Genomic DNA, 57671 nt, shown 5'->3' on the forward strand with positions numbered 1-57671 from the left:
AGCCACGACGGCCGTGCCTGACAGAGCCTGACACCCCTGGGCCCGCTACTACGGGCAGATCGTTCGTCGACCCCGGATAACCTCAGGGTCGGGGTCAGACCAGGTCGAGCACCATGTGGACGTCCGCACGGGCGTACGGGCTCGGCGCGATCTCGTCGTGTCCGAGGTGCCGGAAGCCGAACGCCTCGTACAGGTGCACGGCGCTCGCCAGGGCACTGTTGCTCTCGAGCGCGACCCGCTGCGCGCCGAGGGACCGGGCGCGGTCGAGTGCTGCGGCGATGAGCTTCCGCCCGGTGCCGTGCCCCTGGTGCACCGGCGAGACCGCCATCTTGACGAGCTCGAACACGCGCTCGCCCACGGGCATGATCCCGATGCAGCCGATGACCTCGTGGTCGAGCCGCGCGACGAACACCGCACCGCCGGGCTCGATGATGCGGCCGATCGGATCGCCGAGGATCGCGCGGTCCTCGTCCTCGAGCGTGAAGTACTGCTCGATCCACGCCTCGTTGAGGGTGCGGAACGCCGTGGCGTCGGCGGCGGTCTCGAACTCGGCGATGGTCATCGTGGGCGTCTCGGGCACAGTCCCATCCTCGACCAGAGATCTGATCGCGTCCAATACTCGTTCCCGTACATCGATAGGCTGCGTGCATGGATGTCGACCTGCGGCAGCTCCGGGCGTTCCTCGCCGTCGCCGACGAGCTGCACTTCGGGCGGGCTGCCGAACGGCTGCGCATCGCCCAGCCCGCGCTCTCGCAGCAGATCCGACGGACCGAGCGTGACCTCGGGGTGGACCTGTTCGTCCGCACCTCGCGCAGCGTCGCGCTCACCGCCGCCGGTCGGGTGCTGCAGGGCCGTGCGCGCTCGCTGCTCGACCAGGCAGCGCGCGACCTGGACGAGGTCGTGCGGGTCGGACGCGGTGAGGCCGGACGGCTGGACGTCGGGTTCGTCGTCTCGGCGTTGCCCCTCGGTCCGATCGAGCGCGTGCAGGCCTTCCGGCAGCGGTACCCGCTCGTCCGCGTCGAACTCACCGAGGGCTACTCGTCGACGCTGCTCGCGCGCACCGTCCGCGGCGAGCTCGACCTGGCGGTCCTGCGCGACCCCGACCCGGACCCCGCCGTGCGGTTCCTGCCGTTCCGCTCCGAGCCCTTCGTCGCGGCGGTCCCGCACGGGCACCGGCTCGCGGAGCGGGCGTCGATCCGCGGCACCGAACTGGTCGACGATCCGTTCGTGTTCTTCCCGGCGATCGCCGGTGCGGTCGCGACCGAACGCAACCTCGCGCCCGTGGTCGTCGACGGACGGCGACCCGAGGTCGTGCAGGAGGCCACGACGTGGGCGACCGTGCTCCACCTGGTCGGAGCGGGGCTCGGTGTGACGATCGCCCCGGAGAGCGCGACCCTCGCGGCACCCGACACCGTCGTCCTGCTCCCGCTGCAGGACGACCCGCACCGCAGCGAGCTGGTCTGGGCGGTCCGCGTCGACGACGAGCGCGAGATCCTCCGCAACTTCATCGCGGCCACCGAGCCCTGAGCTGTGCCCCGCCGCCGGGCCGGGGGTGCAATGCAGCGTCGAACCAGGTCCCCGACGTCGAAGCAGGCGGCGTGGCTGGTTCGACGTCGGGTACGTGGTTCGGTCCCCGCCCGCCGCCCGCCGCCCGCCGCGACCACGGGAGCGGTCGCTCACCCGAGCGGCAGCACCGGTGCGCGCTGGTCGCCGAGTTCGTCCTCGTGCCACGGCCGCGCACCGCGGAGCGTCAGTCCGAGCTGCACCAGGACGAACGCCACGTGCGGCTCGACGTCCGGGTCCCACGGCCCCTCGACCCCGAGGCCGAGCGCGCCGAGCTCGTCGTCCGCCTCGTCGCGGATGCTGAGGCGCCAGCGCCCGTCGCCCTGTTCCTCGACGACGGCCCACCGCGCGGTGGCGAACCGGCTCACGCGGTCTTCGCCACGTCCTCGGTGAAGTTCCGCACGCGCCCGAGCAGGGCCTCGCCGCGCATCGCGATCGTCGCGGGCGGGTTGAGGTGCGGCGGGGCCGTCCGGATGAGCATCGAGCAGCCGAGGTCCTCGCAGATGTAGGACCCGATGGTGTTGCCGTTCCGGCCGGACTCACCGGCGCGGGCGGCGGAGAACAGGCGGACCTGCGTCGCCGGCTGCGGGGAGTGGCAGAACGAGCACATCGCGGCGATGCCCGGGCGGAGCGAACCGCCGGCGGAGCGGACGACGATGCCGACCGGGCGATCGTCGATCCACGACACGATGTAGCCGCGTCGGGCGGCCTGCGGGTCGCGCCAGCCGAGGAACTCGCGCTCGTCCCACAGCATCTCGTGCAACCCCGGGATGGGGAGCTGCTCGAGCTCGTCCGGGGTGGCGTTCACGAACGACGAACGGATGTCTGGTTCGGTCAGTGGCTTCACGGTGCCTGCCACCCTATGCCTCGCCCCCGACAGGCGTGACCGGTGGGCTCAGCGCAGCCGGGAGGCACGGACCGCCCCGAGCGCGCTCGTCCCGTCCGCCACGAGCACCGCCCGGCGCAGGGCGTCGCGTCCGACGCGTCGGGCCGCCGCGTCGTCGGCGGCGAACTCGACGAGGACGCGCGTCGAGCGCGCCATGGCGCGCGCCCCGGGAACCCACGGGACCGCACGCTCGATGGACTCGGCGACCGCGACGGCCACGGCGTGGCGCTGCGTCAGGTGGGCCCGCTCGTGGGCGACCACGGCCTCCAGTTCGTCGGTCCGCAGCAGGTCGGCGAGCCCGGTGCTCACGAGCACGCCGCCGGACCGACCGGGGACCGCGCAGGCGAGCGCATGGTCCGCCTCGACCAGGGCGACGGTGGTGCCGTCGATCTGTCGGTGCGGAGCGGTGCCCGACCGCATGGCCTGCCGCACGGCCTCGTGCTCGGCACCGGGACGGACCCGGACCGCGACGACGAACGCCGCCACGCCGAGGAGTGCGACGCCGAGGTTCAGGCCGTGCGTCGGGGACTCGGTGAGCCGGAAGGGGTCGAGTGGTCGGTCGGCCGCGACGACGAGGGCGACCCCGACGACGAAGCCGACCACGCCGAGCAGGACCGCGACGGACCACGAGACCAGCGCCGTGCGTGGGTGGTCGATCGTCCAGGCGGACCGGGTCAGGACGCGCGGGGCGACCACCACGACGACGAGGGCGAGGGCGATGAGGGCGACTCCGACGACGACCACTGCTCGGTTCCGGTCAGGAGCGGGCTCGGGCGTCGAGGGCGCGGCGCAGGACGTCGAGGTCGTCCGAGGCGAGCGATCCGGTGAACTGGAGCAGCGCGGCCTCACGGTCCGACGCGGCGGCCAGCGCGTTCGACATCAGCGATGCCGTCTGCTGCTCACGGCTGTGCACGGCGCGGAAGGTCAGCGGGGCCTCGGCGTGCTCCTGCCGCTCGACCTGGCCCTTGCGTCCCAGGCGGTCGAGCACGGTCAGCACCGTGGTGAGCGCCGGACGCGGCTCCGGGAAGGCGTCCAGCACCTGCCGTGCCGTGCACCCGTCCACGACGCCGCGGTCGGCCGCAGCGCGCAGGGTCTCGAGGACCGCCTGCTCGAGCTGCCCACGGGGGCGCGATCGCTGTCCTGCCATCCCCGCATTCTACGAGACGTCGAAGGGGCGACCACGACACATGCCGGAAACGCGGGGTCGGTATGCTCGGGCCTGCACAACTCAACACCGGCCGCACACCCGCCGCGGGAGAGCCGAGCGCACGCGCACGGCACCGAAGGAGCAACCTCCCCGTCAATCTCTCAGGTCCCACACCGCAGCGGACAGGCCACTCTGAAAAGCAGACACGCGTCCCCGCCGGGCCCGCGCGGCGTCTCGCCCACGGTGAAAGCCGCCGGACCTCACGGGCCGCGGTGAAACTCTCAGGCCCATGACAGAGGGGGAGTTCCCACCCGACGACGGCCGTCGGGTCCTGCCGATGCCAGGAGAACTCCGTCATGCGTTCCTCCCCACTCGAGTCCGCGCACGAGGCTGCGGGCGCCACCTTCACCGACTTCGCCGGGTACCGGATGCCCGTGCGGTACTCGTCCGACCTCGCCGAGCACCACGCCGTGCGTCAGGCCGCGGGCGTCTTCGACCTGTCGCACATGGCAGAGGTCGGCGTCGTCGGCCCCGACGCCGTGCCGTTCCTCGACCACGCGCTCGCCGGGTCCTTCGGCGCGATGCCGGTCGGTCGCGCGAAGTACTCGCTGCTCCTCGCCGAGGACGGCGGGATCCTCGACGACCTCGTGGTCTACCGCACCGGCGAGGACGTCTTCCTCGTCGTGGCGAACGCCGCGAACCGCTCCGTCGCGGTCGACGCGCTCGTCGCGCGCTCGAGCGGCCACGACGTCGAGGTCACCGACGACTCGGACACCACCGCCCTCGTGGCGATCCAGGGTCCGGCCGCCGCAGGGACGCTCGACGCCCTGGTCGTGGCGGACCGCCTGCAGCCGGAGACCCCGCTCGACGAACTCCGGTACTACCGCGTGCTGCACGCGCTGTTCGACGGCGCCGAGGTCCTCGTCGCCCGGACCGGCTACACCGGCGAGGACGGCTTCGAGATCTACAGCGACCCCGACGTCGCGTCGTCGATCTGGGACGCCCTGCTCGAGACCGGCGCCGACCGCGGTGTCGTGCCCGCCGGGCTCGCCGCGCGGGACACCCTGCGGCTCGAGGCCGGCATGCCGCTCTACGGGCACGAACTGTCGACCGAGGTGCGACCCGCTCAGGCCGGTCTCGGTCGTGTCGTCGCGACCTCGGGCTCGTTCGTGGGCGACGCTGGCGTGGTGCCCGCCCCCGGCGCCCGTGTGCTCGTCGGCCTCGTGACCGAGGGACGCCGTGCGCCGCGCGCCGGGTACGACGTCGTGCACGACGGGCAGGTCGTCGGCACCGTCACGTCCGGGGCGCTCTCGCCGACGTTGGGACACCCCGTCGCCATGGCCTTCGTCGATCCGACCGTGGCCGGCGAGGGACAGCTCCTGCACATCGACGTGCGCGGGACCGCGATCCCCAGCACCGTCACCCCCTTCCCCTTCTACCGCCGCACTCCGAGAGGCTGATCCCGTGACCGACCAGACCGCACTGCAGTACACCGCCGACCACGAGTGGATCCTCGTCGAGGGCGACACCGTGACCGTCGGCATCACCGACCACGCCGCCGAGCAGCTCGGGGACGTCGTCTACGTCGAGCTCCCCGCCGTCGGTACCACCACGACCGCCGGCGAGCAGATGGGCGAGATCGAGTCGACCAAGAGCGTCGGCGAGCTCTTCGCCCCGATCGAGGGCGAGGTCGTCGCGATCAACGACGCCGTGGTCGACGCCCCCGACACCGTCAACCAGGACCCGTTCGGCGCCGGCTGGCTCGTGAAGCTCAAGGTCGAGGGCACCTCCTTCCCCGAGGACCTGATGGACCACGACGCGTACCGGGCGTCCCTCGCATGACCGGCGCGCAGCAGAACCTCCAGACGTCCTTCGCCGACCGGCACATCGGCACGACGAGCGCCGACCAGCAGGTCATGCTCGACGTGGTCGGGCAGCCGTCCCTCGACGCCCTCGTCCGCGCGGCGATCCCGGAGTCGATCCACGCCGCGCCCACCACCGACACGGTCGTCCCCGCGGCCGTCGGTGAGACCGAGGCGCTCGCCGAGCTCCGCGCGAAGGCCGGGCGGAACACCGTCCGTCGCGCCATGATCGGCCTCGGCTACCACGGCACCCACACGCCCGCGGTGATCCAGCGGAACGTGCTCGAGAACCCGAGCTGGTACACGGCGTACACGCCCTACCAGCCGGAGATCTCGCAGGGCCGGCTCGAGGCGCTCATCAACTTCCAGACGATGGTGTCCGACCTGACCGGCATGGCCACCGCCGGCGCGTCGATGCTCGACGAGGGCACGGCCGTGGTCGAGGGCATGCTCCTGGCCCGTCGTGCGTCGAAGGTGAAGGGCGACGCGTTCCTGGTGGACGCCGACCTGCTGCCGCAGACCCGCGCGCTGCTCGACCACCGTGCCGACGCGGTCGGGATCGCCCTGCGCGAGTTCGACGCGGCGACCGGGCCCAGCGACGACGACCTGGACGGCGCCTTCGGCGTGATCGTGCAGTACCCCGGTGCCTCCGGGCGCGTGGTCGACCCCTCGACGACCATCGAGCGCGTGCACGCCGGTGGCGGCATCGCCGTGGTCGCGGCCGACCTGCTCGCGATGACGCTCCTGGCGAGCCCGGGCGACCTGGGTGCCGACGTCGCCGTGGGCACGAGCCAGCGCTTCGGCGTCCCGCTCGGCTTCGGCGGCCCGCACGCCGGGTACCTCGCGGTCCGTGCCGGTCTGGAGCGGCAGCTGCCCGGCCGGCTCGTCGGCGTCTCCTTCGACGCCGACGGACAGATGGCCTACCGGCTGAGCCTGCAGACGCGTGAGCAGCACATCCGTCGCGAGAAGGCCACGAGCAACATCTGCACCGCGCAGGTCCTGCTCGCCGTGATGGCCTCGATGTACGCGGTCTACCACGGCCCCGAGGGGCTGCGCTTCATCGCGGACCGCGTGGCCCGGACGACCTCGGCGCTCGCGGACGTCGCCCGTGCGGCGGGGCTCGAGGTCGTGCACGAGCACTGGTTCGACACCCTGACCCTGCGGGCTCGCGGGCGCGCGGCAGCGATCGTCGACGCCGCGCGCGACGCCGACCGCCTGCTCCACCTGATCGACGCCGACACCCTCCAGCTGTCGGTGGACGAGACGACCACACCCGAGGACGTGACGGCGCTCGCCGACGTGTTCGGGGCGGTGGACGTGACCGTCCCGTCGACCGAGGGCGCCGTGCGCGACGCGGCCACGGGCCTCCCGTCCGACCTGCTGCGCAGCAGCGAGTACCTGACGCACCCCGTGTTCAGCGCGCACCGCAGTGAGACCCGCATGATGCGGTACCTCAAGCACCTGGCCGACAAGGACTACGCGCTCGACCGCGGCATGATCCCGCTCGGCAGCTGCACCATGAAGCTCAACGCGGCGACCGAGATGGCGGCGGTCACCTGGCCCGAGTTCGCGAACGTGCACCCGTTCGCCCCGCGCGAGGACGTCGAGGGGTACCTCGACATGATCGGCGACCTGGAGACCTGGCTGGCCGAGGTCACCGGGTACGACACGGTCTCGTTGCAGCCGAACGCCGGCAGCCAGGGCGAGCTCGCGGGGCTGCTCGCGATCCGGGGCTACCACCGGTCCCGCGGTGACGTCGACCGCACGGTGTGCCTCATCCCGTCGAGCGCCCACGGCACGAACGCCGCGTCCGCCGTCCTCGCCGGCATGAAGGTCGTCGTCGTGGCCTGCGACGAGGACGGCAACGTCGACCTCGCCGACCTCCGTGCCAAGACCGCGCAGCACGCCGACACCCTCGCCGCGCTGATGATCACCTACCCCTCGACGCACGGCGTGTACGAGCACGACGTCCGCGACGTCTGCGACGCCGTGCACGAGGCCGGTGGCCAGGTGTACGTCGACGGTGCGAACCTCAACGCACTGCTCGGGCACGCCCGGTTCGGCGACTTCGGCGGCGACGTCTCGCACCTCAACCTGCACAAGACGTTCTGCATCCCGCACGGCGGCGGCGGCCCCGGCGTCGGCCCGGTCGCGGCGAAGGCGCACCTCGCGCCCTTCCTGCCGGCGCACGCCTTCGCCCAGGACCCGGACCGGCGACCCGGATCGACCTCGGACGGGCGACTCGCCCACGCCGGTGGGCCGGTCTCCGCAGCGCCCTACGGCAGCCCGAGCATCCTGCCGATCACCTGGACCTACGTCCGGATGATGGGACTCGAGGGCCTCACCCGGGCGACCGAGGCCGCGGTCCTCGGTGCGAACTACATCGCCGCGCGGCTCCGTGACGCGTTCCCCGTGCTCTACACGGGGGAGTCGGGGCTCGTCGCCCACGAGTGCATCCTCGACCTGCGCCCCCTGCGCGAGTCGTCCGGCATCACGGTCGACGACGTCGCGAAGCGCCTGGTGGACTACGGTTTCCACGCCCCGACGATGTCGTTCCCGGTCGCCGGGACGCTCATGGTCGAACCGACCGAGAGCGAGGACCTCGCCGAGCTCGACCGCTTCGTCGACGCGATGCTGGCCATCCGTGCCGAAGCGGCAGCCGTCGAGCGGGGGGAGTGGCCGGCGGACGACAACCCGCTCGTGCACGCCCCGCACACCGCGGCGTCCGCGATCTCGGGGGAGTGGACGCACCCGTACACGCGGGAGCAGGCCGTCTACCCCGTCCCCGGGATCAGTGCGCGGAAGTACTGGCCACCGGTCCGCCGGATCGACCAGGCGTACGGCGACCGGAACCTGGTCTGCGCGTGCCCGCCGATCGAGGCGTTCGCCTGATCGGGCCCGCCGCCCGTGTCACACGGCGACGGTCCCACCCCTGAGCGCGTAGCGTGTGCCCTGTCCGGAGATCCGGGCAGGGCACACGTGCGCCAGGGGGTGTGCGCCGACGGTTCCGGACAGCGGGATGTCGGAGCGCTCCACCTCCGTCCGAGGGCTGCTCGGCTAGCCCATCGCTGTGCGCTCGTGCAACAACTTCGTTGCAGAAGCAACAAACCCGCTCGCGCCTCGTCAGGGCGACCGAATCTTGCATCCTCCCGCAACGATCCTGCAACTTGGTTTCCGGTTTGTAACCGATGGCCGCAGGGTTTGGTCGGCGGTCCGAGCACTGCCTACAGTGCAAGGACAAACGCGCCCGGCAGCACCTCTGTGCCTGGCGCGTCCCATGCACCAGGAGGAACCTTGATCAAGAAGCGCGCTGGGCTCTCTGCCCTCGCCGTGCTCGGGGCCACAGCAATCGCCCTGACCGGCTGCTCCAGCAACGGAAGCGGCAACGGCGGTGACTCGGGCTCGACGAACGCGTCCGGGATCGTCACCACGAACGGCTCCGAGCCCCAGAACCCGCTCATCCCCTCGAACTCCACCGAGACCGGTGGCGGCAAGATCATCACGTCGATCTTCGAGGGCCTCGTCTCGTACGACGCCGACGGCAAGCCGGTGAACGAGGTCGCGAAGAGCATCGACACCGATGACTCCAAGACCTACGACATCACGCTGAACACGGGCTACACCTTCACCAACGGCGAGAAGGTCACGGCCGAGTCGTTCACGAAGGCGTGGAACTGGGCTGCCCAGAAGTCGAACGCGCAGGGCGCGAGCTACTTCTTCGAGAACATCGAGGGCTACGACGCCGACAAGGACTCGGAGCTCACCGGGCTCAAGGTCAAGAGCGACGACGAGTTCACCGTCACGCTGAAGTCGGCGCAGTCGGACTTCCCGCTGTCGCTCGGCTACTCGGCCTTCATGCCGCTCCCCTCGGCGTTCTACGACGACACCAAGGCGTTCGGCGAGAACCCGATCGGCAACGGCCCGTACAAGCTCGACGGCAAGGGTGCGTGGACGCACAACCAGTCGATCAAGCTCGTCACCAACGAGGACTACGCCGGCAAGCGCAAGCCGAAGAACGGTGGTCTGACGATCACGTTCTACACCTCGCAGGACACCGCCTACGCGGACGTGCAGGGTGGCAACCTCGACGTGCTCGACGCCATCCCGGACGCTGCTTTCGCGACGTACAAGTCGGACTTCCCCGACTCGAACGCGAACCAGGCCGCGGCGATCTTCCAGGGCTTCTACCTGCCCTACTACCTCGACCACTGGAAGGGCGAGGAGGGCAAGCTCCGTCGCGAGGCCCTGTCGATGGCGGTCAACCGCAAGCAGATCACCGACAAGATCTTCGACGGCACCCGCACCCCGGCCAAGGACTTCACCTCCCCGGTCATCGCCGGCTGGAACGGTGACCTCAAGGGCTCCGACGTCCTCGACTACAACCCGTCCGAGGCCAAGAAGCTCTGGGCGCAGGCCAACGAGATGTCGCCGTACGACGAGACGCTCACCATCGCCTACAACGCCGACGGCGGACACGAGGCATGGGTGACCGCGGTCACCAACTCGATCTCGAACACGCTCGACATCAAGGCCGAGGGCAAGGCGATCCCGACGTTCCAGGAGGCGCTCGACGCCCAGACGCAGGACAAGCTCACGGGCGGTAGCCGCACCGGTTGGCAGGCCGACTACCCGTCGCTGTACAACTTCCTCGGCCCGACCATGGGTGAGGGCTCGTCCAGCAACTACGCGCGCTACGACTCGGCCGAGTACAACGAGCTGCTCGCGAAGGGCCGTTCCGCCTCGACCGTCGAAGAGGGCAACAAGTACTTCGACCAGGCCCAGGAGCTCCTGTTCCAGGACCTGCCGGAGATCCCGCTGTGGTACTCCAACGTGACCGGCGTCTGGTCGGCCGACAACGTGAAGAACGTCAAGTTCGGTTGGGACTCCGTGCCGCTGTACTACGACATCGAGGTCACCAAGTAACACCGGTGTCACCGCGGTCGAGCACCGCGGAGACACATCGCGAGCAGGTATCCTGCTCCGCGGCCACCGGACGGGGGTCCGGAGACCACACGGTCTCCGGGCCCCCGTACCTCGGCGGCAACACAACCCCCACCACCGCGGGCGCCGCCGCCCGCACCGGACACCCGTGCCGACCCGCGAGCCGTCCACCCCTCACGACATGAACCTGAACGACACGCGCGCCGCTGCGCAGGGCCGAGCGATCTGATGCTCTGGTACCTCGGCAAGCGCCTCCTGCAACTCATCCCCGTCTTCTTCGGGGCCACGTTCCTCATCTACTTCATGGTCTTCTCGCTGCCCGGCGACCCGATCGCCGCGCTGTTCGGCGACCGTCAGCCGTCGCCGCAGGTGATCGAGCAGCTCCGGCAGCAGTACAACCTGGACAAGCCGTTCCTCGTCCAGTACTTCCTGTGGATCGGTGGCGTCTTCCGCGGCGACCTCGGACTGACCTACTCGGGCCTGCCGGTGTCGCAGCAGCTCGCGTCGGCGTTCCCGATCACCGCGCGTCTGGCGCTCCTGTCCCTGCTCTTCGAGGCCGTCGCGGGCATCGTCGTCGGTGTCATCGCGGGTCTCAAGAAGGGCAAGTGGTTCGACACCTCCGCGCTCGTCGTCTCGCTGCTGCTCATCTCGGTGCCGACCTTCGTCGTCGGCTTCCTGCTGCAGTACGTCTTCGGCATCCAGCTCGGTCTGTTCCGCGTGACCGTGTCGGGTCAGGCACCGTGGTCGGAGCTCGTGCTCCCGGCCGTCGTGCTCGCGACCGTGTCGTTCGCGTACATCGTGCGGCTCACGCGCGCGAGCGTCGCCGAGAACATGAACGCCGACTTCGTCCGGACCGCCACCGCGAAGGGCCTGCCCCGTCGTCGCGTGGTCGGGGTGCACATCTTCCGCAACTCGCTCATCCCCGTGGTGACCTACCTCGGTGTCGACATCGGCAACCTGATGGTCGGCGCGGTCGTGACCGAGGGCATCTTCAACATCAACGGTGTCGGCGGCACGGTGTTCCGCGCCGTCAAGCTCGGCGAGGGCCCCACGGTCGTGTCGTTCGTCGCCGTGATGGTCATCATCTTCATGCTCGCCAACCTCCTGGTCGACCTGCTCTACGCCGTCCTGGACCCGAGGATCCGCTATGCCAAGTAACGCCGAACCCCGCTCCGCGACGCACTACGTGGCGCCGATCGAGGAGACGCCGCTCCAGGCCGTCGACCAGGTCGACGAGACGGAGAAGACGCGCTCGACCTGGACCGACGCGTGGGACTCCATGCGTGTCCGCCCGACCTTCTGGATCTCCTCGGTCCTGATCCTGCTCGTGCTGGTCGTCGCGGTCTTCCCCGGCCTGTTCACGCACGTGGACCCGCGCGCCGCGAACCTCGACTTCAGTGACGAGGGCGCCCGCCCGGGTCATCCGCTCGGGTACAACCGCCAGGGCTACGACGTGTACGCCCGTGTCATCTGGGGCGCACGCAGCTCGGTCATCGTCGGCCTGGTGGCCACGATCCTGGTGTCGCTCGTCGGCATCATCATCGGTGCCCTCGCCGGCTTCTACGGCGGCTGGCTCGACACGATCGTCTCCCGCATCGGCGACATCTTCTTCTCGATCCCGACCATCCTCGGCGCGATCGTGATCATGTCGGTCATCCCGGCCCGCAACGCGATCACGGTGGCCCTCGTGCTCGCCGCGTTCGCGTGGCCGCAGATCGCCCGCATCATGCGCGGTGCGGTGCTCAGTGCGAAGCAGTCCGACTACGTCACCGCCTCGGCGGCGCTCGGCGTCAGCCGCTTCACCACGCTCGTCCGCCACGTGATCCCGAACGCGATCGCCCCGGTCATCGTCATCGCCACGGTGTCGCTCGGGTCGTTCATCGTCGCCGAGGCCACCCTGTCGTTCCTCGGCATCGGGCTGCCCCCGTCGGCGCTCAGCTGGGGCCTCGACATCGGGACCGCGCAGACGTCGATCCGCACCAACCCGTCGACGATCTTCTGGCCGTCCGCCGCCCTGTCCATCACCGTGCTCGCGTTCCTGCTCCTCGGCGACGTGGTCCGCGACGCGCTCGACCCGAAGGCGAGGGCCCGTCGATGACCGAGACGCTCACCGATCCCACCACCCGTCGTCCGGCCGGTTCCGGCGCCCCGCTGCTCGAGGTCTCCGGCCTGCAGGTCGGGTTCCGCACGCAGAGCGGTCTCGTGCAGGCCGTACGCGGCGTCGACTTCACCCTCGAGCAGGGCGAGCGTCTGGCGATCGTCGGCGAGTCCGGTTCGGGCAAGTCGACCAGCGCCCAGGCGATCATCAAGCTGCTCGCCGGCACCGGCGAGGTCACCGGCGGGTCGATCAAGTTCAACGGGCGTGAGCTCGTCGGGCTGTCCGACAAGGAGATGGCCGGCATCCGCGGGAAGGAGATCGGCTACGTCCCGCAGGACCCGATGTCGAACCTCAACCCGCTGTGGTCGATCGGCTTCCAGGTGGAAGAGGCCATCAAGGCCAACGGCATGGCCACCGGCAAGCACGCGATCCGCGCCCGCGCGGTCGAGGTGCTGCAGGAGGCCGGCCTCGGCGACGCCGCCACCCGGCTCAAGCAGTTCCCGCACGAGTTCTCCGGCGGCATGCGCCAGCGCGTGCTCATCGGCATCGGTCTGTCCAGCCGCCCGCAGCTGCTCATCGCGGACGAGCCGACCTCGGCGCTCGACGTCACCGTCCAGCGGATCATCCTCGACCACCTCGAGACGCTGACCCGTGACTTCGGCACCTCGGTCCTGTTCATCACGCACGACCTCGGCCTCGCCGCCGAGCGTGCCGAGAAGCTCGTCGTGATGTACAAGGGCCAGGTCGTCGAGTCGGGTCCGTCCAAGGAGATCCTGGCCAACCCGCAGCACCCGTACACGCAGCGCCTCGTCGCCGCGGCGCCCTCGCTCGCGAGCCGTCGCATCCAGTCGAAGGTGCAGCACGCGCGGGTCGACATCGCCGACGCGGGCAGCGAGGACGACGAGCTGATCGCCCGCGCCCAGGAGCGCGAGCACCGTCCGGCGCAGGACCTCATCGTGGTGAAGAACCTGCAGAAGGTCTACAAGCTCCGAGGGAAGAACCTGCAGTCCCGCGAGCTCAAGGCCGTCGACGACGTCTCGTTCGCGATCCCGAAGGGCACCACCACGGCGCTCGTCGGCGAGTCGGGCTCGGGCAAGTCGACCGTCGCGAAGCTCGTGCTGCAGCTCGAGTCGATCAGCGGTGGTTCGGTCACGTTCGACGGCATCGACATCGGCGCCCTCAAGGGCAAGGACCTGTTCGACTTCCGTCGCCGGGTGCAGCCGGTCTTCCAGGACCCGTACGGCTCGCTGGACCCGATGTACAACGTCGGGAACACGATCGCCGAGCCCCTTGCCACGCACAAGGTGGGCGACAAGGCGAGCCGCCGAGCCCGCGTGCTCGAGCTGCTCGACCAGGTCGCGCTGCCGAAGTCGATGGTGAACCGCTACCCGAACGAGCTCTCCGGCGGGCAGCGGCAGCGCATCGCGGTCGCGCGTGCGCTGGCGCTCAAGCCCGAGGTCATCGTGCTCGACGAGGCGGTCTCGGCGCTCGACGTGCTCGTCCAGGGACAGATCCTCGACCTGCTCACCGAGCTGCAGACCGAGCTCGACCTGACGTACCTCTTCATCACGCACGACCTCGCCGTCGTCCGCCTCGTCGCGGACAACGTCTGCGTCATGCGGAAGGGGCAGATCGTCGAGAAGGCGACGACCGACGAGGTCTTCGCGAACCCGAAGGAGCAGTACACGAAGGACCTGCTCGCCGCGATCCCGGGTGCCGGGTTCGAGTTCGGGCGCTGATCCCGCTGCACCACCCCGAGGCCGGACGTCCCGTCAACCTCCGCGCAGGTCGCGGAGGGGCGGTGGCGTCCGGCCTCGTCGTCGTCCTGGGGGTGTTCCTGCTCGCCGACGCCGCGGTACGGGGGAGTTGGGACGTCGTCTGGGTCGCGGTCGGCCCGGTCGCCGCGATCGTGTGGGCGCTCTGGCTGCTCACCGTCCGGCCGTCGGTGCGGCTCGACGACGACGCGCTCACGGTCGTGAACCCGATGCGCACCACCCGCGTCCCGTGGGCTGCCGTCACCGACGTCCGGCTGCGCTGGCAGATCGTGGTGCAGACCGCCGACGGGCGCTCCGTCACCTGCCGCGGCGGGCCGTCGATCCGCGGGTCGCGTCCGGTCCGTCGTGGGCAGCTGTCCGTGCCGCAGGAGCCGGAGGAGCTGCGGACGATCCGCCAGCGCTGGCGCGCACGCCGCGCGGCCGGGGCACCCGACAGCGACGTCCGCCGCGGGTGGGACCGTCCCGCCGTCGTGACCGGGGCGGCGGTCGCGGTCCTGCTGCTGGTCTCCGCGGGCGCGCTGGCGGTCTGACGCACCACGGGGCGGTCGGGAGGCCCTGCGCGGTCCCGCCACGCGCCTCCCGTCCGCCGACGGGATGGCCGGGAGGCTCTGCGCGGTCCCGCCACGCGCCTCCCGTCCGCCGACGGGATGATCCGGAGGCTCGACGCGGTCCCGCCACGCGCCACCGGGCCGTTGCGTGCTCGTCTAGAGCTGTGCGCCGGCCATCGACGCGGCGACACCGAGCACGATCATCGCCGTGACCGTCCACCCGTGCACGCGGTGGACGATGGTCGCGGCCTCGACGGTCGCCGGCGGCGGTCCGTCCTGCACGACCGGCGCCGGCACGTGCGCGCGGAGGACGTCTGCGGCCTCCCGCACGTCGGCGGCCGTCGTCGCGCCGTCGCCCGGCCGACGGATCCCGAGCGCGGCGGTCGGCCGCGTCGCGAGCCAGGTGCGGCGGACGCCCTCGGTCGTGACCACCTCGATGCCGTACTTCGTGCGGACCTCCTGCACGCGGCGCCAGGGGTAGGTGCTCGTGCGGCGGACGTCGACGATCGTCAGCGTCTCCTCCGTGAGCTCGAACCGCGGGCGCCAGAGCACGGCCCACGCGATGAACGCGGTGAAGACGCTCGGGACGGGGACGAGCAACGGGTTGCCGCCGGTCAGGAGCGCGAGCGGCACCAGCACGACCGCGACGACCCACAGGACGACGGCGAACAGGCGCATCCGGGGCGCGACGACGGTGCTCATCCAGGCCATCGTAGGGGAGTGGGCGGGGTCGAGAGCGCCTCCCCGGGGACGTCCGGGAGCGGGTGTGACACACCTGCGCGTACCGCCGGACGACCCGGTTCCCCGGAGAGGCGGGTCCGTTGCGGACCTCGTCCGTCCATGGTCAGCACCGCCACGCCCGGGTGTCAACACCCGGTGCCCGATCTTCAGGAACGCTGGTCCGTCCCGCGCGGTCAGACGAGTCGTTCGACCTGCTCGCGGATGGTGTCGGCCTTCGGGAAGCGCAGGCCGACGAGCCCGACGTGGCGCCAGCGGACGATGCCGTCGGCATCGATGACGAAGACCGAGCGGCGGAGGCCGATGCCCGGCGCACGGACGCCGTAGGCCCGCGCGACGTCGCCGCCGGTGTCGCTCAGCAGCGGGAAGGTGAGGGACGCACCGCGGGCGAAGTCCTCGTGCGAGTCCAGTGCCTGCGGGCTGACACCCCAGACGACGGCCCCGAGGTCGGTGAACTCGTCGAGTTCCTCCTGGTAGCTGCAGAGCTGGGCCGTGCAGACGGGCGTGGCGTCGCCGGGGTAGAAGGCGAGGACGAGCGGACGGCCGATGACCGCGGACAGGGCGTACTCGTCGTCCGTGCGGGTGCCGTTCCGGACGACGAGTCCGGGCAGGGAGAAGTCGGGCGCGGTGTCGCCCGGCTCGGGGATGCTCATGCCCTCACAGTAGGACAGGGAACGGGCCCGGTCGCGTGGTGCGACCGGGCCCGTCCTGGTGTCGTGCTGCTACTTGGTGAACCCGACCTTGGTCCAGTCGATGTTCTGCGCGCCCGCGAACGCGCCGTAGTTGGCGAGCTTCGGGTTCTGCGCGACGAGGGCCGGCTTCGCGGTGATCGGCATCGAGTGCCCGATCGCCCAGACCTGCTTGTCGACCTTGTTCCAGATCGCGTTCGCCTTCTCGGTGTCCGGCTCGGCGACCGCCTGCGCGATGAGCTTGTCGATCGCGTCGTCACCGATGCGGCCGTAGTTCTGACCGGTGTCGCCGGTTTGGTAGATCGACGCGCTGCTGGAGTGGAAACCGGTGCCGCCCCAGACGAAGATCGTCATGTCGTAGTTGCCCGGCGTGACGTACTGCTCGAAGAAGTCGTCCACCGCGACGGACTTGAGCTTCAGCTCGATGCCGACGTCCTTGAGCTGCTGCTGCATCACCTCGGAGAGCTTCTGCGACGAGGTCGCACCCGACGGGATCGTGATGGACAGCGAGAGCGTCTTTCCGCCCTTCTTGCGGTACTGGCCGTCGGTCTTCCAGCCGTCGTCGTCGAGGATCTTCTTCGCCTTCTCGACGTCGAAGGTGCCGTTCGGGTCGGTGTTCGCCTCGTAGCCGTCGTCGGTCGACAGGAAGACGTGGTTGTCGAGCGTGCCGAGCTTGTACGGCAGGGTCCCGCCGATGACCTGCGCCAGCGCTTCCCGGTTCACCGCGTGCTGGATCGCGAGTCGGAGCTGCTTGTCCTTGAGGATGCCCTTGGACGAGAAGTCGACGTGCGTGTACTGCGCCGAGGTCGAGGCGTAGACCTTCGAGTTCTTGGCGTCCTTGACGCGGTCGAACCGTTCCGAGGTCGTCGTCAGGACCGAGTCGATCTCCTTGTTGAGGTAGGCGTCGACGTCCGCGTTGCCGTCGAGCGACCGGAAGATGACCTGGTCGAGCTTCGGCTTGTCACCCCACCAGTTCTCGTCGGGGACGATCGTCACGGTGCCGGCGGTCTCGTCGAGCTCGGACACCTTGTACGGGCCCGAGGAGACCGGGACCTTGCCCTTGTACGCCTCGTTGAACTGCTCGGGGGTTCCGGTCTGGCTGGCCGGGTAGAGCGGGGTGAAGAGCGACTTCCAGTCGGAGAACGGCTTGTCGAAGACGACCTTGACGTCCTGGTCGGACGACCCCTTCGTCACCGAGGCGATGTCCTCGTACCCGGTGGTCGACCCGACCAGGTAGTCCGGGTTCGTCCCGTTCAGGGCCTTCCACTCGTTCTCGAAGTCCTTCCACGTGATGGGGGACCCGTCGTTCCACTTCGCCTTCGGGTTGATCTCGTACTCGATCGTGAGCGGGTCGTCGCTCGTCGCCTCGGCCTTGGAGACGTAGTCGGTGTCGAGCTGCGGGGCGCCCTTGCCGTCGATCACGTAGATGAACGGCATCGTCGCCTGTTCGATCGTGGAGGCGTCGACCAGGGCGCCGTCGACCTGGTTGTAGTTCCACTGGGTGATCCACTGCGAGATCGGCAGGCGGAGCGTGCCGCCGTCCTGCAGGTCCGAGACGGGCTGCTCGTTGATCTGGGCCGAGGTGGGCAGGGTCTTCTTGCCCGAGTCGTCGGAGCCGCTGCCGGACCCACCGTTGGATCCGTTCGAGCAGCCGGTGGCGACGAGAGCGAAGCCGGCGAGTGCCGCCGTCAACGCCAGGACTTTCCTGTGCTTCATGGTCTTCCCCTCGTGAAGTTGTGGATCACCATACGGCCCCCGCGCGGGGGCAGTCGACCCGTTCTGTTGCAAACACCAATTCGTTACGCGGGGAGTGGCGGGATGTGATCTCCCGGAAACAAATCGGGTCGTATGGTGTTCCGCATGACCCGCTTCCTGGCGCGTCGACTCGTGTACTACGTCGTGCTCGTGTTCCTCGCCACCTCGCTGACGTACTTCCTGGCCTCGGCGACGTTCAGCCCCCGATCCGTCTACGCAGAGCGCAACCCGGCCCCGCCTGCGGCCACCATCGACAAGAAGCTCGACGACATCGGTGTCAACGACAAGACGCCGATCGTCGTGCGGTACGGGCACTGGCTCGGCGACGTCGTGCAGGGAGACATGGGGCGGACGATCCAGGACCGCCCCGTGACCGACCAGTTCTGGCCGCGCCTGGGGGTGAGTCTCCGCCTGCTGCTGGTGGGCACGATCGTCGGCATCCTGCTCGGGGTGCTGCTCGGCGTCTGGAACGCCGTCCGGCAGTACCGGATCTCGGACCGGGTGAGCGCGATCATCTCGATCGTGCTCATCTCGACACCGGTGTTCCTGACGGCCGTGTTCCTGAAGATCGGGGCGACGAAGCTCAACCAGGACACCGGGACCCAGCTCATCAACTTCACCGGTGAGGCCACCCCGGGGCTCAGCGGGAGCTGGATCGACCTGTTCTTCGACCGCGGCGTGCACCTGCTCCTGCCGACGATCTCGATCGCACTCGGGCTCATCGCGATCTACAGCCGGTACCAGCGGGCGACGATGCTCGACGTGCTCGGTTCGGACTTCCTGCGGACCGCGCGCGCGAAGGGCCTGACGAAACGGCAGGCGACGTTCAAGCACGGGCTCCGGACGGCGCTCCTCCCGATGACGACCCTCTTCGCCTACGGCTTCCTGGGCATCCTGACCGGGGCGATCTTCACCGAGAAGATCTTCGGGTGGAACGGCCTCGGTGCGTGGTTCATCGACTCGGTGAACAACAACGACGTGAACGCGGTCACGGCGTACTCGCTGTTCGCGTCGGTGATGGTGCTCATCGCCGGGTTCCTCGCGGACACCCTCACCGCCGTCCTCGATCCCCGCGTGCGGAGGAACTGACATGACCGACACCCGGATCGAACCCGTCGACGGCACGACCGTCGGTCGGTCCGACACACCGTTGCCCGGCAGCCCGAAGCCCGGCGGGAAGCAGCGCAACCGCTTCGTGCAGACCGTCGTCCGCACCTTCATGAACCGCGGGGCCGGGATCGGCCTCGTCGTGATCGTGCTGCTCTTCGCCTTCGCGTTCATCGGGCCGCTCGTGAGCCCGTACGGCTACTCGCAGATCGACTACACCGCGTTCTCGCAGCCGCCGAGCGGGACGCACTGGTTCGGCACGAACGGCATCGGGCAGGACGTCTTCGCGCAGACCGCGCGGGGGATGCAGAAGAGCCTGCTCATCGGCCTGCTCGTCGCGGTGTTCTCGACGGCGATCGCTGCCCTGACGGGTGCCGCGGCCGGGTACTTCGGCGGCTGGGTCGACCGGATCGTGATGTTCTTCGTCGACATGCTGCTCGTGCTGCCGTCGTTCCTCATCATCGCGATCATCAGCCCACGCATCCAGAACTCGGGCTGGATCGTCCTGGTCGCCCTCATCGCGGGCTTCGGCTGGATGATCACCGCCAGGGTCGTCCGCTCGATGACGCTGTCGGTGAAGGAGCGCGAGTTCGTGCGCGCCGCCCGGTACATGGGCATCGGACCGTTCCGGATCATCGTCCGGCACATCCTGCCGAACGTGGCGTCCTTCCTCATCATCGACGGCACGATCCAGGTCGGCGCCGCGGTGTTGTCCGAGACGAGTCTCAGCTACTTCGGCTTCGGCGTGCAGGCACCGGACGTCTCGCTGGGCACGCTCATCGCGCAGAACCAGGACGCCGCGCTCACCAGCCCGTGGCTGTTCTTCTTCGCGGCCGGTGCGCTCGTGGTCTTCGCCATCGCGGCGAACCTGCTCGGCGACGGGCTGCGCGACGCGCTCGACCCGACGTCGGCGACGGGCAAGAAGCAGAAGCGGAGCGGTCGGAAGCGCGACCAGAACCAGGCCGCGGTCGACGCCGCGACCATCACCACGCAGGCAGGGGCCGGCGCATGAGCACCACCACCACGACGACCACCACGACCGAACCGCTGCTCCGCGTCCGCGACCTCGACGTCCGGTTCCCGACCCCGCGCGGCGTCGTGCACGCCGTTCGGGGGGTCGACCTCGAGCTCCGGCGGGGCGAGGTCCTCGGCATCGTCGGCGAGTCCGGTTCGGGCAAGTCCGTCACGAGCATGGCGATCCTCGGACTGCTGCCGGAGACCACGAAGGTCACGGGGTCGATCGCGCTCGAGGGGCAGGAGCTCCTCGGCCGCAGCGACAAGCAGCTGAGCAAGCTGCGCGGAGCCAAGGTCGCCATGGTCTTCCAGGACCCGCTGTCCGCCTTCACGCCCGTGTACACGATCGGTGAGCAGATCGCCGAGACCGTCCGCGTGCACCGGGGTGCCTCCAAGCAGGACGCACGCGCCCGGGCGATCGAGCTGCTCGAGCTCGTCGGCATCCCGCAGGCCGCGCAGCGCGTGGACGCCTTCCCGCACGAGTTCTCCGGTGGCATGCGGCAGCGCGCGATGATCGCGATGGCCATGGCGAACGACCCGGACGTGATCCTGGCCGACGAACCGACCACGGCACTGGACGTGACGATCCAGGCGCAGATCATCGACGTGCTCCGCACCGCGCAGCGCGAGACCGGTGCCGCCCTGGTGTTCGTCAGCCACGACCTCGGGGTGATCGCCGGCATCGCCGACCGCATCGCCGTGATGTACGCCGGGCGGATCGTCGAGACCGCGAGTGCGGACGAGCTGTTCGCCCGACCACGCATGCCCTACACGATCGGCCTCATCGGCGCGCTGCCCCGGCTCGACGAGTCGAGCGGCGAGCCGCTGGTCCCGATCCCCGGGTCGCCGCCGTCGCTCATCGGGCTGCCCGACGCCTGCCCGTTCGCCGACCGGTGCCCGCTCGCCGCCGCCGTCTGCCGTGGGTCGGAACCGCCGCTCGCCGCGGTCGACGTGGCGGCCGGTGTCCCCGGAGAAGGGCCGGTCGACACCTCGGTGCCGCACGCGGTCGCCTGCCACCGGTACGAGGAGGTCGCCGAGGCCCACGCCGACGCCGGCGCGATCTTCCGGCTGCCCGAGATCCCGGACACCGGCGTCGCGGTCACCACACCCGCCGCCCGCGAGCAGCGCCCCGCCGTCGTCCAGGTCGAGGGGCTGACGAAGACGTTCCCGCTCGTCAAGGGATCGGTGTTCAAGCGCAAGGTCGGCGAGGTCTACGCGGTGGACGGCGTCGACCTCGACATCCGCACGGGCGAGACGCTCGGGCTGGTCGGGGAGTCGGGGTCCGGCAAGTCGACGACCCTGCACCAGCTGATGGACCTCGAGCGGCCCGAGCACGGCACGGTCGAGCTCTTCGGACAGCCGGTCACGGCGTCGAAGCAGCTGCGGCAGCGCATCTCGATGGTGTTCCAGGACCCCGCAGCGAGCCTCGACCCGCGCATGTCCGTGTACGACGTCGTCGCCGAACCGCTCCGGGCCATCGGCGCCGCGTCGGACCGCATCGCCGAGCGGGTGCCGGAGCTCCTCGGGCTCGTGGGGCTCCGTGCCGCCGAGGCCGACCGCTACCCGCACGAGTTCTCCGGCGGGCAGCGGCAGCGCATCTCGATCGCTCGGGCGCTCGCGACCGAGCCGGAGCTCATCGTGCTCGACGAGCCGGTCTCCGCGCTCGACGTGTCGATCCAGGCCGGGGTGCTCAACCTGCTCGCCGACCTCAAGGCACGACTCGGGTTGTCGTACCTGTTCGTGTCGCACGACCTGTCGGTGATCCGGCACGTCGCGGACCGGGTGAGCGTGATGTACCTGGGCCGCACCGTCGAGGAGGGTGCGGTCGACGAGGTCTTCGAGCGCCCGATGCACCCGTACACGGCTGCGCTCATGTCGGCGGTCCCGGTGCCGGATCCCGTCGTGGAGCGCGCACGGCGGACGATCCTGCTGCCGGGGGACCCGCCCAGCCCGACCGAGCGCCCGACCGGCTGCCGGTTCCGCTCGCGCTGCCCGCTCTACGCGAAGCTGCCCGAGGCGCAGCAGGCGCGGTGCCGCGACGAGGTGCCCGAGAAGGCGCCGCGCGCCGGCGCGGAGCGCGACCACCGTGCGGCGTGCCACTACCCGGAGCAGGTGCCGCAGCTGGTCGCGTGACCAGCCGACGGACGGAAGGCGCGGTGCCGGTCGGTACCGCGCCTCCCGTCCGTCACCGGCCCACGTCGGGCCCGTCCTGCCGTGAGACGGTCTCGTCACGTCGAGACGCCGCAGGATCCTGCGGCGTCTCGCGTCGATGCCTCCGTCTGACGGGCACGCCGGCGTCTCGCTTCGGCGACGCACGCGCTCACCGGAACAGTCCCGGGAACGCCTGGGCGACGAAGGGGTAGCCCACGAAGACGACGGCGTCGAGCAGGCAGTGCGTGATGACGAGCGGGAGCAGCCGCCCCCACCTCGTGTAGATCCACCCGAACACGACGCCCATCACCGCGTTCCCCACGAACGCCCCGAACCCCTGGTACAGGTGGTAGCTCCCGCGCAGGACCGCGGTCGACAGGATGACCTGCCACCGCCCCCACCCGAGCCCGCCGAGTCGCTCGTACAGGTACCCGATCACGATGACCTCCTCCTGCAGCCCGGACCGGACGGCCGAGAGCAGCAGGACGGGGATCGTCCACCAGTAGGTGTTCAGCGCCGCCGGGTCGACGTCCACCGTGAAGCCGAGTGCGCGACCGGTGAAGTAGAGCGCGAGTCCGGGGACGCCGATGCCGAGCGCGATGAGGGCTGCACCGCCGAGGTCCGGCCGCGCCCGGAAGCGGTCGATGCCGAGCCGGTGGAGGTGCGGGCGCCTCGCGCTCCAGAGGAGGTAGCAGACCAGCGCGACCGGGGCCAGGTCGACCGCGATGCCGACGAGCTGCCGCGCGAGGTCGACGTACTGCACGGTCGTGGTGGACGTGTTGAGTGCCGTCGACTGCTCGCCGAGGGGCGTCGTCTGGGACAGGTCGTCGATGATCTGCAGCACCGAGTACAGCGCGCTGCCGCCCAGTGAGAGCATGAGGACGATCGTGATCTCGGTCCACGTCCGCCGTCGGGTCATGCGCTGTACTCCTCAGGGTTGCGAACTACCGGTAGACTGGCGTGTCGGGCGTTCCAGCCCACCCACGGGCAGTGCCACCACGGCGCGAGAGCCGCCGTCGGCCGCCCGATCTTCTCCGAACACTTGAAGGATGTCCTGTATGGCGCTCGCCACCCGGTCCGACCTGCGCAACGTCGCCATCGTGGCACACGTCGACCACGGCAAGACCACCCTCGTCGACGCGATGCTCACGCAGACCAACTCGTTCGACGCCCACTTCGAGGGCGAAGACCGGATGATGGACTCGAACGACCTCGAGCGCGAGAAGGGCATCACCATCCTCGCGAAGAACACCTCGGTGCTCTACAACGGGGAGCACGCCGAGCAGTTCAACCCGGGTGGCCGCATCACGATCAACGTGATCGACACCCCCGGCCACGCCGACTTCGGTGGTGAGGTCGAGCGCGGCCTCTCCATGGTCGACGGTGTCGTGCTGCTCGTCGACGCGTCCGAGGGCCCGCTGCCCCAGACCCGCTTCGTGCTGCGCAAGGCGCTCGCCGCGAAGCTCCCGGTGATCCTGCTCGTCAACAAGACGGACCGCCCGGACTCCCGCATCGACGAGGTCGTCTCCGAGTCGCAGGACCTGCTCCTCGGCCTGGCCTCCGACCTGTCGGACGAGGTCGACGACCTCGACCTCGACGCGATCCTCGACGTCCCGGTCGTCTACGCGTCCGGTCGTGCCGGCGCCGCGAGCCGCAACAAGCCGAACGACGGCGAGCTGCCCGACAACGACGACCTCGAGCCGCTGTTCGAGGCGATCCTGCAGCACGTGCCGGCGCCGACGTACGACGACGAGCACCCGCTGCAGGCGCACGTCACCAACCTCGACGCCTCGCCGTTCCTCGGCCGCCTCGCGCTGCTCCGCATCTTCCACGGCACGATGAAGAAGGGGCAGACGGTCGCGTGGGTCAAGCACGACGGCACCGTCGCGAACGCCCGCATCACCGAGCTGCTCATCACGAAGGCACTCGACCGCTTCCCGGCCGAGTCTGCGGGCCCCGGTGACATCGTCGCCGTCGCCGGCTTCGACACCATCACCATCGGTGAGACGCTGTCCGACCCCGAGGACGTCCGCCCGCTGCCGACCATCACGGTCGACGACCCCGCCATCTCGATGACCATCGGGACCAACACGAGCCCGCTCGTCGGCAAGGTCAAGGGCCACAAGCTGACCGCGCGCATGGTCAAGGACCGCCTCGACCGCGAGCTCATCGGCAACGTGTCGCTCAAGGTGCAGGACATCGGCCGTCCGGACACCTGGGAGGTCCAGGGCCGTGGTGAGCTGGCGCTCGCCATCCTGGTCGAGCAGATGCGCCGCGAGGGCTTCGAGCTCACCGTGGGCAAGCCGCAGGTCGTCACGAAGCGTGACGAGAACGGCAAGCTCCAGGAGCCCTACGAGCACATGACGATCGACACGCCGGAGGAGCACCTCGGCGCGATCACGCAGCTCATGGCCGCGCGCAAGGGTCGCATGGAGAACATGACGAACCACGGCACCGGCTGGATCCGCATGGAGTTCATCGTGCCGTCGCGTGGCCTCATCGGCTTCCGCACGTCGTTCCTCACCGAGACCCGTGGCACGGGCATCGCGAACGCGATCTCGCACGGCTACGACGACTGGGCGGGCCCGATCCAGACCCGCATCAACGGCTCGATCGTCTCCGACCGCGCCGGTGTCGTGACGCCGTTCGCCATCACGAACCTGCAGGAGCGCATGACGTTCTTCGTCAACCCGACGGAGGAGGTCTACGAGGGCATGGTCATCGGCGAGAACTCGCGCGCCGACGACATGGACGTGAACATCACGAAGGAGAAGAAGCTCACGAACATGCGTTCGGCGAACGCCGACTCCTTCGAGTCGATGACGCCGTCGCGCCAGCTCTCCCTCGAGGAGTGCCTGGAGTTCGCGCGCGAGGACGAGTGCGTCGAGGTCACCCCCGACAACGTGCGCATCCGCAAGGTCGAGCTCGACGCGCAGGCCCGTCAGCGCGCGTACGCCCGCCTGAAGCGCCAGGACGCGTAACCCCGCGACAGCCTGGAGGCACTGCCTCCGTCCGACGGCCCGGTCACCTCGTCGAGGTGGCCGGGCCGTCGGCGTCCGCGCCCTCCGGCTCCGGGGTTACGGTGGACGGGTGACCCTCGATCTCCTCTCCCTGTACCAGGACCTGCACGCCCACCCGGAGCTCGGCTTCCAGGAGCACCGCACCGCCGGTGTGATCGCCGACCGACTGGCCGAGATCGGTGGGATCGAGGTCACCACGGGCGTCGGCGGGACGGGCGTCGTGGGCGTCCTGTCGAACGGCGACGGACCGGTCGTGTGGCTCCGCGCCGACATCGACGGCCTGCCCGTGCAGGAGCGCACGGGGCTGTCCTACGCGAGCACGCACACCGGCCGCGACGACGAGGGCGTCGAGGTCCCGACGATGCACGCCTGTGGACACGACATCCACGTCACGTGGCTGCTCGGGACCCTCGAGCGCCTCGTCGACACCCGTGACGCGTGGCGCGGCACGGTCGTCGCCGTCTTCCAGCCCGCAGAAGAGGTGATCTCCGGTGCCCGCGCGATGATCGAGGACGGCCTGGTCGAGCGCTTCCCGCAGCCGGAGGTCGTGCTGGGGCAGCACTCCGCCCCCGCGCCGGTCGGGATCGTCGCGGTCGGCAGCGGACCGGTCATGGCGTCGAGCGACCGGCTGACGGTCACGTTCAACGGCCGCGGCGCGCACGGTTCGGCGCCGCAGGCCTCGCTCGACCCGATCGTCACCGCCGCGAGCGCCGTCGTGCGGTTGCAGACGGTCGTCTCCCGCGAGGTCTCGCCGTCCGACGCCGGCGTCGTCACCGTCGGCGCCTTCCACGCCGGGACCCGGCCGAACATCATCCCGGACCAGGCCGTCATCGAGATCTCGACGCGCGCTCGGAACGAGGAGACCCGCGAGCGGATCATCGCCTCGATCGAGCGCATCGTGCGGGCCGAGAGCGAGGCGGGCGGCCTCGCCGCGCCGACCATCGAGCGTGCCCCGGGTGCCGAGGTGACCGTGAACGACCCCGAGGCGGCGAAGCGCGTGCTCGAGGCGATCCGTCCCGTCGTGCCCGGTGCGCGCGACCTGGAGATCGGGCTGGCGATGGCGTCGGAGGACGTCGGCCAGCTCGCCACCGCGGCGGGGGTCCCGCTCGTGTACTGGTTCACCGGCATCACCGACCCGGAGCTGTTCCGCCGCGGCGAGGAGATCCCGAGCAACCACTCGCCGTTCTACGCGCCGCAGGCCGAGACGGCGATCCCGGTCGGCGTCGACGCCCTGACGGCAGCCGCCCGAACCTACCTGTCCTGACCGGCGGCGCGGCGGACGGGAGACTTCCCAGGGAACGCACGCCGCGCCTCCCGGCAGTCCACCTAGGGTGTCCGCATGCGCACGACCCGGACCCTCATCGCCGCCGTGACCGCGGGGATCGCCCTCGCGGGCCTGACCGGCTGCTCCGCCGACGCGGTGCGCCAGGCGACCGACCTCGGCTCGTCGGTCGCCTCGAACGTCAGCGAGACCGTGCAGGGCATCGACGGCAAGGCGGTCCAGGACGGCATGGCCTCGGTCGCGGGCGGCATCGACGGCGCCCTCGACGCGGCACTGTCGGGCACGGGCGTGACGAGCGACGGCAGGGTGCCGGACGGCTTCCCGACCCCCGACGTCCCGCTCGTCGACGGCACCGTGCTCGGCGGTGGGGCCGGGCCGAACGGTTCCGGCTGGGTGGTCCAGGTCCGCGTGGCCTCGGTCGACGACTTCGCGGCGGCCGCCGAGCAGCTCGCTGCCGCCGGGTACACCGAGTCCGCGAAGCGTGCGGACACGTCGAGCGCGTTCGGGATGTTCCGCAGCGATGCGTACCGCGTGGTGCTGACGGTGTCCGAGTCGTCGGACGGCGTGACCGCGACGTACATCGTCACGCCCCGCTAGCGAAGTACCCTGGGACGCGATGTCCAAGGCTCCCGCACCGCGTCCCGAGCGCGTCCTGTTCGTGCACGCCCATCCCGACGACGAGACCCTGTCGTCCGGCGGCACCATCGCCACCCTGCTCGAGCTCGGCGCCGAGGTGACGGTGCTCACCGCCACGCGGGGCGAGCGCGGCGAGATGCTCACCGAGGCCCTGGCGCCGCTCTTCGGTGACGGCCCCCGTGTCGCGGCACACCGCGAGACCGAGATCGCCGCCGCGCTGGCCGCGCTCGGCGGTCCGGCACACCTGTGGCTCGGCGGTCGGGGAGCACGTCCCACCGACCTGCCCGAGCGGCGGTACAGCGACTCCGGCATGCAGTGGGGACCGGACGGACGCGCGACGGCCGCCGACGACGCCCCGGCCGACTCGCTCACCGCGGCGGACCTGGGCGAGGTCGTCGACGACGTGCGCGCGGCGATCCGCTCCACCGGCGCCGACGCGGTGGTCAGCTACGCCGACGACGGCGGGTACGGCCACCCGGACCACGTGCGGGTGCACCACGCTGCCCGGTACGCGGCCCGGGCAGAGGAGGTCCCCTTCTCGATGATCGTCGACCCGACGTCGGACGAGGTCGACCTGACCGTCGACGTCGTCCCCGTCCGGGCGAAGGTCCGCGCCGCCGTCGAGCAGTACCGGTCGCAGGTCGCCATCGACCCCGTGGACCCGACGGACCCGCAGCGCCTGACCTGGGTGATGCCCCACGGCGTCCGGCAGGAGGCCCCCGCGGTCGAGGCGTTCCGGCACGACGCCGACCCGGTGCCCCACGCTCCCGAGACCTTCGCCGAGCTCACCCGTCAGGGGAAGGTGACGGCGGTCGTCGTCGCGGCGGTCGCCGGGCTCGTCGTCGGAGCACTCGGGACCGTCACGCACCAGCAGCGGCTCGCGGTCTTCCCGGTCGGCATGGTCCTGACGACGCTCATCGTGCTCGGACTCGTGGTGGGACTGCGCCTCCTGTACCGCTCGCGGGCGATGGTCGCAGCGGCCGGCATCGGGATCATCGTCGCGACGCAGGTGCTCGTGAGCGTCGGCGGGCAGTCGTCCCCGCTGGTGCTCGCGAACCTCGCCGGCTACGTCTGGACCTTCGCGCCGGCGGCGATCGCGGCGTTCGCCCTCGCCTGGCCCGACCTGTCGGGGCTGCGAGCCCGCGCCGCGGCGGCGTCGGCGTCCGGAGCCGGGGCCGGGACGGCTGCCGCATCGTCCACGGACACCGCGCGGTCCGGGGCTCCCGGGCGCCGCGAGTAGACTCGACCACGCTCAGTCCGAAGGGAGCACCCGCACCGTGACCTACGTGATCGCCCAGCCCTGTGTCGACGTCAAGGACCGCGCCTGCATCGACGAATGCCCGGTCGACTGCATCTACGAGGGTGACCGGTCGCTGTACATCCACCCCGACGAGTGCGTCGACTGTGGTGCGTGCGAGCCGGTCTGCCCGGTCGAGGCGATCTACTACGAGGACGACCTGCCGGACGAGTGGGCCGACTACTACAAGGCCAACGTCGAGTTCTTCGACGAGGTCGGTTCGCCCGGCGGTGCCGCCAAGGTCGGTGTGATCCACAAGGACCACCCCGTCATCACGGCCCAGCCCCCGCGCGGCTGACCCGGACCGCTCCGTGGCGCTCGACCTCCCCGACTTCCCCTGGGACCAGCTCGTCCCGTTCAAGCAGCGCGCAGCGGCGTACGAGGGCGGCATCGTCGACCTCAGCGTCGGTTCGCCCGTCGACCCGACCCCCGAGGTCGTCCGACGGGCCCTGGCGGGTGCCACCGACGCGCACGCCTACCCGCAGGTCTCCGGCACGCCCGCGCTGCGCGAGGCGATCGCCGACTGGTACGGCCGTCGGCAGGGCATCACGCTGACGCCCGAGCAGGTGCTCCCGACCATCGGCTCGAAGGAGTTCATCGCCGGGCTCGCGCTCTGGCTCGGGATCGGCCCGGGGGACACCGTTGTGTTCCCGGAGGCCGCGTACCCGACCTACGAGCTCGGAGCCGCGCTCGTGCGCGCTGACGCGCTCGCCTCGGACGACCCCGCCGCATGGCCGGAGAGCACGAAGCTCGTGTGGCTGAACTCGCCCGGCAACCCGGACGGTCGCGTGCTGTCCGTCGAACAGCTGCGCGCCGCGGTCGCACGGGCGCGGGAGCTCGGCGCCGTGATCGTCGGCGACGAGTGCTACGCCGAGCTCGGGTGGGAGCCGCCGTACGACGCGTCGCCGACACCCTCGATCCTCGACCCGCAGGTCGTGGGCGATCGGGTGGACGGCGTGCTCAGCGTGTACTCGCTGTCGAAGCAGTCGAACCTCGCCGGGTACCGTGCTGCCTTCGTCGCGGGGGACGCCGCGATCCTGGCCGACGTGCTGGCGGTCCGGAAGCACACCGGCATGATGCCGCCGCTGCCGGTCCAGGACGCGATGATCGTGGCCCTCGCCGACGACACGCACGTGCAGCAGCAGAAGGCCCGCTACCGTGCCCGACGGAACATGCTCCGACGGGCACTCGAAGGGGCGGGCTTCCGGATCGACCACAGCGAGGCCGGGCTCTACCTCTGGGCGACCCGCGGCGAGCCCGCGCTCGACACCGTCGGCTGGCTGGCGGAACGGGGCATCCTCGTCGCGCCGGGCACCTTCTACGGGCCAGCCGGGGCGGAGCACGTCCGGGTGGCGCTCACTGCGACCGACGACCGGATCGCGGCCGCGGCGCAGCGGCTGGCGAGCACCCGGAGACTGGCCGCGTCCTGATCGAGGTGGGCCGCGCCTCCCGGTCGTGACGAGGGGTGGGACCGCTGTGCGCTCCCTGCACAATCCGTGGAATCCACCAGATCTCCGCCTTCCGGTGGTGCACGACCGACAGTCGGCGCAGTTAGGCTGTCGTCGTGACTGACACTGCCAACGACGCTCAGAAGACGGCCACACCGCCCACCACGCCCGTCCCCGTGAGCCCCGCCGCCGCGGAGTCGACGGAGACGGCGACACTGACGTTCCCGGGTGGCACGGCGGAGTTCCCGATCCTGCCGAGCGTCGACGGCGCGTCCGCCATCGACATCTCCTCGCTGAAGAAGCAGACCGGGCTGAACACGCTCGACTACGGCTTCGTCAACACCGGCGCGACCAAGAGCGCCATCACGTACATCGACGGCGACCAGGGGATCCTGCGCTACCGCGGGTACCCGATCGACCAGGTCGCATCGGGGTGCACCTACCTCGAGGTCGCGTGGCTCCTCATCTACGGTGAGCTCCCCACGAAGGACGAGCTCGACGACTTCGACGCCCGCATCCGTCGGCACACGCTGCTGCACGAGGACCTCCGCCGGCTCTTCGACGCACTGCCGCACTCGGCGCACCCGATGTCGGTGCTGTCGAGCGCCGTGAGCGCACTGTCGACGTACTACGAGGACGACATGGACGTCGACGACCCCGAGAAGGTCGAGCTGCAGACCGTCCGGCTCCTCGCGAAGCTCCCGGTCATCGCCGCCTACGCGCACAAGAAGGCGATCGGGCAGGCGTTCCTCTACCCGGACAACAAGCTGTCGTTCGTCGACAACTTCCTCCGGCTGAACTTCGGCACCATGGCCGAGCCCTACGAACCGAACCCGGTGCTGTCGAAGGCGCTCGAGCGCCTCCTCATCCTGCACGAGGACCACGAGCAGAACGCCTCCACCTCGACCGTGCGCCTGGTCGGCTCGACGAAGGCGAACATGTTCGCGTCGATCTCCGCCGGCATCAACGCGCTGTACGGGCCGCTGCACGGTGGCGCGAACGAGGCCGTGCTCGAGATGCTGCAGCAGATCAAGGACTCCGGCGAGCCGGTGTCGCGCTTCGTCGAGCGGGTGAAGAACAAGGAGCGCGGGGTGAAGCTCATGGGCTTCGGGCACCGCGTCTACAAGAACTACGACCCGCGCGCGAAGCTCGTGAAGGAGTCCGCGCACGAGGTGCTGCAGTCGCTCGGGGTGCAGGACGACCTGCTCGACATCGCGATGGAGCTCGAGCAGATCGCGCTCGAGGACGAGTACTTCGTCAGCCGCAAGCTCTACCCGAACGTCGACTTCTACACGGGCATCATCTACCGGGCGATGGGCTTCCCGCCGCGCATGTTCACGGTGTTGTTCGCCATCGGGCGTCTGCCGGGGTGGATCGCCCAGTGGCGTGAGCTCAACAACGACCCGCTCAACAAGATCGGCCGCCCGCAGCAGCTCTACGTGGGGCACCCGGAGCGGGACCTGCCCGCTCGCTGACGTCCGGCCCCGGTCCGAAGGCCCGCTCGCGCCCCGCAAGCGGGCCTCTTCCGTCACGCTCGACGGTCGCGAGCCGCGAGCGGGCTATTTCTGTGACGCTCGGCGTCGTCCGGCGACGGTTCCTGCCCGCTCGGCAGGAGACGCGCGGCGTGTCCTGCCCGCTCGGTGACCTGAGCGCAACTGCGAACGCGCCGGACGGGAGGCGCGGTGCGGGCTGGCACCGCGCCTCCCGTCCGGCGCGCAGCTCGTTCCTTCCCGACACGCGTGCCATGGCAAGCGGAATCGGGCGTACCTGGTCGAACCTGCGGATCAGGTACGCCCGGTTCTGCTGGGTGCGCCCGGTTCTGCTGGGTGCGCCCGGTTCTGCTGGGTGCGCCCGGTTCTGCTGGGTGCGCCCGGTTCCGTGAGTGCGCCCGGGGTCCGTCGGTCCCCGGCGGCGTCACCCGGCTCGCGGCGAACTCCTCGCGGCGCTCAGGAGCGGCGCTCGGGAGCGGCGGTCAGGCGCCGCGCTCAGGAGCGGCGTTCAGCAGGCGCGGTGCGCCGCCGCCGGGAACCGGCCCGTCGCCCAGGTCCCGAGCAGGTCGACGGCAGCACGGAACGCGGGCGTGCCCGGTCGGTTCAGGAAGGCGTGCCGATCGGGCAGGACGTGTCACTCCACCGACGTGCCCGCCGAGACGAGTTCGGCAGCGAACCGCTCGCCCGACGCCCGCATCGCGTCGGACGCGGCGTCGACGACGAAGGCGGGCGGGAAGCCGGTCAGGTCCTGTCCGCCGGCGAACGCGGTCCGCTGCCCGAGTGCCGTCCGGGGCACCGCGTTCCGGTTCGCGACGTCGAGGGCCCACGGGGCGTGCGTCACACGGCGGTGTCCGCGAACGGTGCGCTGCACGGCGCGGTCGCGGGGGAGTCGGGCGTGGTGGAAGCCGTACGCGAGGACGACGCCTTCCGGCGGGTCGCCGGCATCGAGCAGGCCGAGCGTCGCGGCGGACGCGAGGCACGCCCCCGCGCTCGCCCCACCGAGCAGCAGCGGCCCGTCGGTGTGCGCCCTCGTGTGTCGGACCACCGCGAGCACGTCGTCGTGCGCGTGGGGCCACCGCGCCCGGGGCCGAGCTCCACGGCGTCCGACCCAGGGCAGCCCGGGCAGCGGAGCGAGGCGGTAGTCGACGGTCACGACGGCGAGCCCGTGGGCGGCCAGCGCGGTGGCGACGGCGTGCGACTCCGGTTGGTCGAGGCCACCGCGGAAGAACCCGCCCCCGTGCAACCAGACCAGTGTGGGTCCGCCCGGGCGTCCGTACCGCCGGACGGGCACCGGTCCGTGCGGCCCCGCGATCGTCGCCCCCATGCCGTCTCTCGTCGGGAGCCGCGCTACGCGTGCAGCGCCGTGTTGAGCTGGATGCCCTGGCCCTGGCGCTGCAGGGCCTCGACCGCACCGGAGAGCGAGTTGCGCCGGAACAGCACGTTCGGCACGCCCGACAGCTCTGCGGCCTTCACGGTGCGCGGCGTGCCGTCCGGGTTCGGAGCGACACCCACCAGGACGACCTTGGTGCCGGCCGTCACGTAGAGCCCGGCCTCGATCACGGAGTCGTCCCCGAGCGAGATGCCGAGGCCGGCGTTCGCCCCGAGGAGCGCCCGCTCGCCCAGCGACACCCGGTGCGTCCCGCCGCCGGACAGGGTCCCCATGATCGACGCACCCCCACCGATGTCGGTGCCGTCTCCGACGACGACCCCCTGCGACACCCGACCCTCGATCATGGCGTCACCGAGCGTGCCGGCGTTGAAGTTCACGAAGCCCTCGTGCATGACGGTCGTGCCGGGAGCCAGGTGTGCGCCCAGCCGCACCCGGTTGGCGTCGCCGATGCGCACCCGGTCCGGCACGACGTAGTCGAGCAGGCGGGGGAACTTGTCGACCGCGTGCACCGCGATGCCCGCACGCTGCAGGACCGGACGAAGGCGGACGAGGGCGTCCGGGTGCACCGGGCCGGCGTTGGTCCAGGCGACGATCGGCAGGTGACCGAAGACGCCGTCGAGCGAGACGGTGTTCGGCCGGACGTGCAGGTGGCTGAGCAGGTGCAGCCGCAGGTACGCATCGGGCGTGCTGGTCGGTGCGTCGTCGATGACGATCTCGGTCGTCACCGCCTCGATCCGGACCTCGCGCCGGGGGTCGTCGCCGACGTGCGCCTCGAGCTCGGGCGGGAACACCGCGTCGGCCGGACGCGCACCGAGGTGCGTCTCGGGGTACCAGGTGTCGAGGACGGTGCCGTCGGCGGCGATCGTCGCGAGGCCGTGGCCCCAGGCGTGCGTGGGTCGGTCGGTGGCAGCGGTCGCGTCGGTCACGCCCCCAGGGTAGCGAGCGGGCCGGTCGGCGACCCGTCCGGGGAGACGGTCTGTGGAGAACGTCGGTGACGCGACCAGGCCGGCCTGGAGGCAAAGGTGCTGTGGACGGATCGGCACCGTCCACCGGTGGTCGCCTCACCGTCCGCTGAGGGAAGCGGCCGGTACGCTGACCGCATGCCGGAGCAGCTCGACCTCACCGCCTCGTCCATCGACATCACGCGCGCCGTCTGCGACATCGAGTCGGTGTCGGGGAACGAAGGACCCCTCGCCGACGCGATCGAGGCGGCGCTGTCGTCGCTGCCCCACCTCGACGTCGTGCGCGACGGCGATGCGATCGTGGCACGCACGCAGCTCGGTCGCGAGCGCCGGGTCGTGATCGCCGGGCACATCGACACGGTGCCGCTCAACGGCAACCTGCCGACCGAGTTCCGGACCGCGGACGACGGCACCGAGATCCTCTGGGGTCGCGGCACGGTCGACATGAAGGCCGGGTGCGCCGTGCAGCTGAAGCTCGCGCACGACCTGACCGAGCCGAACGTCGACGTCACGTGGGTGTTCTACGACCACGAGGAGGTCAGCGACTCCCTGAACGGTCTCGGTCGGCTGGCGCGGACCCGTCCCGAGCTGCTCGCGGGCGACTTCGCGATCCTCGGTGAGCCGTCGGGGGCCCAGATCGAGGGTGGGTGCAACGGCAACCTCCGCGCCGAGGTCCGGACCTCCGGCAAGCGCTCCCACAGCGCACGCAGCTGGATCGGCGACAACGCGATCCACAAGACCGCACCGATCCTGGCGACGCTCGCGGCGTACGAACCGCGCACCGTGACGGTCGACGGGCTCGAGTACCGCGAGGGGCTCAACGCCGTGGGCATCACCGGCGGCATCGCCGGCAACGTCATCCCGGACGAGGCCATGGTGCACGTGAACTACCGCTTCGCGCCGTCGCGCAGCGCGGACGAGGCGGTCGCGCACATCCGAGAGCTGTTCGCCGGGTACGACGTGCAGATCGTCGACCTCGCCGCCGGCGCCCGCCCCGGGCTCGACGCGCCGCTCGCGCAGCAGTTCGTCGCAGCGGTCGGCGGCCCGGCCCCGCGTCCGAAGTACGGGTGGACCGACGTCGCCCGCTTCTCGGCGCTCGGGGTCCCGGCGGTCAACTACGGTCCCGGCGAGCCGGTCTTCGCCCACCACGACGACGAGCAGGTCCCCGTCGACCAGATCACCGCGGTCGAGGACGGCCTGCGTCGGTGGCTGACGGCGTGACCACCGGCCCCGCGCGCACCGTCGCGGGGCTCCACGGCGCCGGCCGCTGGCGCGCGCGCTACCGGCTCGTGCCCTGGTGGGTCCGGGTCACCGTCGTCTACGTGGTCGCGCGTCTCGTGACGGGGGCGATGCTCCTGGCCTTCGCCGGTGTGCAGACCGCCAACTCGTTCACCGGTGCGCGTCCGTCGTACCTGTCCTTCGCATCGATCTGGGACGGCGCCTGGTACCGGGTGATCGCGTCGAACGGGTACCCGTCGACCCTGCCGGTGGACGCCGCGGGCCACGTCACCGAGAACGCATGGGCGTTCATGCCCGCGTACCCGTTCCTCGTCCGAGGGCTGATGGTGCTGACCGGGGCGTCGTTCGAGGCCGTCGCGGTCACCGTGTCGCTGGTCGCCGGGTGGGGCGCTGCGCTGGTGTTCCGACGGCTGATGGGCCGCTTCCTCGACGACGGCCGGGCGACGTTCGCCACGGTGCTGTTCTGCGTCGCGCCGGTGTCCGCCGTGTTCCAGGTCGCCTACGCCGAGGCGATGGGGCTCTTCCTGCTCCTGGTCGCCCTGCTGCTGATGGTCGACCGCCGCTGGTGGACGATGCTGCCGGTCGTGCTGCTGCTCGGGATGACCCGACCGACCGGGCTCGCGTTCGCGTTCCTCGTGGTGCTGTTCCTGGCCGCCTGGACGATCCGGCCGTCATGGGTGCGCGAGGTCGAGCGGCCGACCCTGCGCACCGCTCTGCCGCCACTCGTCGTGGGTGCGGTCTCGGGGCTCGTCGGACTCGCATGGCCGGCGATCGCGTGGGCGGTGACCGGGGTCCCGAAGGCGTACACCGACACCGAGCTCGCCTGGCGGTCGTCGTACATCGGGTGGCGGGAACTCGTCCCGTTCGCGCCGTGGATCCAGGGCGCCGGCTGGTGGTTCGGGCAGCCGGCGGGCGCGATCCTGCTCGCCGTGGCGCTCGTCGGGTTCGCGGTGTTCGTCGCGCACCCCGCTGTGCGGCGCGTCGGCCTCGAGCTGCGGTTGTGGGGCGTGGCCTACGTCGTCTACCTGCTCGCCGTGTTCTTCCCGCAGTCGAGCACCTGGCGCATCCTGCTGCCGATCGCGCCGCTCCTCGGCATCGTGGCCCTCCCGCGGTCGTCGGGCTACCGGGTGCTGGTGGTCGCGGTCTGTCTCGGTCTGCAGTTCGTCTGGCTGTACACCTGCTGGTGGGTCGACGGCTACGACTGGACGCCGCCGTGATCGACCTCGCGGTCGTCTGAGTCCTCGGCGGCGGGTGTCGCCGAGGGGTCCTCGCCCGGGCGCCAGTCGGCCGCGGCGTGCACCATCGCGTTCACCGTCGCGATGAACGGCACGGCGAAGAAGGCTCCGACGACGCCGGCGATCGTGGTGCCCGCGGTCACACCGAGCACGACGCCGAGCGGGTGCACCCGGACGGCCGAGCCGGTCAGGAACGGGTGCAGCACGTGGCTCTCGAGCTGCTGGACCACCACCACCACGGCGAGCATGACCAGCGCCGGCACCAGTCCGTTGAAGACCAGCGCGATGAGCACGGCGACGATGCCGGCGACGATCGCCCCGACCACCGGGACGAACGCGCCGAAGAACACGATCACGCCGATCGGGACGGCGAGCGGGAGGCCGAGCGCGAGCGCGCCGATGACGATGCCGAGTGCGTCCGTCACCGCGACGACGAGCTGCACGCGGATGAAGCTGGTGAGGGTCTTCCACCCCGCCTGACCCGCGGCGTCGATGCGTCCGCGCGAGCGTCGCGGGAAGATCCGCACCACCCACGACCAGATCCGGCGGCCGTCGATGAGCACGAAGATCGTCGTGAACACCACGATGAACAGCCCCTCGAGCGCGTGCACCAGCCCGCTGCCCGCCTCGGCGGCCCCGGACAGGATCGACGCGACGTGGGTCTGCAGGAACTTCGTCGCCTCCGCCAGGTACTTCGTGACCTGCGCCGAGGTGATGCCGAACGGCTCGGACGCGAGCAGGGTCTGGAAGGTCTGCACGTTGCTCGTCAGTCGACGCTCGAGCGTCGGCAGGTCGTAGCGGATCTGCGCCGTCACGACGAGCGCCAGGACACCGAGGACGACCACGACCGAGATGCAGGCCGTGAGCACGGCGAGCCACTTCGGCCACCGGTGACGTTGCAGGAACGCCGAGAAGGGGGCGAGCAGTGCGCAGACGAGCAGCCCGACCAGGAACGGCACGAGGATGTCCTGCAGCAGGACCACGAGGGCGACGACGACGGCGAGGGCAGCCACCACCACGAGGAAACGCCACGAGAACGCTCCGGCGATGCGCATGCCCCTCGGCACCGCCTCGACGACCGGATCGACCTGTGGACGCAGCATGGAGCGGATGTTCGGCACACGCCAAGGTGACCACCCGGAGCCGCGAGAACGTCGCATTCCGACACCCCCAACCTGGGCGGTTTCGCAGTTGCCCCCTCGGTACGGGATAATGGGCCTGCATCTTCTGCACGAAAGGGGACATCTGATGGCAGCGATGAAGCCGAGGACCGGTGACGGGCCGATGGAGGCTGTCAAGGAGGGTCGACTCATCATCGTGCGGGTTCCGCTCGAAGGTGGAGGCCGCCTGGTGGTCTCGGTCAACGACGCCGAGGCCAAGGAACTCCACGACGCACTGGCAGAGGTCGTCTCCGCCTAGTCCGTCGACGCACCACGACGAGAGGCCCGGAGCGCGTACGCTCCGGGCCTCTCGTGTGCGTCGTGGCCGACGGAACCGGCAGACCGGGCCGCGACGTCCGTCGATCCAGGACGTCCATCGGATCAGGATGTCCGTCGGTCCAGGACGTCCGTCGGGTCAGGACGTCCGGCGGGTCAGGCCGAGACCTTCGTCATCTGCAGCAGCCCGTCCCCCGCGGGGGAGAGCGCACTCCGCACTGCGCCCGAGGTCGAGACCTCGGTGAGCAGCAGTCGGAAGTCCGTCGTCGCGCGGTCCCGACGCACCGGGTCCGCGACGCGACCGCGCCAGAGCGCGTGCGGCACGAGCACGGTGCCCCCGACGCGCGCGAGGCGGAGTCCGTGCTCCACGTACTCGATCACGTGCTCGGGGTCGGCGTCGACGAGGACGACGTCGTACGACGCCTCGTTCATCCGGGGCAGCACCTGGTTCGCCCGACCCGGGATGAGCCGGACGCGCGAGGGCGCCGTGCCGGCGGCGACGTAGGCGTCACGGGCGTACTGCTGGTGGTCGACCTCGACGTCGATCGTCGTGAGCGTCGCATCGGGCGCGCCGCGCAGCAGGTAGAGCCCCGAGACGCCGAGCCCGGTGCCGATCTCGATCATGCTCGTCGCGCGCGATGCCGCTGCGACCACGGCGATCTGGGCGCCGATCGCGGGGGAGACGGCTTCCACCCCGAGTTCGAGGGAGTGCTCTCGCGCTCGGGCGATCACCTCGGGCTCCGAGACGATGTCCTCGGCGAACTTCCAGTTCGACTCTTTCTCTGACACGCACACTCCGTTCGGGAGACAACTCTACGGGTGCGGCGCAGTGGGACGGGTTACGCTCGTTGCCGTGTCCATCGACTTCAACAAGATCCTGATCATCGGGATCATCGCGGTGCTGCTGCTCGGGCCGCAGCGCCTGCCGATGTACGCGCAGAAGCTCGCCGAGTTCGTCAAGGCGATCCGCCGGTTCGCGGACACCGCGAAGGACCGCATGCGCGAGGAGATGGGCCCCGAGTTCGACGACGTCGACTGGCAGAAGCTCGACCCCCGGCAGTACGACCCCCGTCGCATCATCCGCGATGCCCTGCTCGACTCCGGGGGCACCGCCGCCGGCAGCACGGCCGCGGTGGAGACCGCGCAGGTCACCGCGTCGAAGGTGCGTGCGACGGCGCCGGTGGTGCCGCTCGCCGAGGGCGAGCCGGCCCCCTTCGACACCGAGGCGACCTGACGCGGCTCCCGTCACGACACGACGGACGGGAGGCCCGGTGCCAGCTGGCACCGGGCCTCCCGTCCGTTCTCAATCACGCGTCGCGACGATCGTGAACGTCGTCGGGATCCGGTCGCGGTCCGGGGCGGGCCACACCCACGAACCGTGGCCGTCCTCCTCCATGCGCGGGCTGAACCGCCACGGCAGGGTGCGCCCCTCGTCCAGTCGGCGGAGACGCAGTCCGGCGCCGAGCAGGGCGTTGACGACCTCGGACAGCGGGTGCGGCCACTCGTACGTCCGGGTGTTCGCGACGGTGCCCTCGCCGACGTAGGTGCCCGCGTCCTCCCACTGCTGGGCCGTGCCGTCGGGGAAGTACCGGTGCCGCGTCACGAGCTCCGGCGCGTCCTCGTCCAGGGCGTACAGCGCGGGGTGTCCGTCGCGGATGAAGAACACCCCGCCCGGCCTGAGGAGTCCCGCGACCTGCGCGGCCCAGCGGTCGAGGTCCGGGAGCCAGCAGATCGTGCCGATGCTCGTGTAGACGACGTCGAAGTCGCCGGTGACGGCCGCGCGGGCGTCGAGGACGTCGGTCTCCACCCACGTGACGTCGAGGCCGAGCCGGTCGGCCAGGGCCGCTGCCGCCGCGAGCGCCGGTGCCGAGAAGTCGACCCCGGTGAGGCGTGCACCCTCGCGGGCCAGCGAGACCGTGTCGGTGCCGATGTGGCACTGCAGGTGGCAGACGTCGAGCCCCGTGAGCGTGCCGCCGGGCAGCCACGGCGTGAGCGCGGGCAGGTCGTCGCGCACGACGTCCGACCGGTGTGCCGGGTCGTCGAGCGCGGCGACGTCGTACGCGCCCTCGTGGATGGGGACCCGGTCGTCCCAGTTCGCGCGGTTCGTCGCGCGGGCGGCGTCCCAGTCGACGCTGACGTGGTCGGAGCTGTCCATGCGGCCACGCTAGCGGGCGCGTCGGCCCGTGCGCGACGATCGCTCAGGACAGGCTGAGCCCGAGCTTCCGTCCGGCCAGGCCCCGTCCCATCGTGGTGATGGTCTCGGCGACGGACCGCAGGGCGACCGCGGCGGGGTCCTCCGGAGCGCCGAGCACGACGGGGACGCCAACGTCGCCGCCCTCCCGGAGCGGGACCGACAGGGGCACGCGGCCGAGCACCGGCACGGGGATGTCCTGCCCCCGGGAGAGCCGAGCGGCGGTCTCGTCGCCGCCGCCCTCGCCGAACAGGTGCAGGACGCTGCCGTCGGGCTGCACGAGCCCGGCCATGTTCTCGACCACACCGATGACCTTCTGCCCGGTCTGCCGTGCGACGACCCCGCTCCGCTCGGCGACGTCGGCGGCCGCGGCCTGGGGCGTCGTGACGACGAGCACCTCGGCGTGGGGGAGCAGCTGCCCGACCGAGATCGCCACGTCGCCGGTGCCGGGCGGCAGGTCGAGCAGGAGCACGTCGAGGTCGCCGAACCACACGTCGGTCAGGAACTGCGAGACCGTGCGGTGCAGCATCGGTCCACGCCAGGACACCGCGGTCGAGACGTCGTCGACGAACATGCCGATCGAGACGACCTTCACCTCGTGGGCGACCGGCGGCAGGATCATGCTGTCCACACGGGTCGGTCGTGGTGCGACGCCGTGCTCGTCGGTCAACCCCATCAGGCCGGGCACGCTGAAGCCGTGCACGTCGACGTCGACGATGCCGACCCGCTGACCGGCCGCTGCGAGCGCGACGGCCAGGTTGACGGTGACCGTCGACTTCCCGACCCCGCCCTTGCCGCTCGTGACGGCGATCACGCGGGTCAGGGAGTCCGGGGTGAACTGCACGCCGCGCGGCCGGCCGGCACGGAGGCGTTCGGTGAGGGCGGCGCGGGTCGCCGGGCTCATGACGTCGACGTCGACCTCGACGTGGTGCACGCCGTCCACGGAACCGGCGGCCGATCGCACGTCGCGCTCGATGGTGTCGGCGGCGGGGCACCCGACGATCGTGAGCTGCAGGTCGACCCGCACCGAGCCTCCCGGCCGGACGTCGACCCCGCGGATCATGTCGAGCTCCGTGACGGGGCGGCGGATCTCGGGGTCGATCACGCGACCGAGCGCAGCGAGGACCGCGGCGCCGAGCTGCTCGTCGGGCGTCGCTGCGGTGCCGTCAGCCACGCGTGCTCGCCGCTCCCTCACCGTCGTCGACGGAGTCGGCGCGCAGCGCTGCCTCCTCGGCGTCCCGCCGGTCGAGCTCCTCGAGCAGTGACCGGATCTCGGCGCGGATGAAGTCCTTCGACGCCATCTCCCGCATCGCCAGACGGAGGGCGACGACCTCGCGGGCCAGGTACTCGGTGTCGGCGAGGTTGCGCTCGGCGCGCTGGCGGTCCTGCTCGAACTGCACGCGGTCGCGGTCGTCCTGCCGGTTCTGCGCGAGCAGGATGAGCGGCGCCGCGTACGAGGCCTGCAGTGAGAGCACCAGGGTGAGCGCGGTGAAGCCGATCGCAGCCGAGTCGAACTGCCACGGCTTCGGAGCGAGGGTGTTGTAGCCCATCCACAGGGCACAGAAGAGGGTCAGGCCGACCAGGAACCAGGGCGTTCCCATCGCCCGCGCGATGCCCTCGGTCGCCCGACCGAAGGTGTCCCCGCGGCCACGGCGGCGGGTCGGGAGCACACGCGTGCGCATGCCCTTGGGCGAGTCGAGTCGCTCCTGGCGGTTGTCATCCGTTCGGGCCACGGGTGGTCCTCCTCCCCGTCGTCACGGGCGTCTTGCGCTGGCGTTGGCGGAGTCGCGAGGGGGCATCCCCCTCGCCGTGACTTCGCCAGTCGTCCGGCAGGACGTGGTCGAGGACATCGTCGATCGTCACCACCCCGACCAGACGGTGGGCGTCGTCGACCACGGGGACGGACACGAGGTTGTAGGTCGCCATCACGCGCGTGACCTCGGCAGCGCTCGCGTCGACGCGGACCGGCTCGGTCTGCTGGTCGATGAGCGTGCCGAGGCGCTCGTTCGGCGGGTACCGGAGCATGCGCTGGAAGTGCACGAGCCCGAGGAACCGACCGGTCGGCGGCTCGTACGGCGGCAGCACCACGCACACGCTCGCGCCGAGCGCCGGGGCGAGCTCGTGCCGGCGGATGAGCGCCAGCCCCTCGGCGACGGTCGCGTCCGCCGAGACGATGACGGGCTCGGTGGTCATGAGACCACCCGCGGTGTCCGGCTCGTACTCGAGGAGCATGCGGACGTCCTGCGCCTCCTCCGGCTCCATGAGCTGCAGCAGCGCCTCGCTCCGGTCGTCGGGGAACTGCGCGAGCACGTCGGCGGCGTCGTCGGGCTGCATCTGGTCGAGGACGTCGGCTGCGCGGGCGTCCTCGAGCCGGGTCAGGATCTCGATGCGCTCCTGGTCGGGCATCTCCTCGAGCACGTCGGCGAGGCGGTCGTCGGGGAGCTCCTCGGCGACCTCGAACCGGCGCTCCTCGGGCAGGTCGAGGAGCGTCGACGCCAGGTCGGCCGGGACCAGGTCGGAGTAGGCGGCGATCACGTGCTCGGCGGACTGGGCCTCGCCGGGGAGCTCGTCCTCGGTGACCTCGTTCCACGTGGCGAACGTCGTCGGGCCCTTGCCGAACGGCGACGGCGTCGTCTTCGGCTTGCGGAGGAAGAGCTGCGACACCTCCCAGTCGCCCTGTCCGCGGTCCTCGATCGCGACGTCCTCGATCGTGGCGCGGATGCGGTCGCGCGTCAGCAGGACCTTGCGGCCGAGCATCTCCGCGATGACGCGCACCTCACCCCCGCGCTGCTCGAAGCGACGCATGTTGACGATGCCGGTGGTGATGACCTGACCGGCGCCGATCGACGTGACGCGGCCGATGCTGAGGAAGATGCGGCGCTTGCCGGGCACCTCGACGATGAGCCCGACGACGTGCGGGGCGTCGACGCGGCGGTACACGACCAGGACGTCCCGGACGCGACCGACGCGGTCGCCCGCGGGGTCGAAGACGGAGCACCCGGCGAGGCGGGCGACGAAGACCTTCGTGGCGCTCACCCGTCCAGCGTAGTCGCTGCCGCGCGGGCCCGGGACGAGCGCACCCTGCGCACACCGAGGGGACGCGCGGCTCGGTGCACCAGCCGCTGCGCCCCTGCCCCGGAGGTTCCCGGGAGGCGCACGTGTGATCGCAAGGTGCCCGGTGGATGATGGCTGGGTGAGCAACCAGAGCCCGTTCGCCGGACGCACCGCCCAGGCCTTCCCGACGCTGCCGCGTGGGGACGTCCTCGGCACCTACGACAGCTACCCCGATGCCCAGCGCGTCGTCGCGAAGCTCGCCGAGGCGGACTTCCCCGTCGCCAAGATCTCGATCGTCGGCAACGACCTGAAGACCGTCGAGCGCGTCACCGGGAAGATGACCTACGGCCGTGCGGCCATCGCGGGCGCGCTCTCCGGTCTCTGGCTCGGCATCTTCTTCGGCATCGTGCTGACGCTGTTCTCACCGACGGCGGGCGGTCTGATCATCGCCGCGGCGATCATCGGCGCCGCGTTCGGCATGCTGTACGGCATCGTCTCGTTCGCGATCACGAAGCGGCAGCGGGACTTCACGAGCGTGCACCAGGTGCTCGCCACGAACTACCAGATCGTCGTCGACCCGCAGCTCACCGGCCAGGCGCAGCGGATCCTCGGCCAGCACGGCGCGACGCCGTCGACGCACTGGAACGACGCTCCGCAGCCGGGCGCGCCGGGTTCGCAGGCCCGTCCGTCCCAGGGGCAGGAGCCGTGGCGTCCGGGCCCCCAGCAGAGCTCGCCCTACGGTGGGCACGCGACGCCGCACCAGCCGCAGCAGCACCGGCCTGGAGGCCCGCAGCAGTCCGGCCCGTCGGCCGCCGGTCCGCGGTACGGGACCAACGACGGCCCGCGGTACGGGACGAACGACGGCCCCCGGTACGGCGAGACCCCGCAGACGGCGCCGCAGCCGGCGCCGACGTCGGACCCGCGTGTCCCGCAGTCACGACCGGGCCAGCCCCCGCAGTACGGGGAGCGCGTCGACGGAGCCGACGAGCGCTCCGCCGGTGCGGACCAGCGACCCGGCTCGGCACCCGACGACCGCCGCGACGGCGAGCGCGGCTGACGGAGGGACCGAACCGGAGGACGCCCGCGTCGACGATCGTCGACGCGGGCGTCCTCCGTTGCGGCGCGTGACCGGTCAGGGCTCCGGTCACGGGTCGCCGGTCAGGGCTCGGCGGTCAGAGCACCTTCGAGTAGCACATCGACCGCGCCGCTCCGACGTAGGGCCCGAACTGCGCGATGCGGCGGAAGCCCTCGCGCTCGTAGAACCCGATCGCGCGCTTCTGCTCGTCGCCGGTCTCGAGCACGAGCGCCGGGGAACCCAGGTCGATCGCGGCCTCCTCGAGGCGACGGAGGATCGCGCTCGACACCCCGGCCCCGCGGGACTCCGGCCGCACGTACATCCGCTTCACCTCGGCGATGCCGTCCTGCACCAGGCGCAGGCCACCGCAGCCGAGGGGCGTGCCGTCCTCGTCGCGGGCCAGGAAGAAGACCGCGATCGAGTCGGCCGTCGGCTTCTCGCCCGGTTCGGTGTCCCCGCCGTAGGCCCGGTCGATCTCGAGACGCTGGGCGGCGCGGAGCCGCTGTGCGTCGGGCGAGTCGAAGTGCTCGACGTCGATCACCAGCCCGCGCGGCGCGATCGGGCCGTCGGTCGGGGCGGACGTCGTGCTGGGGGAGGCGTCGGGCATCGTCACCCGCTCAGGCTAGCGGCCGGTGCGGGCGATCCACCCCTCCACTTCCGAGGGGGTCCGGGGGATGCCGACCGACAGGTTCTCGGCGCCGTCCTCGGTCACCAGGACGTCGTCCTCGATCCGGACGCCGATGCCGCGGAACTCCTCGGGCACGGTCAGGTCGTCCTGCTGGAAGTACAGGCCGGGCTCGATCGTGAACACCATGCCCGCTTGCACGACGCCGTCGATGTACATCTCGCGACGGGCCTTCGCGCAGTCGTGGACGTCGAGCCCGAGGTGGTGGCTCGTCCCGTGCACCATGTAGCGGCGGTGGAACTGGTTGTCCGGCTGCAGCGACTCCTCGGCCGTACCGGGCAGGAAGCCCCACTCGGCGGTCTTCTTCGCGATGACCTCCATCGCGGTGGCGTGCACCTCGCGGAAGGTGATGCCCGGCTTCACGATCGCGAACGCGGCGTCGGCGGCTTCGAGCACGGCCTCGTAGACCATGCGCTGCACGTCGGTGAAGGTGCCCGACACGGGGAGCGTCCGGGTGATGTCGGCGGTGTAGAACGAGTCGACCTCGACGCCGGCGTCGATCAGGATCAGGTCGCCCGGCTGCACCGCGCCGTCGTTGCGGGTCCAGTGCAGGATGCACGCGTGGTGGCCGGACGCGGCGATCGTGTCGTAGCCGACCGTGTTGCCGTCGGCCCGTGCGCGACGGTTGAACGTGCCCTCGACGATGCGCTCGCCGCGAGGGTGCGCGAGCACGGCGTCGAAGTCGGCGATGACGTCGTCGAAGCCCGACCCCGTGGCCTCGACGGCCTTGCGGAGCTCGTGCACCTCGTACGCGTCCTTGACCAGCCGGAGCTCGGACAGGTCACGGGAGAGCACGTCCTCGGTCGCCGGGGCCCCGTCCACGGCGTCCGCACCGCCGACCGTCGTGCCGAGTCGGGTGTCGAGGGCGCGCGTCAGCTCGGCGTCGGCATCGCGGACGAGCAGGACGGATGCGTCGAGGCCGTCGGCCACCCCGGCGAAGGCGCCGAGGTCGGCCGTCGCGAGACCCAGGTCGGCGGCGACCTCGTCGAGCGAGGGGCGGGGCCCGACCCAGAACTCACCGATCTCGGGGTTCGCGTAGAACTCCTCGGAGTCACGGCCGGCCGTGGCGCGGAAGTACAGCGTGGCGTCGTGACCGGACCCGTTCGGGGTCATCACCAGGACGGAGCCGACGACCGTGTCGGTGCCCCAGCCGGTCAGGTGCGCGAAGGTCGAGTGCGGACGGAACGGGTAGTCGCAGTCGTTCGACCGCACCTTCGCCTGACCCGCGGGGACGACGATCGTGCGTCCGGGGTGCAGCTCCGAGATGCGAGCACGTCGCTCCGCCGCGAAGGGCGACTGCTCGCGCGGCTCGGGGGTGGGACGCTCCCGGTCCGCCCACTGCGACGCGATGTGGTCCTTGAAGGTCGAGGACCCGGGGGTGGTGGATCGGTTGCTCGTCGCGCGAGGAGTGGTGTCGGCCATGTCACCCATCATCGCACCGAGCTGACCCTCCGGCCTGAGCGGCTGTTCACCTGTCGGTAGCATGGTCGACGTGCCCGATCCGTTCATCGACCTGCACGCCCACTCGAGCGTGTCCGACGGCACCGAGCGGCCGGCGGAGCTCGTCGCTGCCGCCGCCGCTGCCGGCCTCGACGGCGTCGCCCTGACGGACCACGACACGACGGCCGGCTGGGACGAGGCGACCGCCGCCGTCCGCGACCGCCCGATGTCGCTGCTCCCCGGCCTCGAGCTGAGCACCCGCGTCGGCCATCGGAGCGTGCACGTGCTCGGCTACCTGGTCGACCCGACCGACGAGGCCCTGGTCGCAGAGACCGCCCGGATCCGCGACGGCCGGTTCGCGCGGGCACGGCGCATGGTCGAGCGCATCGGTCGCGACCACCCGATCACGTGGGACGACGTCCTCGCGCAGGCGCGCGACGGCGCCACCATCGGTCGCCCGCACATCGCCGACGCCCTGGTCGCCCGGGGGCTCGAGCCGGATCGCAGCGCGGCGTTCCGCGGGATCCTGCACCCGGCCTCCGGCTACTACGAACCGCACGAGGCGCCGACGCCCCTGCGCGGCGTCGAGCTCATCCGCGGCGCCGGTGGCGTGCCGGTGATCGCGCACCCGGCGGCGTCCTCGCGCGGGATCGTGATCGACGAGCCCATGCTGCGTGACCTCGTCGACGCCGGCCTCGGCGGGCTCGAGGTCGACCACCGCGAGAACCTCGCTCACGGCAAGCGGACGCTGCTCGACTGGGCCGATCGCTACGACCTGTTCGTCACCGGTTCGAGCGACTACCACGGCACCGGCAAGCCGAACCGGTTCGGCGAGCACCGGACCGCGCGGCACTCCTTCGACGCCATCGTCGACCAGGCCACCGGCAGCGACCCGGTGCACGGCGCGGGCTCCCGCCTGGCCTGAGGACCGGTCAGCGGACGAACGTCGTCACGACCCCCGTGCCGACCCGTCCTCCTCGGAACGTCCGGGTGGAGACCTCGTCGAACCCTGATTCGTCGAGTGCCGCTCGGACCTCGGCTTCTTCTTCGCTCCCGGCCATCCCCACGTAGAAGACCGTCCGGAGCCCGTCCGACCGCCGCGGGATGACATCGGGCTGGGCCCGCTGGTCCTTGAACCACCCGGCCCCGTGCTGCCGGGCCGGCAGCAGGGTCAGGTCACGGAGACCCCGCACCGCCTCGGGGCGATCGTGACGGATGTCCTCCGACCGGTTCACGGAGGGACCGTAGACGATGCCGGCCGGGCCCGGACGGACCGAGCGTTCCGCGACGATGACCTGCGCGGCTCGTCGGAGATCCGGTCGTGGCGCGTCGAACCGCTCGGTGGTCCAGCTCACGACGCAGGCCACGACGAGGACGGCTGCGACCGCCCAGCGCACGAGTGGGCGCAGTCGGTCGAGGCCGAGCGCGATCAGCAGCGCCAGTGCCGGCAGGGACATCGACGGGTACCTCCAGTGGTACATGGGGTGCGCGGTGAGGAGCGTGGCCACCAGGACCGCGGTCGGCAGGAGGAGCCACGGGACGAGGAGTGTCCGCGCACCGACGGATCCGGGTCCACGGCGTCGAGGCGAGGTCAACGCCACCAGGACGCACCCCCACCCGACGATCGCCGCCGGGATCGACGTGAAGAACCACTGGAAGACGCCGACCTCGGCGATGAGTCGGACCGGGTCGGGGCGTTCGATCCACCCCACCTGGTGCACCTGTCCCGCTGCTGCACACATGAAGGGCACCACGATCGCAGCACTCGCAGCCGTCGCGGTCGTCCAGCCGACGAGCGTGGATCGTCCCACCGAACGGCGCGCAGCGGACACGAGGACCGTGACCCCGAGTGCGGCGAGCACCAGCATGTCGTGCACGTTGAGGACCACCGCGAGGGACCCCAGCGCTGCGTGGGCCGTCCAGGCGAGCCGGGCGCGGCCACCGGACTCCTGCGTCGCGATGACGAACGCGAGGCAGGCGGCCGTGACGGCAGCGCAGGCGAGGGCGCGGGGCCGGGCGTCGCCACCCGTGTAGAGGACCGGTGGGAGCAGCGTCAGGACGATCCCGCCGAGGACACCGACCCTGGTGGACCGCACCCGGCGACCGAGGACCACCACCATCGACGCGGTGAGTCCGATCGCGACGGCGGAGGGCAGGCGGAGTGCCGCGATCGACGTGCCCGCGACCGTCGCCCACGCTCGAAGGACGCTGTAGTACGCGCCGTGCACGAGGTCGATCTCGCGGAGCATGTCGCTGAACCGGTCACCGTCGAGCTCGACGGCGATGCGGGTCGCGGTCTCGTCGACCCAGATGCTCGGGACGTCGATCGTGGACACCGCCAGGAGGAATGCGAACAACCCGACCGACGCGCTGGGCCCGAAGTCGCGGACGGATCGACGGAGAGATGAGGACGACACATCTCCAGTGTGACATATCAGATCGGCCGCTGTCGCATCCGCGATGCCAGGTGGACGGGGCGGAGGCGCGCGGACGTGACACAGGCCCCGTCACGTGGGTGACGGGGCCTGCGGACGGGAGGCGCTACTCGCCCTCGCCGGTGCCCTGCGGTGCCGAGGTGGTCGCCTCGGCGGAACCACTGCGACGACGACGACGGCGACGGCGCTTCGCGGCCCCGTCGGGGGTCGAGCCCTCGCCGGCGGGCTGCGCGGCGTCGGGACCCGTGGACTCGGCGGCCGGAGCCGACGTGACGGCGTCGGACGAGCCTCCCGACCGGGTGCGCGAGCGCGGACGCGAGCCACCCTGGCGGTCTCCGCTGCGCTCGGAGCCGCGACGGTCACCGGTCCGCTGCGCGCCACGGCCGGCGGAGGAACCTGCCTCGGCCGCGTGCGAGGGCGCACCGGGCAGGCGTCCCTTCGTCCCGGCGGGGATGTCGAGGTCGGCGAACAGGTGCGGCGACGACGAGTAGGTCTCGACGGGCTCGGGGATGCCGAACTCGAGGGCCTTGTCGATGAGCGTCCACTTGTGCAGGTCGTCCCAGTCCACGAAGGTGACCGCGATGCCCGTCTTGCCGGCACGACCGGTGCGGCCGGCGCGGTGCAGGTACGTGTCCGGGTCGTCCGGGATCGTGTGGTTGATGACGTGCGTGACGTCGTCCACGTCGATGCCGCGCGCCGCGACGTCGGTCGCGATCAGCACGTCGCGCTTGCCGGCCTTGAACGCCGCCATCGCGCGCTCGCGCTGCTCCTGGTTGAGGTTGCCGTGGACGGCGGCGGCGTTGAAGCCACGGTCCTTCAGTTCCTCGACGAGCTTCGCGGCGGCGCGCTTCGTGCGCGTGAAGATCACGGTCTTGCCGCGGCCCTCGGCCTGCAGGATGCGGGCGATGACCTCGTCCTTGTCGAGCGAGTGCGCGCGGTAGATGACGTGCTTGATGTTCGCCTGCGTCAGGCCCTCGTCGGGGTCCGTCGCGCGGATGTGCACCGGGCGCGTCATGAACCGGCGGGCCAGCGCCACGATCGGAGCCGGCATCGTCGCCGAGAAGAGCATGGTGTGGCGCACCGCGGGGACGGCCTGGAAGATGCGCTCGATGTCCGACAGGAAGCCGAGGTCGAGCATGCGGTCTGCTTCGTCGAGCACGACCTCCTGCACCTTCGACAGGTCGAGCAGGCGCTGGCGCTGCAGGTCGATGAGGCGACCGGGCGTGCCGACGACGATCTGCGCGCCGGCCTTGAGCTGCTCGATCTGGCCCTCGTACGCCTTGCCGCCGTAGATCGACACGATCGTGGTCGACCGGTTCGACGTGGCGAGCTCGAGGTCCTCGGTCACCTGGACCGCGAGCTCGCGGGTCGGGACGACGACGAGCGCCTTGACGCCGTGCTCCGGGTCGGCGCCGAGACGCTGGATCAGCGGCAGGCCGAAGCCGAAGGTCTTGCCGGTACCCGTCTTGGCCTGGCCGATGATGTCCTGGCCGGTGAGGGCGAGCGGGATCGTCTGCTGCTGGATCGGGAAGGGCTCGGCGATGCCCTTCGTCGCGAGCGCGTCGACGATGTCCTGCTCGATGTTGAGGTCTGCGAAAGTCAAAGAATCACCTTAGTCCTGGTGGAAGTCCAGGCCAGTCTACCGACGGCGGGCGAGGACAGCGCCTGCCGGGCGGGAGTGGTGCCCGCGGCCCGTATGCTTGGGGCGTGGTGTCGTGGTGGAACCGGAAGCGCGCTGCGCAGCTCGCCGCCGCGTGGCTGGCGTCGCGGAACCCGCGGAACGCCAAGCCCGTGGAGCGCCTGCAGCTGGACGACGTGAGTCCCGAGCTCGACGTGTACCTGGGGCAGGCGGCCTACCTGCAGCTGTCGCTCTACGAGACGATGGGTCGAGCCGGTGCCGCGGCGCCGACGATGGCCGGGCGGCTCGTCACGGGCGTGCTCGCGACGACCGCGCTCGAGCGGCACCGGACGATCGTCGCCGAGATCGAACGAGGCGGGTGGGCGCCCGCGGAGCTCATGGAGCCCCACCGCGAGGCGATCGACCGCTTCCTGCTGCGCACGAGCGGCGCTGACTGGTACGAGTCCATGCTCACGGGCTACGTGACGGCAGGGATCCTCAACGACCTCTTCGGCAACCTGCTCCGGTCGCTGCCGCTCGACGTCCGGCAGCGGTTGCGGACGGTGTTCGACGCGCGCGAGGAACCCGCGGTCGTCGAGGAGCTGGCAGCACACATCGAGCAGGACCCGCGCGTCGGGTCGCGCCTGGCGATGTGGGGCCGGCGGCTCGTGGGGGACACGCTGCTCGTGGCACGGTCGGCGCTGGCGGTCCACGCCCGTGAGGACCAGGAGAAGCTCGAGCCCGTGTGGACGGAGCTCATCGCTGCGCACACACGGCGGATGGACGCGCTCGGCCTGACCGCCTGAGGCGCGGGCCGCGTCGACGGCCCGGGGCGCGGGGCGCGCTCGCTCGGGCCTGCTCGGTCAGACGCGCTCGGTGCGTGCGCGCTCGAAGGCGTGCTCGTCCGCGGCCGTGCGACGACGACCCAGGACCCACTCGGTCACGACGGCGACGACCCCGGCACCCACCAGGGCCACGACCCAGATCCATCCGCCGTCGTACGGCCAACCGGCCCAGGTCAGGGCCTCCCACACGACGGCCGCAACGACGCCGCCGACGACGGGTCCGAGCAGTGCGCCGCGCGTCGAGCGCCACGGCACCACGACGTGCGCGACGGCCCCCGCGATGAGGCCGCCGAGCACGGCGAAGAGCAGCTCCACGTCAGGCGACGAAGCCGATGCGGCGGGACTCCTCTGCGCCGACCTCGACGTAGGCGAGCGAGGCGACGGGCACGATGAACCGGCGGCCCTTCTCGTCCTTGAGGGAGAGGTGGGTCGACTGCGACTCGAGGGCCGCTGCCACGGCCTGCTCGATCTCCTCGGCGCTCTGGGCGGTCTCGAAGGCGATCTCGCGCGGGCTGTTGATGATGCCGATCTTGATGTCCACGAGCACAGCGTATCCGAGCGGTACCCCGTCGGCCCGGGCGTTCGCCGGGGGCGCACCGCCGACGGCGGTCCCGGTGCGTCGAGCGTTGCTGTCGGCCGTCCTCGGTACCGTGTCCGCGTGCCCAGGACCACGCTGACGACCCTCCCCGAGGACGTCGGGGTCGTCCGCCCGCTCGTCGCCGACCCCGCGCAGGACGCCGTGCTCGCGCTGCCGGAGGGCCGGCACGCCGCCGTGCTCGGCGCGCCGGGCACCGGCAAGACCACCACGCTCGCGCGGCTCGTCGCCGACCGGCTCTCCCGTCCGGACGCGGTCTCGCCGGACGGTCACGCCACGGTGCTCGCGCTGACCTCGGCCCGCACCGCAGCCACGGCGCTCCGCGATCGCCTGGCGGCCGCGGTCGACCGGGCGGTCCCCGGCGCGCTCGCCCGGACGGTCAACTCCCTGGCCTTCCAGGTCGTCACGCACGCCGCCGCGCTGCAGGGGCAGGAGCCGCCGACGCTGCTCACGGGCGGCGAGCAGGACCGCATCATCGCCGACCTGCTCGCGGGGCACGAGACCGACGGGGTCGGACCGGAGTGGCCGGCGCCGATCACCGCCGTCGTGCGGGAACGGGCCGGCTTCCGCACGGCACTCCGCGACGTGATGATGCGCGCCGTGGCCGCCGGGGTGGAGCCCGAGGACATGCGGGAGCTCGCCGACGAGCGCGGTCGCCCCGAGTGGCGCGCCGTCGGTGACTTCGTGGACGAGTACCGCGCAGCGGTGACGGCCTTCCGTGGCAGCAGTCTCGACGCCGCGGAGCTCGTGGCCTTCGCGACCGCCGCAGTGCTGCGACACGAGGTCCCGGCGAGTGTCGCCGCGCTGCGCCTGGTCGTCGTGGACGACACACAGGAACTCGTCGAGGGCGAGGTCGCCCTGCTCGGGGCGCTCGCCCGCTCCGGGGTGCAGGTCGTGGCCTTCGGGGACCCGGACATCGCGGCCTCGGCGTTCCGCGGTGCGGAGCCGGACGTGCTCGGACGCCTGGCCACCCGGCTCGGTGTGGCGCGCGTCGACGAGGTCGTGCTCGGCACGGTGCACCGGCACGCGGCACCGGTCCGGGAGCTCGTCGGCGCGGTGACGGCGCGCATCGGGGCCGCCGCGGCCGGACGCCAGCGCACCGCCGTCGCGTCGACGACCGGTGCCCGGAGCGACGCCGTGCTGCACCTCGAGGCCGGCAGCCGTTCGGCGCTCGTCGTCGCCGTCGCCCGGCGCCTCCGTGAACACCGGCTGCTGGACGGCCTGCCGTGGCACCGGATGGCCGTCGTCACCCGCAGCGGAGCGGCCATCCCGGAACTCGTGCGTGCCCTGTCCGTCGCCGAAGTGCCCGCGACGGCCGGCGCCGCTCCGGTGCGCCCGCGTGACGACAGCGCTGCCCGGGCGCTCCTCGACGCCGCCGCGGTCGCGCTCGGGGTGCTCCCGCTCGGTGCCGACCTGGCGACGTCGTTCGCGACCGGACCCCTCGGGGGCCTGGACACCCTGGCGATGCGCCGTCTCCGGCTCGCCCTGCGTCGCGAGGAACTCGCGGGCGGCGGGACCCGTACCGCCGACGAGCTGCTCGTCGAGGCGCTCGGTGCCCCCGAACGGCTCGCCACCGTCGACGCCGGCTTCGCCCGACGCGCGACCCGACTCGCCCGCAGCCTCGTGCAGGCGCGGGCGGACGCCGCCGCGGACGCCAGCATCGAGGAGATCCTGTGGGGACTGTGGGAGCGCAGCGGCCTCGCGACGGCCTGGGGCGGGCAGTCCGCGGCAGGAGGTGTCGGGGCCGCTGAGGCCGACCGGCACCTCGACGCCGTCGTCGGGCTCTTCACCGCGGCGAAGCGCTTCGTCGAGCGCACCCCGGACGCGCCCGCGCGGGTGTTCGTCGACGACCTGCTCGGCGCCGACCTGCCCGAGGACTCCATCGGCCCCGACCGCACGGCGGGCCGCGTGCGCGTGCTCACCCCCTCGGCCACGATCGGGCTCGAGTGCGACGTGGTCGTCGTGCTCGGGCTCCAGGACGGTGTCTGGCCGAACACCCGGGTGCGGGGGAGCCTGCTCGACCCGGACGGGCTGGTCCGCGCAGCCGCCGGCATCGACGACCAGACCGTCGACGACCGGGCAGCCGTCATCGCGGACGAGCTCCGGTTGTTCGCCCGCGCCGTCTCCCGCGCCACCACCCAGGTCGTCATCGGCACGGTCGCCAACGACGACGAGGCACCGTCGCCCTTCGTCCGGCTCGTCCCGGTGCCGCCGGACCGGCAACCGACCGTGCACCCGCTGTCGCTCCGGGGCATGGCGGGTTCGCTGCGGCGCCGCGTCGTCGCCTCGGGCGACCACGAGGCCGCATCCGCCCTCGCACGGCTCGCCGAGGCCGGGGTCGCCGGTGCGTCACCGGACGAGTGGTACGGGACGGCCGAGCCGACGACGGAGGACCCGCTGGTCGACCTGGACGCCCCGCCGGCGCCCGAGCACGAGGACGGTGAGCCGGTCGCGCCGACGGTCGCGGTGTCGCCCTCGCGCATCGGCACCTTCGAGGAGTGCCCGGTGCACTGGTTCGTGCAGACCTTCGGTGGCAGCGCGCCGAGCCCGGCGATGGGCATCGGGACGATCGTCCACGAGGCGATGGAGCAGGCCACCGCGGTCGACGTCGAGTCGCTGTGGGACCACGTGGACGGGCGCTGGGACGAGCTGACCTTCGAGTCGCCGTGGGTCGCCGACCGCGAACGCGCGCGGACCCGGCGGATGATCGAGGGGCTCAGCGACTACCTGCGCACGTTCGCGAGCGCCGGTCGACGGCTGCTCGGCGCGGAGACGTCGTTCGCACTCGTGACCGGGCCGGCGCGGATGCGCGGCAGCATCGACCGCATCGAGGTCGACCCCGACGGGCGGGTCAGCGTCGTCGACCTGAAGACCGGCCGCTCCATGCCGAGCGAGAAGAACGACATGCCGGAGCACCCCCAGCTCGGCGCGTACCAGCTCGCGGTCGAGGACGGCGCGGTCGAGGGGGTCCCGGCGGGCGCGCCGATGGCCGACGCCCGACTCGTCTTCGTGCAGAACCCCCGCTCGGGACAGGCGTACTCGGAGCGCACGCAGCACGCCTTCGATGACGAGGCGCGCGAGGCCTACCGGGAACGGTTGCACGCCGTCGCGCGGGGGATGGCCGGCCGGACCTTCCTGGCGAACGTCGACGACCACTGCGACCGGGCGCGGACCGGCGTCGAGTGCCGCATCCACGTGGTGGGGGAGGTGACCTGGTGACGACCGGTACCGACACGCAGCCCGGGGCCGACGCAGGTGTCGACACCGCCGCGCCCCCGGCGGCCCACGACGCCGACGCGCCCCCGGCGATCCACGATGCCGACGCGATCGCCGACGCCCTCGGCCGACCGCGCCCGACCGACCAGCAGCGTGCGGTCATCGAGTCGCCGCTCGCTCCCGCGCTCGTCGTCGCGGGAGCCGGCAGCGGCAAGACGGAGACGATGGCGTCGCGGGTGGTGTGGCTGCTCGCGAACGGGTTCGTCCGTCCCGCCGAGGTGCTCGGGCTGACGTTCACCCGCAAGGCGGCCGGTGAGCTGTCCGTGCGCATCAACGACCGGATCCGTGCGCTCGAGGACGTCGGGCTCCTGACCGCCGGCGACGCCTTCGAGGCCCCGACGGTCTCCACCTACAACGCGTTCGCCAACGCCGTGTTCCGCGAGAACGCCCTGCTGGTCGGACGCGACGGCGAGTCCCAGGTGCTCACCGAGCCCTCCGCCTGGCAGCTCGCCCGTCGGGTGGTCGTCGGTGCGCGGGACGACCGGCTCGCCGGGCTCGACCGCGACGTCGACACCGTGACCGCTGCCGTCGTGGCCCTCGCCGGGGCGGTGTCCGAGCACCTCGTCGACCCGGCCGACCTGCGTCGCTTCGCGATCGACTTCGGTGCGCTGCTCGAGCTGCCCGGGAACGCCAGGGGCAACCCCTACAAGGCCGTGACCGACACCGTCGCAGCGATCGGAGCGCTGGAGCCGCTCGTCGACCTCGTCGAGGAGTTCCGACGGCAGAAGGTCGACCGCGGCTTCGTGGAGTTCTCGGACCAGATCGCCCTCGCGCTCGCCGCGGCCGAGGCCGCCCCGCGGGTGGTCGACGACCTGCGGAGCCGGTTCCGTGTGGTGCTCCTCGACGAGTACCAGGACACGTCCGTGGTGCAGACACGCTTCCTCGCCCGGCTCTTCCGCGGACACCCGGTGATGGCGGTGGGCGATCCGCACCAGTCGATCTACGGCTTCCGCGGGGCGAGCGCGGCGAACCTGGCCCGCTTCCCGCGCGACTTCGCGGACGCACCGGTCGCACCGGTCGCGGGGACGGACGGTGCCGGAACGCCGGCGCCGGTGACCTTCGCCCTGTCCACGAGCTGGCGCAACCCGGTCGACGTGCTCGCCGGCGCGAACGCCGTCGTCGACCCGCTGTCGGCTGCGTCGGAGGTCGCCGTGGAGCGACTCGCGCCGCGACCCGGTGCGGACGCCGGCACGGTGACGGCCGTCTTCCCCGAGACCCTGCCCGAGGAGGCGGACGCGGTCGCCCGCTGGTTCGCGGACCGCCGGAGTGCCTCGCCGGAGGGCTCGATGGCGCTGCTGCTGCGCTCGCGGAAGGACCTGTCGGCGTTCACCGCCGCGCTCGGTGCACACCGGGTGCCGTTCCACGTGCTCGGCACCGGCGGCCTCCTGCAGCGACCCGAGATCGTCGACCTGGTGGCGTGTCTCCGGGTGCTCCACGACCCGGCGGCCGGCAACGACCTCATCCGCCTGCTCGCCGGCGCACGGTGGCGGGTCGGTGCCGCCGACGTCGCCGCGCTGCACGAACTCGCCCGCTGGCTGTTCCGCCGCGACCACACGCAGCAGCGCCTCGACGACGAGCTGACCGCGGCGTTCCGCGCGTCCGTCGCCGCCGGGGAGCACGGATCGATCGTCGACGCGCTCGACTTCGTCGCGAGCGCCCCCGACGAGCACGGCGCCCTCGAGGGCATCAGTCCCGCCGGCCGCCAACGGATGCGCGAGCTCGGGCAGCAGCTCGCCGCGCTCCGGGCCCGGGCGGCCGGGGACCTGGTCGACTTCGTGACCCTGGTCGTGCAGGAGATGCGGCTCGACGTCGAGGTCGCCGCCCACGAGCAGGGGAGCGCCGCCTTCCTCGACGCGTTCGTCGACGAGCTCGCCGGGTTCGTGACGACCGACGACCGCGCCGACCTCGGTGCCTTCCTCGGCTGGGTCGACGCCGCCGCCCGCCGCGACGACATGGGCCCGCGGTCCGAGGAGCCGGAGGCCGGCACGGTGCAGATCCTGACGATCCACGGGTCGAAGGGCCTGGAGTGGGACGCGGTCGCGGTGCCGCGGCTCGTCGAGGGCGCGCTCCCCGCCCGACCGCAGGAAGGATCCTCGGGGTGGCTCGGCTTCGGCCGCCTGCCGTACGAGTTCCGCGGGGACGCCGACGAGCTCCCGCGGCTCGAGTGGCGGGGGCACGCGGACCAGAAGGGCGTCGTCGACGCCATCGAGGCCTACAAGGAGCAGGTGAAGGCCCGGAACGAGGACGAGGAGCGTCGGCTGACCTACGTGGCGCTGACGCGGGCACGGCACGACCTGCTCGTGTCCGGGTCGTCGTGGGCCGGCGGGGTCAAGCCGACGCCGCCGAGTCGGTACCTCCGGGACCTCGTCGCGGCAGGGGTCGTCGCTGCCGACGCCGTCCCCGCCGGCACCGTGCACGAGGAGAACCCCCTCGGCGGGGACGGGGCGACCCAGACCTGGCCGCACGTGCCGTTCGGGCAGCGGGGTGCCCGGGTCCTCGCGGCAGCCGACCGCGTCCGGAACGCGAACCCCGGTGCGGCCGGGCGCTTCGCGGCGGACATCGACCTGTTGCTCGCCGAACGGCAGGCTGCACGGTCGGACCGGCGCCGCGTCGCGATCCCGCACCGTGTCCCGGCCTCGGGGTTCAAGGACTACATCGGCCAGCCGGACGCGGTCGCCGAGCGCCTGCGCCGGCCCATGCCGGAGCGGCCGTACCGTGCGACCAGGCTCGGCACGCTCTTCCACCAGT

52 protein-coding genes and 1 riboswitch (2 of these 53 only partly in view) are annotated in these 57671 nt (G+C 71.6%); of the genes, 29 read left to right on the forward strand and 23 right to left on the reverse strand.

Annotated elements, in window-relative coordinates:
• Window positions 1-2, forward strand: a 2-nt sliver of a protein-coding gene (locus ACH0A8_RS01335; protein WP_146245240.1) for a hypothetical protein. The gene continues 544 nt to the left of window position 1, outside the view; only 2 of the gene's 546 nt are visible here; its start codon lies off the left edge, out of view; its stop codon straddles the left edge of the window (only 2 of its three bases are visible, at window positions 1-2).
• Between the two features lie 92 nt (window positions 3-94).
• On the opposite strand, the gene ACH0A8_RS01340 is transcribed toward ACH0A8_RS01335, so the two are convergent.
• On the reverse strand, window positions 95-580 hold the full coding sequence (locus tag ACH0A8_RS01340; RefSeq protein WP_406906194.1) for a GNAT family N-acetyltransferase: 486 nt from the start codon (window positions 578-580) through the stop codon (window positions 95-97).
• Between the two features lie 68 nt (window positions 581-648).
• Between ACH0A8_RS01340 and ACH0A8_RS01345 the strand changes: the two genes are divergently transcribed.
• A complete protein-coding gene (locus ACH0A8_RS01345) occupies window positions 649-1527 on the forward strand; it encodes a LysR substrate-binding domain-containing protein (protein WP_209683678.1) in 879 nt (292 codons plus the stop codon).
• Window positions 1528-1676: 149 nt separating this feature from the next.
• Here the strand turns inward: ACH0A8_RS01345 and ACH0A8_RS01350 are convergent, their stop codons facing one another.
• The 4 genes from ACH0A8_RS01350 to ACH0A8_RS01365 are packed head-to-tail and all read right to left on the reverse strand — an operon-like array spanning window position 1677 to window position 3596.
• The gene (locus tag ACH0A8_RS01350; RefSeq protein ID WP_209683676.1) at window positions 1677-1931 is read right to left on the reverse strand and encodes a hypothetical protein; all 255 of its coding nucleotides are present in this window, start codon (window positions 1929-1931) and stop codon (window positions 1677-1679) included.
• On the reverse strand, window positions 1928-2410 hold the full coding sequence (locus ACH0A8_RS01355; protein WP_209683674.1) for an FBP domain-containing protein: 483 nt from the start codon (window positions 2408-2410) through the stop codon (window positions 1928-1930). The genes ACH0A8_RS01350 and ACH0A8_RS01355 overlap by 4 nt, the downstream gene beginning before the upstream one ends.
• A 48-nt stretch (window positions 2411-2458) precedes the next feature.
• Window positions 2459-3193, reverse strand: coding sequence for a M56 family metallopeptidase (locus ACH0A8_RS01360; RefSeq protein ID WP_209683672.1), 735 nt, complete (start codon window positions 3191-3193; stop codon window positions 2459-2461).
• 13 nt (window positions 3194-3206) lie between these two features.
• Entirely contained in the window at window positions 3207-3596 is a 390-nt protein-coding gene (locus ACH0A8_RS01365; RefSeq protein WP_066652757.1) for a BlaI/MecI/CopY family transcriptional regulator, read from the reverse strand.
• 95 nt (window positions 3597-3691) lie between these two features.
• A riboswitch (glycine riboswitch) is annotated at window positions 3692-3782 on the forward strand.
• Window positions 3783-3952: 170 nt separating this feature from the next.
• Between ACH0A8_RS01365 and gcvT the strand changes: the two genes are divergently transcribed.
• The 8 genes from gcvT (at window position 3953) to ACH0A8_RS01405 (ending at window position 14802) form a co-directional block, all read left to right on the forward strand.
• The gene (gene gcvT / locus ACH0A8_RS01370) at window positions 3953-5056 is read left to right on the forward strand and encodes a glycine cleavage system aminomethyltransferase GcvT (RefSeq protein WP_406906198.1); all 1104 of its coding nucleotides are present in this window, start codon (window positions 3953-3955) and stop codon (window positions 5054-5056) included.
• Between the two features lie 4 nt (window positions 5057-5060).
• A complete protein-coding gene (gcvH, locus tag ACH0A8_RS01375) occupies window positions 5061-5438 on the forward strand; it encodes a glycine cleavage system protein GcvH (protein ID WP_066652768.1) in 378 nt (125 codons plus the stop codon).
• Complete coding sequence (gene gcvP, locus ACH0A8_RS01380; protein WP_209683667.1) at window positions 5435-8350, forward strand: aminomethyl-transferring glycine dehydrogenase; 2916 nt, start codon at window positions 5435-5437, stop codon at window positions 8348-8350. Before gcvH ends, gcvP begins: the two co-directional genes overlap by 4 nt.
• A 402-nt stretch (window positions 8351-8752) precedes the next feature.
• Window positions 8753-10381: an ABC transporter substrate-binding protein gene (locus ACH0A8_RS01385; RefSeq protein WP_066652772.1), complete on the forward strand. Its 1629-nt coding sequence runs from the start codon at window positions 8753-8755 to the stop codon at window positions 10379-10381.
• Window positions 10382-10627: 246 nt separating this feature from the next.
• Entirely contained in the window at window positions 10628-11557 is a 930-nt protein-coding gene (locus tag ACH0A8_RS01390; protein ID WP_066652773.1) for an ABC transporter permease, read from the forward strand.
• Window positions 11547-12497, forward strand: a complete 951-nt coding sequence (locus ACH0A8_RS01395; protein ID WP_066652788.1) for an ABC transporter permease — start codon at window positions 11547-11549, stop codon at window positions 12495-12497. The genes ACH0A8_RS01390 and ACH0A8_RS01395 overlap by 11 nt, the downstream gene beginning before the upstream one ends.
• Window positions 12494-14236, forward strand: a complete 1743-nt coding sequence (locus ACH0A8_RS01400) for an ABC transporter ATP-binding protein (RefSeq protein WP_066652791.1) — start codon at window positions 12494-12496, stop codon at window positions 14234-14236. The genes ACH0A8_RS01395 and ACH0A8_RS01400 overlap by 4 nt, the downstream gene beginning before the upstream one ends.
• 62 nt (window positions 14237-14298) lie before the next feature.
• Window positions 14299-14802 (forward strand): PH domain-containing protein, encoded by a 504-nt coding sequence (locus tag ACH0A8_RS01405; protein WP_066652794.1) that lies wholly within the window; start codon window positions 14299-14301, stop codon window positions 14800-14802.
• Between the two features lie 174 nt (window positions 14803-14976).
• On the opposite strand, the gene ACH0A8_RS01410 is transcribed toward ACH0A8_RS01405, so the two are convergent.
• The 3 genes from ACH0A8_RS01410 to ACH0A8_RS01420 all read right to left on the reverse strand — a co-directional run bounded on the left by ACH0A8_RS01410 (window position 14977) and on the right by ACH0A8_RS01420 (window position 17963).
• Window positions 14977-15522 (reverse strand): PH domain-containing protein, encoded by a 546-nt coding sequence (locus ACH0A8_RS01410; protein WP_251154697.1) that lies wholly within the window; start codon window positions 15520-15522, stop codon window positions 14977-14979.
• A gap of 212 nt (window positions 15523-15734) precedes the next feature.
• Window positions 15735-16211, reverse strand: a complete 477-nt coding sequence (locus ACH0A8_RS01415) for a peroxiredoxin (protein ID WP_251154698.1) — start codon at window positions 16209-16211, stop codon at window positions 15735-15737.
• Between the two features lie 69 nt (window positions 16212-16280).
• Window positions 16281-17963 (reverse strand): ABC transporter family substrate-binding protein, encoded by a 1683-nt coding sequence (locus tag ACH0A8_RS01420; RefSeq protein ID WP_251154699.1) that lies wholly within the window; start codon window positions 17961-17963, stop codon window positions 16281-16283.
• Between the two features lie 144 nt (window positions 17964-18107).
• Here ACH0A8_RS01420 and ACH0A8_RS01425 point away from each other — a divergent pair, with 144 nt between their 5' ends.
• Genes ACH0A8_RS01425 through ACH0A8_RS01435 form a run of 3 tightly spaced genes read left to right on the forward strand, consistent with a single transcriptional unit; the run spans window position 18108 to window position 22256 of the window.
• Window positions 18108-19091: an ABC transporter permease gene (locus ACH0A8_RS01425; RefSeq protein ID WP_251154700.1), complete on the forward strand. Its 984-nt coding sequence runs from the start codon at window positions 18108-18110 to the stop codon at window positions 19089-19091.
• 1 nt (window position 19092) lies between these two features.
• Window positions 19093-20121 carry an ABC transporter permease gene (locus ACH0A8_RS01430; protein ID WP_251154701.1) on the forward strand — a complete coding sequence of 343 codons (1029 nt, stop codon included), beginning with the start codon at window positions 19093-19095 and terminating at the stop codon, window positions 20119-20121.
• Complete coding sequence (locus ACH0A8_RS01435) at window positions 20118-22256, forward strand: dipeptide ABC transporter ATP-binding protein (RefSeq protein ID WP_406906203.1); 2139 nt, start codon at window positions 20118-20120, stop codon at window positions 22254-22256. The genes ACH0A8_RS01430 and ACH0A8_RS01435 overlap by 4 nt, the downstream gene beginning before the upstream one ends.
• A 187-nt stretch (window positions 22257-22443) precedes the next feature.
• On the opposite strand, the gene ACH0A8_RS01440 is transcribed toward ACH0A8_RS01435, so the two are convergent.
• Window positions 22444-23193: a CPBP family intramembrane glutamic endopeptidase gene (locus ACH0A8_RS01440; protein ID WP_066652815.1), complete on the reverse strand. Its 750-nt coding sequence runs from the start codon at window positions 23191-23193 to the stop codon at window positions 22444-22446.
• Between the two features lie 139 nt (window positions 23194-23332).
• Between ACH0A8_RS01440 and typA the strand changes: the two genes are divergently transcribed.
• The 7 genes from typA (at window position 23333) to ACH0A8_RS01475 (ending at window position 31432) form a co-directional block, all read left to right on the forward strand.
• Window positions 23333-25255: a translational GTPase TypA gene (typA, locus tag ACH0A8_RS01445; protein ID WP_066652823.1), complete on the forward strand. Its 1923-nt coding sequence runs from the start codon at window positions 23333-23335 to the stop codon at window positions 25253-25255.
• Between the two features lie 109 nt (window positions 25256-25364).
• Entirely contained in the window at window positions 25365-26558 is a 1194-nt protein-coding gene (locus tag ACH0A8_RS01450; protein WP_406906206.1) for an amidohydrolase, read from the forward strand.
• A 75-nt stretch (window positions 26559-26633) separates the two neighbouring features.
• Window positions 26634-27173 carry a hypothetical protein gene (locus ACH0A8_RS01455; protein ID WP_066652830.1) on the forward strand — a complete coding sequence of 180 codons (540 nt, stop codon included), beginning with the start codon at window positions 26634-26636 and terminating at the stop codon, window positions 27171-27173.
• Window positions 27174-27192: 19 nt separating this feature from the next.
• Entirely contained in the window at window positions 27193-28452 is a 1260-nt protein-coding gene (locus ACH0A8_RS01460) for a PIG-L family deacetylase (RefSeq protein ID WP_066652834.1), read from the forward strand.
• Window positions 28453-28489: 37 nt separating this feature from the next.
• On the forward strand, window positions 28490-28807 hold the full coding sequence (gene fdxA, locus ACH0A8_RS01465) for a ferredoxin (RefSeq protein ID WP_066652836.1): 318 nt from the start codon (window positions 28490-28492) through the stop codon (window positions 28805-28807).
• Window positions 28808-28820: 13 nt separating this feature from the next.
• Window positions 28821-29939, forward strand: a complete 1119-nt coding sequence (gene dapC / locus ACH0A8_RS01470) for a succinyldiaminopimelate transaminase (RefSeq protein WP_406906208.1) — start codon at window positions 28821-28823, stop codon at window positions 29937-29939.
• Window positions 29940-30133: 194 nt separating this feature from the next.
• Window positions 30134-31432, forward strand: coding sequence for a citrate synthase (locus ACH0A8_RS01475; RefSeq protein WP_081984701.1), 1299 nt, complete (start codon window positions 30134-30136; stop codon window positions 31430-31432).
• Between the two features lie 649 nt (window positions 31433-32081).
• Here the strand turns inward: ACH0A8_RS01475 and ACH0A8_RS01480 are convergent.
• Window positions 32082-32771 carry an alpha/beta hydrolase fold domain-containing protein gene (locus ACH0A8_RS01480; RefSeq protein ID WP_406906210.1) on the reverse strand — a complete coding sequence of 230 codons (690 nt, stop codon included), beginning with the start codon at window positions 32769-32771 and terminating at the stop codon, window positions 32082-32084.
• Window positions 32772-32794: 23 nt separating this feature from the next.
• Window positions 32795-33763, reverse strand: a complete 969-nt coding sequence (gene dapD / locus ACH0A8_RS01485) for a 2,3,4,5-tetrahydropyridine-2,6-dicarboxylate N-succinyltransferase (protein ID WP_209683644.1) — start codon at window positions 33761-33763, stop codon at window positions 32795-32797.
• Between the two features lie 174 nt (window positions 33764-33937).
• Here dapD and dapE point away from each other — a divergent pair, with 174 nt between their 5' ends.
• Window positions 33938-35020 carry a succinyl-diaminopimelate desuccinylase gene (gene dapE, locus ACH0A8_RS01490; RefSeq protein WP_066657851.1) on the forward strand — a complete coding sequence of 361 codons (1083 nt, stop codon included), beginning with the start codon at window positions 33938-33940 and terminating at the stop codon, window positions 35018-35020.
• Entirely contained in the window at window positions 35017-36255 is a 1239-nt protein-coding gene (locus ACH0A8_RS01495; RefSeq protein ID WP_271826003.1) for a hypothetical protein, read from the forward strand. Before dapE ends, ACH0A8_RS01495 begins: the two co-directional genes overlap by 4 nt.
• Here the strand turns inward: ACH0A8_RS01495 and ACH0A8_RS01500 are convergent.
• Window positions 36234-37376 carry an AI-2E family transporter gene (locus tag ACH0A8_RS01500; protein ID WP_158407733.1) on the reverse strand — a complete coding sequence of 381 codons (1143 nt, stop codon included), beginning with the start codon at window positions 37374-37376 and terminating at the stop codon, window positions 36234-36236. The genes ACH0A8_RS01495 and ACH0A8_RS01500 overlap by 22 nt on opposite strands.
• 145 nt (window positions 37377-37521) lie before the next feature.
• Here ACH0A8_RS01500 and ACH0A8_RS01505 point away from each other — a divergent pair, with 145 nt between their 5' ends.
• Window positions 37522-37692 (forward strand): DUF3117 domain-containing protein, encoded by a 171-nt coding sequence (locus ACH0A8_RS01505; protein WP_017887054.1) that lies wholly within the window; start codon window positions 37522-37524, stop codon window positions 37690-37692.
• Window positions 37693-37865: 173 nt separating this feature from the next.
• On the opposite strand, the gene ACH0A8_RS01510 is transcribed toward ACH0A8_RS01505, so the two are convergent.
• A complete protein-coding gene (locus tag ACH0A8_RS01510) occupies window positions 37866-38498 on the reverse strand; it encodes an O-methyltransferase (RefSeq protein ID WP_066652851.1) in 633 nt (210 codons plus the stop codon).
• 64 nt (window positions 38499-38562) lie between these two features.
• On the opposite strand from ACH0A8_RS01510, the gene ACH0A8_RS01515 reads away from it, so the two are divergent.
• A complete protein-coding gene (locus ACH0A8_RS01515) occupies window positions 38563-38943 on the forward strand; it encodes a twin-arginine translocase TatA/TatE family subunit (RefSeq protein WP_066652853.1) in 381 nt (126 codons plus the stop codon).
• A gap of 69 nt (window positions 38944-39012) precedes the next feature.
• Here ACH0A8_RS01515 and ACH0A8_RS01520 read toward each other — a convergent pair whose 3' ends face one another.
• From ACH0A8_RS01520 to ACH0A8_RS01535, 4 genes are read right to left on the reverse strand one after another with little or no spacing between them, the layout of a single operon-like run.
• Window positions 39013-39864, reverse strand: coding sequence for a bifunctional 2-polyprenyl-6-hydroxyphenol methylase/3-demethylubiquinol 3-O-methyltransferase UbiG (locus tag ACH0A8_RS01520; protein ID WP_066652855.1), 852 nt, complete (start codon window positions 39862-39864; stop codon window positions 39013-39015).
• 43 nt (window positions 39865-39907) lie between these two features.
• Window positions 39908-41074, reverse strand: a complete 1167-nt coding sequence (locus ACH0A8_RS01525; protein WP_406906216.1) for a P-loop NTPase — start codon at window positions 41072-41074, stop codon at window positions 39908-39910.
• The gene (locus ACH0A8_RS01530) at window positions 41067-41582 is read right to left on the reverse strand and encodes a DUF1003 domain-containing protein (RefSeq protein WP_066657854.1); all 516 of its coding nucleotides are present in this window, start codon (window positions 41580-41582) and stop codon (window positions 41067-41069) included. The genes ACH0A8_RS01525 and ACH0A8_RS01530 overlap by 8 nt, the downstream gene beginning before the upstream one ends.
• A gap of 34 nt (window positions 41583-41616) precedes the next feature.
• Window positions 41617-42936, reverse strand: a complete 1320-nt coding sequence (locus ACH0A8_RS01535) for a magnesium transporter MgtE N-terminal domain-containing protein (RefSeq protein WP_066652860.1) — start codon at window positions 42934-42936, stop codon at window positions 41617-41619.
• Window positions 42937-43093: 157 nt separating this feature from the next.
• Between ACH0A8_RS01535 and ACH0A8_RS01540 the strand changes: the two genes are divergently transcribed.
• Window positions 43094-44011, forward strand: coding sequence for a general stress protein (locus ACH0A8_RS01540; protein WP_406906218.1), 918 nt, complete (start codon window positions 43094-43096; stop codon window positions 44009-44011).
• Window positions 44012-44126: 115 nt separating this feature from the next.
• On the opposite strand, the gene ACH0A8_RS01545 is transcribed toward ACH0A8_RS01540, so the two are convergent.
• Window positions 44127-44636, reverse strand: a complete 510-nt coding sequence (locus ACH0A8_RS01545; RefSeq protein ID WP_081985226.1) for a GNAT family N-acetyltransferase — start codon at window positions 44634-44636, stop codon at window positions 44127-44129.
• A 15-nt stretch (window positions 44637-44651) separates the two neighbouring features.
• The gene (locus ACH0A8_RS01550) at window positions 44652-46136 is read right to left on the reverse strand and encodes an aminopeptidase P family protein (protein ID WP_406906219.1); all 1485 of its coding nucleotides are present in this window, start codon (window positions 46134-46136) and stop codon (window positions 44652-44654) included.
• Between the two features lie 61 nt (window positions 46137-46197).
• On the opposite strand from ACH0A8_RS01550, the gene ACH0A8_RS01555 reads away from it, so the two are divergent.
• Window positions 46198-47079 carry a PHP domain-containing protein gene (locus ACH0A8_RS01555; protein WP_406906221.1) on the forward strand — a complete coding sequence of 294 codons (882 nt, stop codon included), beginning with the start codon at window positions 46198-46200 and terminating at the stop codon, window positions 47077-47079.
• Window positions 47080-47086: 7 nt separating this feature from the next.
• Here ACH0A8_RS01555 and ACH0A8_RS01560 read toward each other — a convergent pair whose 3' ends face one another.
• Together ACH0A8_RS01560 and ACH0A8_RS01565 are read right to left on the reverse strand one after the other, a co-directional pair.
• Window positions 47087-48490, reverse strand: a complete 1404-nt coding sequence (locus ACH0A8_RS01560) for a glycosyltransferase family 39 protein (RefSeq protein ID WP_406906222.1) — start codon at window positions 48488-48490, stop codon at window positions 47087-47089.
• Window positions 48491-48695: 205 nt separating this feature from the next.
• On the reverse strand, window positions 48696-50192 hold the full coding sequence (locus ACH0A8_RS01565) for a DEAD/DEAH box helicase (RefSeq protein WP_406906224.1): 1497 nt from the start codon (window positions 50190-50192) through the stop codon (window positions 48696-48698).
• Between the two features lie 104 nt (window positions 50193-50296).
• On the opposite strand from ACH0A8_RS01565, the gene ACH0A8_RS01570 reads away from it, so the two are divergent.
• Window positions 50297-51013, forward strand: a complete 717-nt coding sequence (locus tag ACH0A8_RS01570) for a ferritin-like fold-containing protein (RefSeq protein WP_251159866.1) — start codon at window positions 50297-50299, stop codon at window positions 51011-51013.
• Between the two features lie 57 nt (window positions 51014-51070).
• Here the strand turns inward: ACH0A8_RS01570 and ACH0A8_RS01575 are convergent, their stop codons facing one another.
• Entirely contained in the window at window positions 51071-51367 is a 297-nt protein-coding gene (locus tag ACH0A8_RS01575; protein WP_066652875.1) for a hypothetical protein, read from the reverse strand.
• 1 nt (window position 51368) lies between these two features.
• The gene (locus ACH0A8_RS01580; RefSeq protein WP_066657860.1) at window positions 51369-51593 is read right to left on the reverse strand and encodes a DUF3107 domain-containing protein; all 225 of its coding nucleotides are present in this window, start codon (window positions 51591-51593) and stop codon (window positions 51369-51371) included.
• Between the two features lie 117 nt (window positions 51594-51710).
• Here ACH0A8_RS01580 and ACH0A8_RS01585 point away from each other — a divergent pair, with 117 nt between their 5' ends.
• Window positions 51711-54866, forward strand: a complete 3156-nt coding sequence (locus ACH0A8_RS01585; protein WP_406906226.1) for a PD-(D/E)XK nuclease family protein — start codon at window positions 51711-51713, stop codon at window positions 54864-54866.
• On the forward strand, window positions 54863-57671 hold the 5' portion of the coding sequence (locus tag ACH0A8_RS01590; protein WP_406906228.1) for an ATP-dependent DNA helicase. Its footprint extends 506 nt past the window's final position; only the first 2809 of its 3315 coding nucleotides appear in the window; its start codon is at window positions 54863-54865; the stop codon falls past the right edge of the window. The genes ACH0A8_RS01585 and ACH0A8_RS01590 overlap by 4 nt, the downstream gene beginning before the upstream one ends.

Source organism: Curtobacterium sp. 179-B 9B NHS (assembly GCF_045370965.1).
Lineage (GTDB): Bacteria > Actinomycetota > Actinomycetes > Actinomycetales > Microbacteriaceae > Curtobacterium.

Excerpts from the sequence above, each read along its gene's own strand:
- ACH0A8_RS01395 (WP_066652788.1), top strand. The coding sequence starts at position 11,547 with ATGCCAAGTAACGCCGAACCCCGCTCCGCGACGCACTACGTGGCGCCG.
- gcvT (WP_406906198.1), top strand. The coding sequence starts at position 3,953 with ATGCGTTCCTCCCCACTCGAGTCCGCGCACGAGGCTGCGGGCGCCACC.
- ACH0A8_RS01365 (WP_066652757.1), bottom strand. The coding sequence starts at position 3,596 with ATGGCAGGACAGCGATCGCGCCCCCGTGGGCAGCTCGAGCAGGCGGTC.
- typA (WP_066652823.1), top strand. The coding sequence starts at position 23,333 with ATGGCGCTCGCCACCCGGTCCGACCTGCGCAACGTCGCCATCGTGGCA.
- ACH0A8_RS01530 (WP_066657854.1), bottom strand. The coding sequence starts at position 41,582 with ATGCGCACGCGTGTGCTCCCGACCCGCCGCCGTGGCCGCGGGGACACC.
- ACH0A8_RS01345 (WP_209683678.1), top strand. The coding sequence starts at position 649 with ATGGATGTCGACCTGCGGCAGCTCCGGGCGTTCCTCGCCGTCGCCGAC.
- ACH0A8_RS01550 (WP_406906219.1), bottom strand. The coding sequence starts at position 46,136 with ATGGCCGACACCACTCCTCGCGCGACGAGCAACCGATCCACCACCCCC.
- gcvP (WP_209683667.1), top strand. The coding sequence starts at position 5,435 with ATGACCGGCGCGCAGCAGAACCTCCAGACGTCCTTCGCCGACCGGCAC.
- ACH0A8_RS01545 (WP_081985226.1), bottom strand. The coding sequence starts at position 44,636 with ATGCCCGACGCCTCCCCCAGCACGACGTCCGCCCCGACCGACGGCCCG.
- ACH0A8_RS01430 (WP_251154701.1), top strand. The coding sequence starts at position 19,093 with ATGACCGACACCCGGATCGAACCCGTCGACGGCACGACCGTCGGTCGG.
- ACH0A8_RS01415 (WP_251154698.1), bottom strand. The coding sequence starts at position 16,211 with ATGAGCATCCCCGAGCCGGGCGACACCGCGCCCGACTTCTCCCTGCCC.
- ACH0A8_RS01410 (WP_251154697.1), bottom strand. The coding sequence starts at position 15,522 with ATGAGCACCGTCGTCGCGCCCCGGATGCGCCTGTTCGCCGTCGTCCTG.
- ACH0A8_RS01420 (WP_251154699.1), bottom strand. The coding sequence starts at position 17,963 with ATGAAGCACAGGAAAGTCCTGGCGTTGACGGCGGCACTCGCCGGCTTC.
- ACH0A8_RS01520 (WP_066652855.1), bottom strand. The coding sequence starts at position 39,864 with ATGGACAGCTCCGACCACGTCAGCGTCGACTGGGACGCCGCCCGCGCG.
- ACH0A8_RS01460 (WP_066652834.1), top strand. The coding sequence starts at position 27,193 with ATGTCCAAGGCTCCCGCACCGCGTCCCGAGCGCGTCCTGTTCGTGCAC.
- ACH0A8_RS01390 (WP_066652773.1), top strand. The coding sequence starts at position 10,628 with ATGCTCTGGTACCTCGGCAAGCGCCTCCTGCAACTCATCCCCGTCTTC.
- ACH0A8_RS01480 (WP_406906210.1), bottom strand. The coding sequence starts at position 32,771 with ATGGGGGCGACGATCGCGGGGCCGCACGGACCGGTGCCCGTCCGGCGG.
- ACH0A8_RS01505 (WP_017887054.1), top strand. The coding sequence starts at position 37,522 with ATGGCAGCGATGAAGCCGAGGACCGGTGACGGGCCGATGGAGGCTGTC.
- ACH0A8_RS01435 (WP_406906203.1), top strand. The coding sequence starts at position 20,118 with ATGAGCACCACCACCACGACGACCACCACGACCGAACCGCTGCTCCGC.
- ACH0A8_RS01440 (WP_066652815.1), bottom strand. The coding sequence starts at position 23,193 with ATGACCCGACGGCGGACGTGGACCGAGATCACGATCGTCCTCATGCTC.
- dapE (WP_066657851.1), top strand. The coding sequence starts at position 33,938 with ATGCCGGAGCAGCTCGACCTCACCGCCTCGTCCATCGACATCACGCGC.
- ACH0A8_RS01455 (WP_066652830.1), top strand. The coding sequence starts at position 26,634 with ATGCGCACGACCCGGACCCTCATCGCCGCCGTGACCGCGGGGATCGCC.
- ACH0A8_RS01555 (WP_406906221.1), top strand. The coding sequence starts at position 46,198 with ATGGTCGACGTGCCCGATCCGTTCATCGACCTGCACGCCCACTCGAGC.
- ACH0A8_RS01425 (WP_251154700.1), top strand. The coding sequence starts at position 18,108 with ATGACCCGCTTCCTGGCGCGTCGACTCGTGTACTACGTCGTGCTCGTG.
- ACH0A8_RS01400 (WP_066652791.1), top strand. The coding sequence starts at position 12,494 with ATGACCGAGACGCTCACCGATCCCACCACCCGTCGTCCGGCCGGTTCC.
- ACH0A8_RS01500 (WP_158407733.1), bottom strand. The coding sequence starts at position 37,376 with ATGCTGCGTCCACAGGTCGATCCGGTCGTCGAGGCGGTGCCGAGGGGC.